Origin of the sequence: Celeribacter indicus (assembly GCF_000819565.1) — a bacterium.
GTDB lineage: Bacteria > Pseudomonadota > Alphaproteobacteria > Rhodobacterales > Rhodobacteraceae > Celeribacter > Celeribacter indicus.
This window is the reverse complement of the sequence record NZ_CP004393.1, coordinates 1931678-1988288: the sequence shown is the minus strand read 5'-3', so window position 1 is coordinate 1988288 and position 56611 is coordinate 1931678. Positions and strand designations below refer to the sequence as shown.

56 protein-coding genes, 4 pseudogenes and 1 other annotated feature (1 of these 61 only partly in view) are annotated in these 56611 nt (G+C 64.1%); of the genes and pseudogenes, 18 read left to right on the top strand and 42 right to left on the bottom strand.

Annotated features, from left to right (window positions below; translation table 11 throughout):
• The 6 genes from P73_RS10100 to P73_RS10075 all read right to left on the bottom strand — a co-directional run.
• Nucleotides 1-1303 carry the 5' portion of an MFS transporter gene (locus tag P73_RS10100; protein WP_158401929.1) on the bottom strand. 239 nt of this gene lie to the left of the window's left edge, so only the first 1303 of its 1542 coding nucleotides appear in the window; the start codon lies at nt 1301-1303; the stop codon falls past the left edge of the window.
• Between the two features lie 184 nt (nt 1304-1487).
• Nucleotides 1488-3065, bottom strand: a complete 1578-nt coding sequence (locus P73_RS10095; protein WP_043869469.1) for an ABC transporter substrate-binding protein — start codon at nt 3063-3065, stop codon at nt 1488-1490.
• Nucleotides 3066-3486: 421 nt separating this feature from the next.
• Nucleotides 3487-4365, bottom strand: a complete 879-nt coding sequence (locus P73_RS10090; protein WP_043869468.1) for an ABC transporter permease — start codon at nt 4363-4365, stop codon at nt 3487-3489.
• Nucleotides 4365-5285 carry an ABC transporter permease gene (locus tag P73_RS10085; RefSeq protein WP_043869467.1) on the bottom strand — a complete coding sequence of 307 codons (921 nt, stop codon included), beginning with the start codon at nt 5283-5285 and terminating at the stop codon, nt 4365-4367. The genes P73_RS10090 and P73_RS10085 overlap by 1 nt, the downstream gene beginning before the upstream one ends.
• A gap of 448 nt (nt 5286-5733) precedes the next feature.
• On the bottom strand, nt 5734-6846 hold the full coding sequence (locus P73_RS24350) for an LLM class flavin-dependent oxidoreductase (RefSeq protein WP_082033175.1): 1113 nt from the start codon (nt 6844-6846) through the stop codon (nt 5734-5736).
• 21 nt (nt 6847-6867) lie between these two features.
• Complete coding sequence (locus P73_RS10075; protein WP_043869466.1) at nt 6868-8205, bottom strand: NtaA/DmoA family FMN-dependent monooxygenase; 1338 nt, start codon at nt 8203-8205, stop codon at nt 6868-6870.
• Between the two features lie 140 nt (nt 8206-8345).
• On the opposite strand from P73_RS10075, the gene P73_RS10070 reads away from it, so the two are divergent.
• Entirely contained in the window at nt 8346-9281 is a 936-nt protein-coding gene (locus tag P73_RS10070; protein ID WP_074743264.1) for a LysR family transcriptional regulator, read from the top strand.
• 292 nt (nt 9282-9573) lie between these two features.
• Here P73_RS10070 and P73_RS10065 read toward each other — a convergent pair whose 3' ends face one another.
• The 9 genes from P73_RS10065 to P73_RS10025 all read right to left on the bottom strand — a co-directional run bounded on the left by P73_RS10065 (nt 9574) and on the right by P73_RS10025 (nt 18557).
• Entirely contained in the window at nt 9574-11154 is a 1581-nt protein-coding gene (locus P73_RS10065) for a GMC family oxidoreductase (RefSeq protein ID WP_043869465.1), read from the bottom strand.
• 6 nt (nt 11155-11160) lie between these two features.
• Nucleotides 11161-12588 (bottom strand): NAD-dependent succinate-semialdehyde dehydrogenase, encoded by a 1428-nt coding sequence (locus tag P73_RS10060; RefSeq protein WP_043869464.1) that lies wholly within the window; start codon nt 12586-12588, stop codon nt 11161-11163.
• A 44-nt stretch (nt 12589-12632) separates the two neighbouring features.
• The gene (locus P73_RS10055; protein ID WP_043869463.1) at nt 12633-12977 is read right to left on the bottom strand and encodes a cupin domain-containing protein; all 345 of its coding nucleotides are present in this window, start codon (nt 12975-12977) and stop codon (nt 12633-12635) included.
• 16 nt (nt 12978-12993) lie between these two features.
• Nucleotides 12994-13761 (bottom strand): HpcH/HpaI aldolase family protein, encoded by a 768-nt coding sequence (locus tag P73_RS10050; protein ID WP_043869462.1) that lies wholly within the window; start codon nt 13759-13761, stop codon nt 12994-12996.
• Nucleotides 13758-14663: a DUF6282 family protein gene (locus tag P73_RS10045; RefSeq protein ID WP_043869461.1), complete on the bottom strand. Its 906-nt coding sequence runs from the start codon at nt 14661-14663 to the stop codon at nt 13758-13760. Before P73_RS10045 ends, P73_RS10050 begins: the two co-directional genes overlap by 4 nt.
• 17 nt (nt 14664-14680) lie before the next feature.
• A complete protein-coding gene (locus P73_RS10040; RefSeq protein WP_043869460.1) occupies nt 14681-15736 on the bottom strand; it encodes a beta/alpha barrel domain-containing protein in 1056 nt (351 codons plus the stop codon).
• Nucleotides 15736-17019: a TRAP transporter large permease gene (locus P73_RS10035; protein ID WP_043869459.1), complete on the bottom strand. Its 1284-nt coding sequence runs from the start codon at nt 17017-17019 to the stop codon at nt 15736-15738. Before P73_RS10035 ends, P73_RS10040 begins: the two co-directional genes overlap by 1 nt.
• Complete coding sequence (locus P73_RS10030; protein ID WP_158401928.1) at nt 17016-17504, bottom strand: TRAP transporter small permease; 489 nt, start codon at nt 17502-17504, stop codon at nt 17016-17018. Before P73_RS10030 ends, P73_RS10035 begins: the two co-directional genes overlap by 4 nt.
• A gap of 69 nt (nt 17505-17573) precedes the next feature.
• The gene (locus P73_RS10025) at nt 17574-18557 is read right to left on the bottom strand and encodes a TRAP transporter substrate-binding protein (protein ID WP_043869457.1); all 984 of its coding nucleotides are present in this window, start codon (nt 18555-18557) and stop codon (nt 17574-17576) included.
• 131 nt (nt 18558-18688) lie between these two features.
• Here P73_RS10025 and P73_RS10020 point away from each other — a divergent pair, with 131 nt between their 5' ends.
• The 5 genes from P73_RS10020 to P73_RS24940 all read left to right on the top strand — a co-directional run bounded on the left by P73_RS10020 (nt 18689) and on the right by P73_RS24940 (nt 21785).
• Entirely contained in the window at nt 18689-19483 is a 795-nt protein-coding gene (locus tag P73_RS10020; protein WP_043869456.1) for an IclR family transcriptional regulator, read from the top strand.
• Between the two features lie 239 nt (nt 19484-19722).
• Nucleotides 19723-20049, top strand: a complete 327-nt coding sequence (locus P73_RS10015) for an ArsR/SmtB family transcription factor (protein WP_043871564.1) — start codon at nt 19723-19725, stop codon at nt 20047-20049.
• Nucleotides 20042-20491 (top strand): SRPBCC family protein, encoded by a 450-nt coding sequence (locus P73_RS10010; RefSeq protein WP_043869455.1) that lies wholly within the window; start codon nt 20042-20044, stop codon nt 20489-20491. The genes P73_RS10015 and P73_RS10010 overlap by 8 nt, the downstream gene beginning before the upstream one ends.
• Nucleotides 20488-20880, top strand: a complete 393-nt coding sequence (locus P73_RS10005; RefSeq protein ID WP_043869454.1) for a GFA family protein — start codon at nt 20488-20490, stop codon at nt 20878-20880. Before P73_RS10010 ends, P73_RS10005 begins: the two co-directional genes overlap by 4 nt.
• 141 nt (nt 20881-21021) lie before the next feature.
• A protein-coding gene (locus P73_RS24940; protein ID WP_202966946.1) for an IS5 family transposase occupies nt 21022-21785 on the top strand; the annotation gives its coding sequence in 2 pieces (ribosomal slippage) (nt 21022-21352 and nt 21352-21785; 765 coding nt in all).
• Here the strand turns inward: P73_RS24940 and P73_RS24345 are convergent.
• The 8 genes from P73_RS24345 to P73_RS09955 form a co-directional block, all read right to left on the bottom strand.
• On the bottom strand, nt 21782-22735 hold the full coding sequence (locus tag P73_RS24345) for a helix-turn-helix domain-containing protein (RefSeq protein ID WP_052453144.1): 954 nt from the start codon (nt 22733-22735) through the stop codon (nt 21782-21784). The genes P73_RS24940 and P73_RS24345 overlap by 4 nt on opposite strands.
• A 566-nt stretch (nt 22736-23301) precedes the next feature.
• Nucleotides 23302-24159: a polysaccharide deacetylase family protein gene (locus P73_RS09985; protein WP_043869453.1), complete on the bottom strand. Its 858-nt coding sequence runs from the start codon at nt 24157-24159 to the stop codon at nt 23302-23304.
• Nucleotides 24160-24245: 86 nt separating this feature from the next.
• On the bottom strand, nt 24246-24896 hold the full coding sequence (locus P73_RS09980) for an isochorismatase family protein (protein ID WP_043869452.1): 651 nt from the start codon (nt 24894-24896) through the stop codon (nt 24246-24248).
• Between the two features lie 195 nt (nt 24897-25091).
• Nucleotides 25092-26159 carry an LLM class flavin-dependent oxidoreductase gene (locus P73_RS09975; RefSeq protein WP_043871561.1) on the bottom strand — a complete coding sequence of 356 codons (1068 nt, stop codon included), beginning with the start codon at nt 26157-26159 and terminating at the stop codon, nt 25092-25094.
• Between the two features lie 319 nt (nt 26160-26478).
• A complete protein-coding gene (locus tag P73_RS09970) occupies nt 26479-27522 on the bottom strand; it encodes an AI-2E family transporter (RefSeq protein WP_052453142.1) in 1044 nt (347 codons plus the stop codon).
• A 498-nt stretch (nt 27523-28020) separates the two neighbouring features.
• Entirely contained in the window at nt 28021-28965 is a 945-nt protein-coding gene (locus P73_RS09965) for a pirin family protein (RefSeq protein ID WP_043869451.1), read from the bottom strand.
• Nucleotides 28966-29097: 132 nt separating this feature from the next.
• The gene (locus tag P73_RS09960) at nt 29098-29400 is read right to left on the bottom strand and encodes a GNAT family N-acetyltransferase (RefSeq protein WP_043869450.1); all 303 of its coding nucleotides are present in this window, start codon (nt 29398-29400) and stop codon (nt 29098-29100) included.
• A 240-nt stretch (nt 29401-29640) separates the two neighbouring features.
• A complete protein-coding gene (locus P73_RS09955; protein ID WP_052453141.1) occupies nt 29641-30834 on the bottom strand; it encodes a molybdopterin dinucleotide binding domain-containing protein in 1194 nt (397 codons plus the stop codon).
• 132 nt (nt 30835-30966) lie between these two features.
• Here P73_RS09955 and P73_RS09950 point away from each other — a divergent pair, with 132 nt between their 5' ends.
• The 3 genes from P73_RS09950 to P73_RS09940 all read left to right on the top strand — a co-directional run bounded on the left by P73_RS09950 (nt 30967) and on the right by P73_RS09940 (nt 32868).
• The gene (locus P73_RS09950) at nt 30967-31848 is read left to right on the top strand and encodes a BrxR family helix-turn-helix transcriptional regulator (protein ID WP_043869449.1); all 882 of its coding nucleotides are present in this window, start codon (nt 30967-30969) and stop codon (nt 31846-31848) included.
• Nucleotides 31849-32275: 427 nt separating this feature from the next.
• Nucleotides 32276-32488, top strand: coding sequence for an AbrB/MazE/SpoVT family DNA-binding domain-containing protein (locus tag P73_RS09945; protein WP_036179405.1), 213 nt, complete (start codon nt 32276-32278; stop codon nt 32486-32488).
• Complete coding sequence (locus P73_RS09940; RefSeq protein ID WP_043869448.1) at nt 32488-32868, top strand: type II toxin-antitoxin system VapC family toxin; 381 nt, start codon at nt 32488-32490, stop codon at nt 32866-32868. The genes P73_RS09945 and P73_RS09940 overlap by 1 nt, the downstream gene beginning before the upstream one ends.
• On the opposite strand, the gene P73_RS26465 is transcribed toward P73_RS09940, so the two are convergent.
• From P73_RS26465 to P73_RS09925, 4 genes are all read right to left on the bottom strand, one after another.
• Complete coding sequence (locus P73_RS26465) at nt 32858-33001, bottom strand: DUF7697 family protein (RefSeq protein ID WP_245629262.1); 144 nt, start codon at nt 32999-33001, stop codon at nt 32858-32860. The two genes, P73_RS09940 and P73_RS26465, sit on opposite strands and share 11 nt — an antisense overlap.
• Before the next feature lie 98 nt (nt 33002-33099).
• The gene (locus tag P73_RS09935) at nt 33100-33537 is read right to left on the bottom strand and encodes a hypothetical protein (RefSeq protein ID WP_043869447.1); all 438 of its coding nucleotides are present in this window, start codon (nt 33535-33537) and stop codon (nt 33100-33102) included.
• Entirely contained in the window at nt 33537-34478 is a 942-nt protein-coding gene (locus tag P73_RS09930; protein WP_043869446.1) for a phage tail tube protein, read from the bottom strand. The genes P73_RS09935 and P73_RS09930 overlap by 1 nt, the downstream gene beginning before the upstream one ends.
• A 24-nt stretch (nt 34479-34502) precedes the next feature.
• A complete protein-coding gene (locus tag P73_RS09925; RefSeq protein ID WP_043871558.1) occupies nt 34503-34922 on the bottom strand; it encodes a hypothetical protein in 420 nt (139 codons plus the stop codon).
• Nucleotides 34923-35010: 88 nt separating this feature from the next.
• On the opposite strand from P73_RS09925, the gene P73_RS26460 reads away from it, so the two are divergent.
• Entirely contained in the window at nt 35011-37116 is a 2106-nt protein-coding gene (locus tag P73_RS26460; RefSeq protein ID WP_043869445.1) for an NERD domain-containing protein, read from the top strand.
• A gap of 129 nt (nt 37117-37245) precedes the next feature.
• Here P73_RS26460 and P73_RS26455 read toward each other — a convergent pair.
• A pseudogene (locus P73_RS26455) lies at nt 37246-37803 on the bottom strand (DUF6441 family protein); the annotation flags it as partial.
• A gap of 729 nt (nt 37804-38532) precedes the next feature.
• Entirely contained in the window at nt 38533-38733 is a 201-nt protein-coding gene (locus tag P73_RS09910) for a DUF6511 domain-containing protein (RefSeq protein ID WP_043869444.1), read from the bottom strand.
• A gap of 468 nt (nt 38734-39201) precedes the next feature.
• Here P73_RS09910 and P73_RS09905 point away from each other — a divergent pair, with 468 nt between their 5' ends.
• The gene (locus P73_RS09905; RefSeq protein WP_245629261.1) at nt 39202-39390 is read left to right on the top strand and encodes a hypothetical protein; all 189 of its coding nucleotides are present in this window, start codon (nt 39202-39204) and stop codon (nt 39388-39390) included.
• A 306-nt stretch (nt 39391-39696) separates the two neighbouring features.
• Here the strand turns inward: P73_RS09905 and P73_RS24920 are convergent.
• Together P73_RS24920 and P73_RS09900 are read right to left on the bottom strand one after the other, a co-directional pair.
• A pseudogene (locus P73_RS24920) lies at nt 39697-39927 on the bottom strand (transposase); the annotation flags it as partial.
• A gap of 84 nt (nt 39928-40011) precedes the next feature.
• Nucleotides 40012-40371: a winged helix-turn-helix transcriptional regulator gene (locus P73_RS09900; RefSeq protein WP_043869442.1), complete on the bottom strand. Its 360-nt coding sequence runs from the start codon at nt 40369-40371 to the stop codon at nt 40012-40014.
• A gap of 140 nt (nt 40372-40511) precedes the next feature.
• Here P73_RS09900 and P73_RS09895 point away from each other — a divergent pair, with 140 nt between their 5' ends.
• From P73_RS09895 to P73_RS09880, 3 genes and pseudogenes are all read left to right on the top strand, one after another.
• Nucleotides 40512-41954: an amidohydrolase family protein gene (locus tag P73_RS09895; RefSeq protein WP_245629260.1), complete on the top strand. Its 1443-nt coding sequence runs from the start codon at nt 40512-40514 to the stop codon at nt 41952-41954.
• A 153-nt stretch (nt 41955-42107) separates the two neighbouring features.
• Nucleotides 42108-43219 (top strand): annotated as a pseudogene (locus tag P73_RS09885) (IS3 family transposase); the annotation flags it as partial.
• Nucleotides 42389-42505, top strand: a sequence feature (AL1L pseudoknot). It overlaps the preceding pseudogene by 117 nt.
• Nucleotides 43220-43282: 63 nt before the next feature.
• Nucleotides 43283-44497: an IS256 family transposase gene (locus P73_RS09880; protein WP_043867921.1), complete on the top strand. Its 1215-nt coding sequence runs from the start codon at nt 43283-43285 to the stop codon at nt 44495-44497.
• A 357-nt stretch (nt 44498-44854) separates the two neighbouring features.
• On the opposite strand, the gene P73_RS09875 is transcribed toward P73_RS09880, so the two are convergent.
• The 7 genes from P73_RS09875 to P73_RS09845 are packed head-to-tail and all read right to left on the bottom strand — an operon-like array spanning nt 44855 to nt 51108.
• On the bottom strand, nt 44855-45439 hold the full coding sequence (locus P73_RS09875; protein ID WP_043869440.1) for a nucleoside 2-deoxyribosyltransferase: 585 nt from the start codon (nt 45437-45439) through the stop codon (nt 44855-44857).
• 4 nt (nt 45440-45443) lie between these two features.
• Nucleotides 45444-46202: an ABC transporter permease gene (locus P73_RS09870; RefSeq protein WP_043869439.1), complete on the bottom strand. Its 759-nt coding sequence runs from the start codon at nt 46200-46202 to the stop codon at nt 45444-45446.
• A complete protein-coding gene (locus P73_RS09865) occupies nt 46202-46960 on the bottom strand; it encodes an ABC transporter permease (RefSeq protein ID WP_139267225.1) in 759 nt (252 codons plus the stop codon). Before P73_RS09865 ends, P73_RS09870 begins: the two co-directional genes overlap by 1 nt.
• Entirely contained in the window at nt 46957-47748 is a 792-nt protein-coding gene (locus tag P73_RS09860; protein ID WP_043869438.1) for an ABC transporter ATP-binding protein, read from the bottom strand. The genes P73_RS09865 and P73_RS09860 overlap by 4 nt, the downstream gene beginning before the upstream one ends.
• The gene (locus tag P73_RS09855) at nt 47745-49142 is read right to left on the bottom strand and encodes an amidohydrolase family protein (RefSeq protein ID WP_043869437.1); all 1398 of its coding nucleotides are present in this window, start codon (nt 49140-49142) and stop codon (nt 47745-47747) included. Before P73_RS09855 ends, P73_RS09860 begins: the two co-directional genes overlap by 4 nt.
• A 13-nt stretch (nt 49143-49155) precedes the next feature.
• Nucleotides 49156-50157, bottom strand: a complete 1002-nt coding sequence (locus P73_RS09850; protein ID WP_043869436.1) for an ABC transporter substrate-binding protein — start codon at nt 50155-50157, stop codon at nt 49156-49158.
• Nucleotides 50158-50184: 27 nt separating this feature from the next.
• A complete protein-coding gene (locus P73_RS09845) occupies nt 50185-51108 on the bottom strand; it encodes an ABC transporter substrate-binding protein (protein ID WP_202966945.1) in 924 nt (307 codons plus the stop codon).
• Nucleotides 51109-51346: 238 nt separating this feature from the next.
• On the opposite strand from P73_RS09845, the gene P73_RS09840 reads away from it, so the two are divergent.
• The gene (locus P73_RS09840; protein ID WP_052453137.1) at nt 51347-52300 is read left to right on the top strand and encodes a MurR/RpiR family transcriptional regulator; all 954 of its coding nucleotides are present in this window, start codon (nt 51347-51349) and stop codon (nt 52298-52300) included.
• Entirely contained in the window at nt 52297-53271 is a 975-nt protein-coding gene (locus tag P73_RS09835) for a nucleoside hydrolase (protein ID WP_043869434.1), read from the top strand. The genes P73_RS09840 and P73_RS09835 overlap by 4 nt, the downstream gene beginning before the upstream one ends.
• A 164-nt stretch (nt 53272-53435) precedes the next feature.
• On the opposite strand, the pseudogene P73_RS09830 reads toward P73_RS09835, so the two are convergent.
• Nucleotides 53436-53693 (bottom strand): annotated as a pseudogene (locus tag P73_RS09830) (recombinase family protein); the annotation flags it as partial.
• A gap of 183 nt (nt 53694-53876) precedes the next feature.
• On the opposite strand from P73_RS09830, the gene P73_RS09825 reads away from it, so the two are divergent.
• Both P73_RS09825 and P73_RS09820 read left to right on the top strand, forming a co-directional pair.
• Nucleotides 53877-54245 carry a hypothetical protein gene (locus tag P73_RS09825; RefSeq protein WP_052453136.1) on the top strand — a complete coding sequence of 123 codons (369 nt, stop codon included), beginning with the start codon at nt 53877-53879 and terminating at the stop codon, nt 54243-54245.
• 71 nt (nt 54246-54316) lie between these two features.
• A complete protein-coding gene (locus P73_RS09820) occupies nt 54317-54928 on the top strand; it encodes a class I SAM-dependent methyltransferase (RefSeq protein WP_043869432.1) in 612 nt (203 codons plus the stop codon).
• A gap of 17 nt (nt 54929-54945) precedes the next feature.
• Here P73_RS09820 and P73_RS09815 read toward each other — a convergent pair whose 3' ends face one another.
• The 3 genes from P73_RS09815 to copM form a co-directional block, all read right to left on the bottom strand.
• A complete protein-coding gene (locus P73_RS09815; protein ID WP_043869431.1) occupies nt 54946-55359 on the bottom strand; it encodes a c-type cytochrome in 414 nt (137 codons plus the stop codon).
• Nucleotides 55360-55572: 213 nt separating this feature from the next.
• The gene (gene cueR / locus P73_RS09810) at nt 55573-55971 is read right to left on the bottom strand and encodes a Cu(I)-responsive transcriptional regulator (RefSeq protein WP_043869430.1); all 399 of its coding nucleotides are present in this window, start codon (nt 55969-55971) and stop codon (nt 55573-55575) included.
• 120 nt (nt 55972-56091) lie between these two features.
• Nucleotides 56092-56586: a CopM family metallochaperone gene (gene copM / locus P73_RS26645; RefSeq protein WP_043869429.1), complete on the bottom strand. Its 495-nt coding sequence runs from the start codon at nt 56584-56586 to the stop codon at nt 56092-56094.
• Between the last annotated feature and the right edge of the window lie 25 nt (nt 56587-56611).

The window sequence follows — 56611 nt, the reverse complement described above, 5'->3', positions numbered from 1 at the left end:
AGAACAGCAGGAAGCCTGCGGTCACGCCGATGGCGCGCGGGCCCGAGGCGATCTGCACCAGAAGCTGCGCCACGCCCATGGTGGACCCCATCATCATGCCGATGAGGCACATGGCCAGACCGAGCTGCGGGATCGTCACCCATTCCATCGCAAAGACGAGGACGGTCAGGATGACGGTGGTGGCGCTCAGCCCCGCCGCGGGAAAGATCGTCGTGCGCCGGGTGTGGGAGACCATCTTGCCGCCCACCAGCGCCCCCACCGCCAGCCCCCCGGTCAGCAGCAGCAGCATGACGCCGCTGCGCGTGGCCGAGAGCCCGTGCTCGACCCGCAGGTAGAGCGGCATGAAGGAGATCAGCCCGAGCATCACGCAGCCGTGCAGCAGCACCAGCATGTTGCTGTAGCGCAGCGGCGCCTCCGACAGCAGGTCCAGCGGCAGCAGCGGGTGCGAGGCCCGCCGCTCGCGCCGGATCAGCCCGATCAGGCAGAGCGAGGCCGCGACGGCGCAGACCGCAAGGCCCGCAAGCGCCGTGCTCTCGGCGCGCTTGACCTGTTCGAGCGCGACCAGCAGCGCCACGGAGAAGCCCGCGAACCAGGCCAGCCCCCAGCCGTCGAACCGCCAGTCCGAGATGGCCGTCGCGGCCCCGGACCGGCGGCTGTCGGGCAGTCGCATGACCAGCACCACCGTCACCGCGGCCACCGGCAGGCTGGCGAGAAAGATCGCGCGCCAGCCCAGGAGGTCTCCGATCACGCCGCCCAGCACCGGGCCGAGCGACGCGCAGCTCACCGTGATCCCGCCAAGATAGCCCTGATAGCGGGCGCGCTCCTGCACCGGGACGGTTTCCCCCAGCAGCGCCTGGGCCGAGGTCATCAGGCCGCCGCCGCCGATGCCTTGCAGGATGCGGGCGAGGATCAGCATGTCGAGATTGACCGAAAGCGCGCTCAGCACCGCGCCGCAGGCAAAGACCGTCAGCGCGACGATCATCATGCGCTTGCGCCGGAACACGTCGCCCAGCCCGCCATAGACCGGCGCGGAAATCATCGAGGTCATCATGAAGCCGATGAGCACCCATCCGACCCGCTCGGCATCGCCGAGCGAGGACACGACCAGCGGCAGCGACGAGGCGATCATCGTCTGATCGGCCATGGCGAGCGCCATGGCCAGCATGATCGGCGGCAGCACGCGCCAGGGATCCGACACCGCGGGGGATGCCTCGCCGGTCCTCTGCGCCTGCCGTCCCGGCGCATCGGCCTGCCCGCGCCCGCCGGCCCGGCCGGATGCCGGTCCATGTCCTGTCTCAACCATCATCATCTCTCTTGTCTGAACCCTGTCGCTTGCTTGTGATCGTTCCCTGCGCCCCCGCTCCGGCCCGAAGGCCCGACGGGACCACGCAGGGGAGCGGATGCGGCCCCTCGGGGGCGCAGGGCACGCCGTCCGGCGGGACACCGGGCAGCGCGATGGGGGAAGGCGGTTCGCCCGGCCTCCCGGATCACTCCGCCGGCGCGACACCGGCAAAGCTGTGATATTCCGAGGAGCTGAGCTGGAGCCCGGTGAAGGCCGTGCTGGTTGCCACCTCGTAGGTCGGCGCCAGCAGGAAGATCGCGGGATAGTCGTCCATCACCCAGGCGGCGGTCTCCTCGATCAGCCTGATCCGCGCATCCGTCTCGAAGGTGGCGTCGATCTCGGCACAGGCCGTCTCCAGCTCGGGATTGTCGTAGCCCCCGAAATCAAGGGGATTGCTCTCGACATAGACCTGGCAGAGCATCGAGGCGCCCTCCGAGGCGAAGCCCCAGGCGATCTGGGTGACCCATCCCGCATCACGGGCGGTGTTGCGCGCATCCTCGATGAAGGTGGCGAATTCCTCGATCCGGAGTTCGGTGGGCACGCCCGCCTCGGTCAGGTACCCGCTGACCGCCTGCGCCAGCGCGTCATCGCCTGGATAGCGCCCGTTGCTCGCCAGATAAGTGAGCGTGGGGAAGCGCTCGCCATCCTTTTCGAGGATGCCGTCGGAATTCTTGCTCCAGCCGGCTTCGGCAAAAAGCTCCTCCGCGCGCTCGGGATCGTAGGGCAGTTGATGCGCCGCGCGATAGCCGATCTGACCCGGCCCGATCGAACTGTCGAGCGCGGTGGCGCTGCCACTGAAGATGAAATTGGCCAGCGCCTCGCGGTCGATGGCGAGATTGAGCGCCTCGCGCACCTTCCTGTCCTGCATCGCCGGCAGACCCATCGGGAGATGCGCGACGAAGGCGCGGATGGACGGAACGCTCAGCACCTCGAAATCGGGATTGCCGGCCACGCGGGGACGGTCGATCGGCGAGAGATAGAAATTCATGTCCGCCTGCCCGCTCAGCAGCCCGGCCAGGCGCGTCTGCCCGTCATTGATGAAGTCGAAGTCGATCCCGTCGATCTCCGGCGCGCCGCCCCAGTAGTCGGGGTTGCGTGTCATCACGATCCGGTCCGGCAACTCGAAGCTCTCGAGCATGAAGGGGCCGGTGCCCGAGGCGATCTCTCGCGGGATATCGGCGCCGTATTCGTCATAGGAGGCCGGGCTGACCATGGATGCCACCGTATGCGCAAGCCGCACCGGCAGGCCGCTGAACGGGACGGAGGTGGTCAGTTCGACGGTGTGGTCGTCGACCTTCCGCGCCCCGCTCAGCGGCCCGAGATTGTCGAGCGAGGGGATGCGGTTCTCGGGCGCCATGATATAGTCGATGTTCCGGACCACGGCATCGGCGTCGAAGGGCGTGCCATCGGTGAAGGAGACGCCTTCGCGCAGCCGGAACGTCCAGGTCAGCTTGTCGTCGGACACCGACCAGTCCGTCGCCAGTCCGGGCAGAAGCTTCTGGTCGGGCGAGACCACGGTCAGCGTCTCGAAGACGTTGCGCAGCAAGCCCTGGTTGAAGGCCGGGCCGGTGCCGGAGGGGATCTTGGCCTCGATGCTCGACGGCACGACGACGCGCAGGACGTTTTCCTGTGCCGGCGCGGGGGCTGCCGCCGCGACCCCGAAGAGCAGAGCGGCAGAGGAGAGGAGCCGTCCGAGGGAAGGCCTGAGAGTGTGCATGTTCATTGTTGGACCTCGTCGAAGTGGGAAGAGACGTTCTGTCTGTGGTTATTGGAGCGCGCCACGACCGGATGCGGCGTGCTCTGAAGGCGTGGGCGGGTCTTCGGACGACCCTCCCGATGCAGGTCCCGGCAAAGGGACGATCCTGCCTGCGCCGGCGGATAGCCGACTGCCTGGCCTGTCGTCCGGTGCCGGGGGGCCGGCATCCGGTCACGATGGACCGGAACAGGCCAAGTCCGGGTCTCCTCCCAATATCCGTGTCCTCCCCGGTCGTCCGGCCTCCCGTCCCGACGCCCCCGGTGCGCCGCCGCGCCGGCGCGGCCGTGCCCGTCGCGCACACGGCCCGGCGCGGCGCCGGGGGCGCGTCTGCGGCGGGTCGGATGCTGTCTGCGTCGGGCATGGCGGATCCTCTGTTTCTGTGTCGCGGTCAGAGTGAGTTTCTGGTCTTCGGATCGAGCCTGTGGCGCACCCCGTCTCCCAGCAGGTTGAGCCCCAGCGTCGTGATCATCAGCGCGAGACCCGGCACGAGCGTCAGCATCGGCGCCTGCCAGGAATAGCGCTGGCCCTCGGCGATCATCAGGCCCCATTCGACCGAGGGCGCCTGCGCCCCCAGGCCGAAGAAGTTCAGCGCGGCGCCGGTCAGCAGGTTCGCCCCGACGCGAAAGCTCGCGATGGTGATGATGGGCGCGGCGAAGTTCGGCACGATGTGGACGAAGGCCAGCCGCAGCCGTCCCGACCCCATGGCCACCGCCGCCAGCACGTATTCGCTGTTCATGAGCTGCCGCGCGGTCTGGTGCGCCACGCGGGCGAAGATCGGCATGCTGTAGATCGCCAGCGCCACGATCAGCGGCACGATCCCGCGTCCGATGACGGCGACGAGGATCACCGCCTGCACCATGCCCGGAATCGACAGCAGCGAGTCGATGAGGCGCATCAGCACCGCCTCGATCCAGCCGCCCCGCATCGCCGCGGTCGCGCCGATGGCGACACCGGCCGCCATCGCGGCAAACACACTCCCGAACCCCATGACGAGCGAGAGCCGGCCGCCATGCATCGCCCGCGCCAGCAGATCCCGCCCGAGATGGTCGGTGCCCAGCGGATGCGCCGCGCTCATGCCGCGCATCGCCTGGGAGAGTTGCTGCTGTGCCGGATCGACCTGCCAGACCAGCGGCCCGATCAGCACGCCGGCGAGCACGAGACCCACGAGAACGAGCCCGATCGTACCGGCGGCACCGAGGGATTTCGCCTCGCCGAACCAGCGGCGAAGGCCCGAGGGGGCGGCGGGAGCCTGAGCGATATCGGCCATCACCGTGCCCTCCTCAGACGCGGGTCGATCACTGCGTTGAGCATGTCCGAAAACAGGTTGATCAGGATGAAGATCACCCCGAAGACGAGCACCAGCGCCTGGATCGCCGGGTAGTCCCGTGCCAGCACGGAATCGATCAGGAAGCGCCCGATGCCGGGCCAGTTGAACACCGTCTCGGTCACCACCGCACCGTTGAAGAGGATGCCGATCTGGAGGCAGATCACCGTGATCACCGGAACGATCGCCCCGCGCAGCGCGTGATGGATCATCAGCCGCGCGGAGGACGCGCCCTTGGCCCGCGCGGTGCGGATGTAGTCCGCCGACAGCACTTCGATCACGCTGCCCCGCGTCACCCGCATGATCAGCCCCACCTGCGCGGCGGCGATCACCACCGCCGGCAGCACGAAATGCCGCCAGGTCCCCGCGCCGTAGGACGGCAGCCAGCCGAGGCGGACCGCGAAGAAATTCATCAGCAGCAGCGCCAGCCAGAAGGACGGCACCGAGATCGCCAGCACGGCGGTGGAGGTCAGGACCACATCCGCGCCGCTGTTGCGCCGGATGGCGGCGATGACACCGCCCGTCACACCCAGAAGCACCGCCACCCCCATCCCGACGAGCGCCAGCACCGCAGTATAGGGAAGACGCTCCAGAATTTCGCGCATCACCGGCAGCTGCGTCCGGATCGAGCTGCCGAAATCGCCGTGAAGCGCGTTCTGGAGAAAGAGCGCGTATTGTTCGACGAACGGGCGGTCGAAGCCGAATTGCGTGCGGATGAGCTCGATCGTCTCCTGCGATGCCGTCGGCCCCGCGAGAAGAACGGCCGGATCGCCCGGCACGAGACGGATCAGAAAAAAGACCACGGTAAACAGGATGAATACGCTGATACATCCCTGAAGCAGACGTTGAACGACATCAGTCATCTCTTTGTCCCCGTTAGAAACCCTTGGAAATCCGGACCGGTCGCCGCGCTGCGCGGCATGCCTGGTCCGTGGACATCACCAAACACCATGTCCGGTGGCGCAGGAAGCACGCGCGGCCCCGGCTCCCCGGTGCGGAGCCTGCCAGCGACGGGAAGGGCTAATAATTCAGCGCAAGCGGCCAGCGGCCCGGCACTGCGGACACATCCCCGCAGGCACGCCGAGGCGAGCCGGGCGCGGCACCTTCAGCGGCACCCGCGAGGGGCGAAAGCCCTCCCCTGCGCAACGGACATTCGTGCCGCGCCGGGCCGCTCCGCACGCGCGGCCATGCGCCCGTTTCGGATGGTGCGGCATCTTTTCAGGCGGTTGCGCCCGTCTTCGAGACACTTGGTTGACATGACTTGTTTCCCTGTTGTTGTCCGCAATGGTCGCGGATCTTTTTTCGCACGCGTCAGGCCGACGCGAGCTGGTCCTTGAACAGTCCGGCGCCGTATGTCGCCGGGAAGAGGCCCTCGCGCTGGAGCGGCGTCACCAGATAGGACATGAGCTGGATCACGTAAGACGGGAGCCAGACGGCATCTATCGAAATGCCGTCGGCCCCTGTGTCGGCGACAAGCGCCTTTACCGCCGTGCAGACCTGGGAAGAATCTCCGATGATCCGCATCCCGCCCAGCGCCAGCGCGCCATAGGCCTCGTCGAGCTGCGCGGCCGCGATCCTCGCACCGCCTTCGCTCGCGGCCACCACCGGGTTGACCGAAACCAGGATCTTCACCCGGCCGGTGCGGCCAGCGGCGGCGATCTCGGCACGCAGGGCGGCGCAGTCGGCGGCGAGCGCCTCGACGCTAAGGCCCGGAAGGATCACCACATCGGCCTCCTGCGCCGCGAACCGCCGCTCCGCCTCGTCCGCGGGAGCCATCACGGTGACCGGCTGCCCCTGCGGCGGACGCACCGTGTTGAGGGGCCCGCGCGAGCTGTAGAATTCGCCCTCGTGGTCGATCTCGTGCACCTTTCCGGGATCCGCGAAGATCGCCGTCTCGGGGTCGCCGACGACCGCATCCTCGTCCCAGCTGTCCCAGAGCTTGCGGCAGATGTCGACGAATTCCGCGGCCCGGCGCATCCGGTCTTCGGCGGCTTCGGGGATCGGCAGCACCTGCCCCACCGCCGTGACCGCGGCATCGCTGAGCATCGGCTGTACCGACCAGCCGATCCGGCCCGAGGACAGGTGATCCAGGGTCGAGATCAGCCGCGCCACCATGAACGGGCGGTAAAGCTCCGTCGAAACCGCCGGCACGATGCCGATGGACTGGGTTGCATCGGCGATGGTGGCGCAGACCGCGAGCGTATCCATCCGGCCCACGGCCCCGGCGGGATCGTCGCCGGCGATGTCGACGCGATCGGAAAACACGATCATGTCGAGCCGCGCGCGCTCGAGCAGCAGCGCGATTTCCTGATAGGTCTCTGCCCGGTTCCAGAGACGCCCCCGCCCCCAGGCGGGATGGTTCCAGCCTTCGCTCGCCGCGCCGTTGCGGCCGTGCCAGGCGATATACATGCGTTGTTCAGCCATTGTCTGTCTCGTGCTTGGGCATCAGAATGCTTTGAGATTGTCGCGCAGCGTGCCGTCGACATAGGACTCGCGGACCACGCCCCGGCGCTGAAGCTCGGGCATGACCTCGTCGGCGAAGGTGATCACGTTGCGCGGCAGCATCGAGCCGCGGATCGCCAGCCCGTCGCCGCCGACCTCCCTCATGAGGTCGATCATCTGTTCCGCGACGGCCTTGCCATCGCCCTGGACGGTGTAGGTCTCCTTGATCGCCTCCTGCATCGCGATCTCCCGGAGCAGCGGCGCCTTGCCGTCGCGGTAGTGCTGACGGAAATGCCCCTCGGAATATCCTTCGGTGACCGAGCCCTTCTTCGCACCGGCCGGCGCGGCGGTCGGCAGCGGTTCGTCGATGTCGAAGGGCGAAAGATCCTTGCCGATCCGGCCCGACCATTGCGCAAGCCCGACGTCGACCGAGATCGCGGGCGAGTTTATGATGGCCTGGCGCACCGCCGCGGCGTCGTCCCGGCTCTTGCCGACGATCGGCTTGATGGTGAAGAACACCTTGGCGCTGTCCGGATCGCGTCCGATGGACGCCATGCGGTCACGAATGTCCTGGCGAAACGCGCGCATGTCGGCCGGCGTGTTCTGATGGGTGATGATCACCTCGGCATGTGTCGCGGCGAACATGCGCCCGCGGTCCGATCCCCCCGCCTGGACGATCACCGGCCTGCCCTGGGGCGAGCGCGGCAGGGTCAGCGGACCGGCCGTGTCGAAATACCGTCCGCCGGACTTGCGCATGCTCACGCGCGCGGCATCGGCGAAGCGGCCGGTCGTGCCGTCCATGGTGACCGCGTCCTCCGCCCAGCTCTCCCAGAGCTCGCAGCAGAGCTCGACATATTCGTCGGCGATGTCGTAGCGGTTGTCATGGCCCACATCGAGCGACAGCCCGAGGTTCTGCGCCGAGCGCTTCTTGGCACCGGTGACGACGTTCCAGCCCATGCGGCCGCCGGTCAGGTGATCGAGCGTGCTGATGGTGCGCGCCAGCAGGTAAGGCGGATAGACCGAGGTGTTCAGCGTCGAGACGAAGCCGATGTGCCTCGTGTGCATGGCCATCATCGCCATGAGCGGCACCGGATCGTGCTGCATGCCTTCGAGCGCATATTTCAGGTAGATCTCGATGGAGTCCTTGTAGGTATCGAAGATCGCGTTTTCGTCGGCGAAGATGATCATGTCGAACAGCGCCCGCTGTTCGAGCACTTTCGCCATCGCCTGCCACTGTTTGGGCTTGGTCCACTCCATCGCGCCATAGGCGCCGCGGCCGGGGTCTTCCCAGTCGCGGGCGCCCTGCCAGGTGAACCAAGCCAGATGGAACTTGTCGGTCATAAGGACACTGCCTCCGCTTGAGAAGGGCGTCCGATCCCTCTGGAACCGCCCTTTCCCATAGTCGTAGACAGGATACATGTTTTTGATTATAGGCATTTTGGGGAGGGTTTATTTTCGGTTTTTGCAAAGATGTACCGCCCATGAACACCTTGCTTTCGATGGAACTCCTGGTGCTGTCCGTCAGCGGAGGCAGCTTTTCCGCCGCGGGCAGGCGGCTCAACATGTCGCCGGCCTCCGTCAGCCGGCATATCAACGCGCTCGAGGACCGGCTCGGGGTGCGCCTGCTCAACCGCTCGAGCCGGTCCCTGACGCTGACCGAGGCCGGACAGGAATATTACCGGCACGCACAGCGGATCCTGCCGCAGGTCAACTCCGCCGAGAACCGCACCCGCGAGCTGGGCAAGGCGCCGCACGGAACGATCCGCGTGCATTCGCGCATGTTCGTCGGCAGCCAGCTCATCGTCCCCGCCCTGCCGGACTTCCTGCGCCGGCATCCGGGGCTCAACGTCTCGCTGATCATGTCGAATACCGACCTCAACCTGAACGACCAGAATCTCGACATAGACATCCGTATGGGCCGCCCGCCGGATTCGAACTATGCGATGCGGCGGCTGGGTGAGACCCGGCGCGTCGTCGTCGCAAGCCCCGAGTATCTCGCGCAGGCACCCGCGCTCGAGATACCCGACGATCTGCACGAGCATCAGTGCCTGATCTACACGCAATACGATCAGTCCTCGATCTGGTCCTTCGTCGACGAGCATGGCGAGCGGATAGACGTGCCGGTGATCGGCCGCTTCAACACCAATGTCGGAACCTCGATGCGCGATCTCACCCTGGCCGGGCTGGGCGTGACCATGTTGCCGGAATGGGCCGTCCGGCCCTATATCGCCAACGGCCAGCTCGTCCAGTGCCTGCCCGGCTTCGAGGCGAGCCACACGGATTTCACATTCGACACGGGGATTTACGCGGTCTTCGTAAAGGGACGCTACATCGCCGCGAAAACGCGCCTGTTCCTCGATTTCCTCGTCGAGCTGTTCGGCGATCGCCACAGCGGCACGCCCCTCCCGAGGGCGTGAAGCCGGACGCGATCTCCGGGCGGCGGCCCGGCGAAAGCGCGAATTCGGGCCAGGGGCGATGACCCGGTCGCCGTCCGTGGCGGCCATTGCGGAGATTTTCCGGCCAGCCGGCCCGGAGCGGCAGTCGCCCCGGATCGGCGCACCGGATGGAGGCCGGGATGTCCTGACAGCAGCCCCGCCGCAGGATCCGCCGGTCCGCGATCGAGCTGCCCGACCGTGCACAGGCGGCAGGGGATGGTGACGCGGCACGGTTTCCACCGGACGGGACCGCCCCGTCCGGCGGGAGCAGAGGTCAGCCGGCGCCGAGAAACGCCGCGCAGCGCTCGCCGATCATCACGGTGGGCGCGTTGGTATTGCCGCTCACGAGCTTCGGCATGACCGAGGCATCGGCGATGCGCAGTCCCTTGAGACCGCGGACCCGGAGTTCGGGATCCACCACCGCGTCCTCCCCCGTTCCCATCCGCGCCGTGCAGGAGGGATGATAGACCGTCTTGGCGAACTGGCGGCAATGGTCCTCGACGGCCTCGCGGGAGGTCGCGTCGGGACCGGGGGCGAGCTCCTCGGAGACGACTTGCGCAAGCGCGGGCGCCTTGAGAACCTTGCGACAGAATTCGACGCCGCGGACAAGCGTGTCGATATCCTCCTGCGTGGTCAGGTTGTTCGCCTGGATTGCGGGCATGGCCTCCGGATCGCCGGAGGAAATCCGCACGCTCCCCCGCGAGGTCGGTCGCAGGCAACAGGGATTGAGCGAAAGGCCGTGCCGCGCCGGCGCCTCGCGATCCGCATCCCCCACCAGCGAAGGCACGACATGGATCTGCACGTCCGGCCGGCCGGCGCCGGCGGTGTCGATGAAGCCGCCCGACTCGATCACGTTGGAGGTCAGAAGCCCCGTGCGGAACAGAAGATACTGCACGCCGTGCCGCATCGCCTTCAGCCCGCGATCGGCGCCGAACAGGCTCACGGGATCGCGTGTCGCGCCATAGACCGAGGCGCTGACATGATCCTGAAAGCCCTTGCCCACACCGGGCAGCACATGCCGCGTCCCGATCCCGTGGGGCGAGAAATCGGCAGGATCGCCGATCCCCGAAAGTTGCAGGAGCTTCGGCGTGCCGATCCCTCCGGCGCACAGGATCACCTCCTCGCGGGCGGTGAAGCTCTTGCGGGTGCCGTCCTTCATCCGGCAGGTGAGACCGGTGACCCGGTCCCCCTCGAGCGTCAGCTGTTCGGCACAGGCCTCGGTGTGGATCGTGAGGTTGCGATGCCGGCGCACCGGCCCGAGATAGGTCACCGCGGTAGAGGCGCGGCGTCCGTCGAAGGTCGTGGACTGGTAGAAGCCCACGCCCTCCTGGCGCGCCCCGTTGAAATCGGCATTATAGGGCGCGCCGGCCTGCTGTGCCGCACGGACGAAGGCATAGGCGAGAGGATGCCCGTAGGCGGTGTCCGACACCCTGAGCGGCCCGTCCGAACCGTGGAATTCATCTGCGAAACGGGCGTTGTTCTCCGCCTTCCTGAAATATGGCAGGACGTCGTCATAACCCCATCCGACGGCACCCTGCCGGGCCCAGCCGTCGTAATCCTCCGCGTCGCCGCGGATGTAGATCATCGCATTGACCGACGAGCTGCCCCCGAGGGTGCGGCCCTGGGGCACATGCATGACGCGGCCGTTCGCGCCGGGCTCGGGCTCGGTCGCATAGGCCCAGGTCCGGTGCGTTCCGATCACCCGCACGAAGGCGCCGGGGATATGGATGAAGGGCGTGCGGTCGCTCGGCCCCGCCTCGATCAGGATCACCGATCTGCCCGCGTCGATCAGGCGGCGCGCCACGACCGCGCCCCCCGATCCGGAGCCTATGACGATATAGTCGCAATCGCTCATCTCGGCTCATCCATTGAGTTGCGACACGAGCTTCGGCGTGAGATAGGCCATGATGCCTTCCGCGCCGCTCTCGCTTCCGTAGCCGGAGTCCTTCACGCCACCGAAGGGCGTTTCCGGCGCCGCGAGGCCGAAGTGATTGATCGACATCATCCCGGTCTCGATCCGTGTCGCCATGGCATGCGTGCGGTCGGTGCGCTTGGAAAACCCGAAGGCCGCAAGGCCGAACGGCAGGCGGTTTGCCTCCGCGACGGCGTCGTCCAGCGTCTCGAACCGGTTCACGATAGCGATCGGGCCGAACGGCTCCTCGTTCATGATCCGCGCGTCTTCCGGGACATTGGCGAGCACAGTCGGCGCGAAGAACCATCCCGCATTGCCGATCCGCGCGCCGCCCGTCTTCAGGTCCGCGCCCCTGGCGACGGCATCCTCGACGAGTTCGGACATGACGTCGATCCGGCGGGCATGGGTGAGCGGCCCCATGTCGACGCCGTCCCCGGTCCCCGCCCCCACCTTCAGCTTCTCGGCACCGGCAACGAAGCCGTCGAGGAACGCCTCGAATTTCGGCCCCTGGACCAGATAGCGCGTCGGCGCGGCGCAGACCTGACCGGCGTTGCGGAATTTCAGACCGACCGCCAGCGGAACGACCGTCCCGAGATCGACATCCTCGCAGACGATGAACGGGGCATGGCCGCCGAGTTCCATCGTGGCGCGCTTGATATGCTTTCCCGCCATCTCGCCCAGCAGGGACCCGACCTGCACCGACCCGGTGAAGGAGATCTTGCGGATGATGGGCGAAGGGATGAGATGGGCGGAAATCTCGGACGGCACCCCGAAGACGAGATTCACCACGCCTGCCGGCACGCCGGCGTCCTCGAAACATCCGACGAGCAGCATCGCGGAGGTCGGCGTTTCCTCCGGCGCCTTGGCGATGATCGTGCAGCCGGCGGCGAGGGCCCCGGCGATCTTGCGCACCAACTGCCCGACCGGGAAATTCCACGGCGAGAAGGCCGCGATGGGACCGACCGGCTCGAGGATCACCTTCTGTTCCACATTCGGCTGGCGGGACGGGATCACGCGACCGTAAGTCCGGCGTGCCTCCTCCGCGAACCAGTCGATGTGATCGCCGGCGCCGCCGGCCTCCATGCGCGCCTCGGCAAGCGGCTTGCCGTTCTCGCGCAGGATCGCCTGGGCCATGTCCTCGGCGCGCTCCCGCGCGAGCGACGCCGCCTTGCGCAGGATCTTCGCCCGCTCATAGGCGGAGGTATTCGCCCATCCGGCGAAGGCGCGATGCGCCGCGGCGAGGGCATCGTCGAGATCGGCGGCCTCGGCAAAGGCGACGTCGCCGATCCTGGTCCCGGACGCGGGATCGAAGACATCGCCGGTGCGTCCGCCGGATCCTGCGCGCCAGGACCCGTCGATGAAGAGAGAATGCGTCATGAAAAGTAGTCCTCAGATGGAGAGATGGTGGCGCTGCGCCGGCTTCAGGCCTCGGGCAGCGGAGCATATTCGGGGCGGGCGGGCGTGAAGACGTCGATATTGATCACCTCTTCCTCGCCCACGACCACCGCGTGATGCATCGTGTTGGGCGGCACCCTGATGATCGCGCCCGGCCCCATGCGCACGACCTCGTCTCCGACATGGAAGTCGACGGTGCCGGAGACGATATAGGCGATCTGCTCGTTCTCGTGCTTGTGCGGCTTGGGTTCGTGATCCGGCTGAAGACGATGCAGCGCGATGGTCGCACCGTCGCCGGAAAAGGCCTTTTGCTCGACACCGGGACGCATGGTTTTCCAGTCCAGTTTCGACCAGTCGATTTGATGGATCATCACGATCTCCTTTCGTTCATTCGCCGCCGCAGGAACGCTCTGCGGCCTGTTGCATGAGAGTTTTCGCGCCGGACAGAAGCAGGGACTGGTCGGCGCCGACGACGAAGACCGTCACGCCCCTGGCGCTCCAGCGTTCGACCTCGTCCGCCGAGGCCACGAACAGCCCCGCCTGTTTTCCCGCCGCCCGCGCCGCGGCGATGACGGCCTCGATCGCCTCCGTCAGCTCCGGCGAGCCGGCGTCGCACCCGAGCGAGAGGGCGAGATCGACGGGACCGACGAAAAGCACGTCGATGTCGGGCTGCGCGGCGATCCCGGCAAGGTTGTCCACCGCCGCGCGGTCCTCGATCTGGGCGAGGATGACGTTGGTCTCGTCCGCGAAGCTGCGGTAGGCGGCGGCGCCCATCGTGCCGTACCGCCCCGCCCGCCCCGACGGGGAGAAACCGCGCGCCCCGTGGACATAGCGGACCGCGGCGGCGATGGCCGCGGCCTGCTCCCCGGAGGTGACGTGGGGAACCATCACCCCGCCCGCCCCGAGATCGAGCGCCGGCCAGAGTGCGGCCGCCGACTCGTCACGCCCCCGCACGAGGACGGGCAGGCCCGTGGCGCGGCCGGCCATCACCATGAGATCGAGAGCGGACGTGCCGATCGCCCCGTGTTCCTGATCCGCGACCACGAAATCGAGGCCGGCAAGGCCGAGGAGCTCCACGACATGCGGATCGGGGATCTTGCCGAACGTGCCGATCACCCTCTCGCCCGCCCGGATGCGCCGCCGCAGCTCGCTCATTCCGCGAGCCCCACGAAACGCGCGGCATTGGTTGCGGTCATCGCGCGGACATCGCTGTCCGGATAGCCGAGCCTGAGCAGGAGCTCGATGATCGCCCGCATCCCCTCCACGGGCGTCGGATTGCCGTTCTGTCCCAGATCGGAGCCGAAGAAGGTGTTCTCGACACCGGCGGCGGCGATGACGTTCCGGAGGTGTTCGTCATCGAAAAGCTGGAAGGTCGAGGGAATGAACATGCAGATCGAATGTTCCATCATCACGCCCATGCCCACGAGATCGCGGATCTGGTCCATCGAACCGCCGTTCACATAGGTCGGGTGGTTGAGGAACAGTCTGGTCACGCCGCGCGCCCTGGCCTCCTCGTAGAAGGGAAAGGCCTCGTCGACGTGATGGTGGCCGGCGGACACGCAGGCGTCCGCCTCCGCGATCAGGTCGAGGATTTGCTTGACGTCATCGCGTACCGCGCCGTTGTCCCCGACCAGGCGCAGGCCCGCCGCCTCGACGGTCTTCTTGCTGTTCTCGGGAAACTTTCCCTTGAGATCCTTCGAGGTCTTGATGATGTGGTTTTCGGCATGCGCGGTCGGCATCCAGACGATCCGCGCGCCCTGCTTGAGCGCATAGTCCACCGCCGACGGGTTGAACCCGCCGAGCGGGTGGTTCATCACGATGGCGCTCAGCACCTCCGTCTCGCTTTCCATATTGTCGTTGAGAAGCGTCGCGATCGGCATGGTGGGGTAGTAATGATCCTTCAGGAGGATCGCCCGCATCCCCGCCTCATCCGCCTGTTTCAGCGCCTCGATATGGTCGATCTTGCGCGGATGCAGGGAGGGGCCGGAGTGGATGTGGAGATCGACCGCCCCCTTCATCAGGGCGTCGATGCGGGAGTCTGGATCTTTGTCGGGCATGTCTGGGCCTCCTTCGTTCAGCCGTTGGACGCGCCGGGAATGTACCGGCGCCAGTTTTCGTCGAGTTGCGGCATGTCCGCGAACCGCTTGCGCCGGTCCGCCGCCCGGCCCACGAGTTCCGACAGATCGGTGTCATGCGCCGCGCAGTAGGATGCGACACGCTCCACCGCGTCGCGCAGGACGTCGAAGCCGCGCAGCATGACCTCGGAGGACATGCCGACGGCGGAGGCCCCGGCGAGGACCATCCGCAGCACGTCCTCGCCATCGGTCGCGCCGTTGATGCCGATGAGCGCAGGGCCGTCGCCAAGAAGCGCGCGGCTGCTGGCGAGCCAGTGACAGGTCAGCGGCAGGTTCCAGAACCCGCCGAACCCGCAGCTCGTCGAGAGCACGGGGGCCTGCGTCTCGAGATCGGGCAGCATGCCGAGCGCGCGCCCGGCCATCACCACGCTTTCCGCGCCGTTCTCGAACGCGGCCGCGGCAAGATCGGGGACGCGTTCGCTCTGCCCGGTGATCTTGATCCAGACGGGGATGTCGACGGTCGCGGTCATCATCCGCGTGAGCCGTCCGATCCGTTCCGGATCGAGCACCGTGCTGACCGCTCCCTTCGCGGCCTGGCTCGCGTAGGGCGTGCCGATGTTGAACTCGAGAACCTCGAATCCCGCCGCCGCGATCCGGCGCGCCAGGGCGCAGGCAGGCTCTTCGGCCGCCAGGATGAGCGACGGCACATAAAGGCAGTCGTGCTCCCGCGCGAGCGCCCGCATCCGCAGCGACATCTCGAGCCAGTCCTCGAAAGGGTGCGGCGTCAGGCCGGAGCGCGAGAGGAGCATCGCCCCCTCCGGCGCCTGCGGCCCCCAGTCGACGGGCCGCCAGCGCGTGTCGAGCGCCACGTATTCCGCACGCGAGAGCTGATCCTTCGCGGCGTCGGATTCATTGGTGGACTTGCCGACCACGGCGCCGGCGCCCGCCTCGATCGCCGCCCGGATGCCCGCCTCCGGGATCAGGTGTTCGCCGGGTGCGGCAATGACGGGGTTCTTGAGGGTCAGCGACCCGATCTTCGTGGATGTGGACGCCATCAGTGCGCTCCCCCGATGAGATTCGGCACGGCGAGGACCACCTGAGGCACGAAGGTGATGAGCAACAGGACGCACAGCGCGAGCCCGAGCATCGGAAGCGCCCTGATGGAGACCTTCTCGACCGGCCGTCCGGTCACCGCCGAAATGATGAACAGACAGAGCCCTACCGGCGGCGTGACGAAACCGATCAGGACATTGAAGATGACCATGACCCCGAGATGGACCGGATCGAGGCCGAGCGTCTGGCCGATCGCCGTCAGCGCCGGCACCGTCAGGATCAGGACACCGATCGTATCGAGGAACATGCCGAGCACGAGCAGGATGAGATTGACCATCAGCAGGATCAGCACCGGATTGTCGGTGATCGTCGTGAGGGTCTCCACGACCATCTGCGGCACGCGCTCGATGGCGAAGATGAAGGCGAGGATGTTGGCCACAGCGACCAGCACGTAGATCGCGGAGGTGATGAGCGCGGTGGAAACGAACGCCTGCCTGAGGAAGGTCCAGTTCAGCGCGCGGTACACGAGGCCGGAGACGAGCAGCGCATAGATCGCGGCAATGGCGGCCGCTTCGGTCGCGGTGAAGATCCCGCCCCGGATGCCGCCGACGATGATCACCGGCAACAGGAGAATGGGCGCGGCCTCGCCGAACCCCCGGAGGATCCGGCGCAGCGGAAGGGCCTCGGTCCGCGGATAGCCGTGCCTGTGCGCCGTCCAGACCGCATAGATCGAAAGGACGCAGGCGAGCAGCACACCCGGCACGATGCCCGCGATGAAAAGCTGCGATATCGACGTGCCGGACAGGGCACCGTAGATGATCATCGCGATGGACGGCGGAACGAGCGGCGCCATGAGCGACGAGACGGCGATGAGTGCCGCGGAATAATCCACGTCATAGCCCTGCCGCTTCATGTCGGGCACGAGAACGGTGCCGAGCGCGGCCGCGTCCGCCGCCGCGGAGCCGGACACGCCGCCGAAGAGGAACGCGCCCCAGATGGCGGTGAGCGACAGCCCGCCGCGGAACCGGCCGACGACCGAATTGGCCGCCCCCACGAGCCGGCGGGTCAGCCCGCCGACATCCATGATATTGCCCGCCAGCACGAACAGAGGAATGGCCAGCAGCACGAAGTGGTCCATCCCGGCCACCATGCGCTGCGGCAACACCAGCAGGAACTGGGTCTGGTCGGTGAAATAGAAATAGCCGAGCGCCGAGACCCCGAGAACGAAGGCGATGGGCATTCCGGCAAGAAGCGTGACGACGAAGAACCCCGCAAGCCAGCTCATGAACTTGTCTCCTCGGACGGCGGCGTGAGTTTGAAGCCCAGCACCTCCTCGACGAGGACATGCACAGCCAGGAGGATCGGCCCGACACAGATTGCCAGATGGATCCAGAACAGCGAGACGTTGAGGGTCGAGGCGGTCTGGAGGCGCGTCCTCCAGGCGAAATCGGCGCCGTAATAGGCGATCACGCCAAGGAAGACGATCGTCACGACGCCCGAGGCGAGGTCGATCGCGCGCACCGCAGGGCGCGGCAGGAGTTCGACCAGGCCGCGCATTCCGAGAAACTGTCGCGCGGAATAGGCACGTCCGGCGCAGATCATGACGAGCCAGAGCATGACGTAGCGCATGACCTCCTCGGACCAGATGAGAGAGGCATCCGTCATGTAGCGGAACCAGACCTGAAGCCCTCCGACGACGAGCACAACCGCCGTCCCGAAGATGGCGAGCCCGTCGATCAGGGTCTGATAGAGCAAGTAGAATTTTTTCACGGGCACCCCTTCCATCGGCGTCGGATGCCGGCGGGCGTGGGCCCGCCGATGACACGGGAGTAAGAGCGCTTATTGCGCCCCGGACGCGCTGGCCGCCGCGACGAAGTCGGCGATCAGCGGATCCTGCGAATAGCTTTCGATCACCGGGGCGACCGCAGCGTTGAAGTCTTCCATGAAGCTCGCGGACGGTTCGATGACCGGAATTTCGCGGTCGGCGAGGTTCGCCTTCACCGTTTCGTCCAGCTCGGCGACGGCCATCACCTGCGGTTCGACGATCTCGTTCGCCGCCTCGCGGATCGCGGCCTGCTGCTCTTCCGTCAGACCGTCGAAGCGGGCCTTGTTGATCAGCAGGAAGCTCGGCCAGAAATAGTGACCGGTGAGCGTGACGCCGCCGGCGACCTCATAGAACTTCTCGCTCTCGATCGAGGTGAGGTTTATTTCGACCGCATCGAGCGTACTGGTTTCCAGCGCCGAATAGACCTCTCCGTAGTTCATCGGAGTGGGGTTCACGCCCACGGCCTGCCAGATGTCCACGAACAGCTTTGCCGGCGGCACGCGGGTCTTCTTGCCCTTCATCTGGGCAAATTCCTCGACCGGCTCCCCCACGGTCAGGAAATGGCGCTGTCCGCCGTCGTAAAGCCCCAGCGCGATCATCCCGTGCTTGTCGAGCGTGTCCATGATGGCGCGCGCCTCGTCGCTCACCGCCAGTTCGGCAAAGCCCGCATAGTCCGGAATGACTCCCGGAAGCTGGAAGGCGTTGATCGAAGGTTCGAGCGTCGCCAGCGCCGTCGCCGAATTCACCGTCATGTCGACCGTGCCGAACTGAACGCCCTCCATCAGCTCCTTCACGTCGCCGAGCTGGCGGGCGGGATAGATGTCGATCGTGACGTCCCCGCCGGAGATGCGTTCGACCGCTTCCTTGAAGCGCGCGGCGGTATCGTGGTTCGGATGCGCTTCGAACACGGCGTGGCCAAGGCGAAGGCTGACCGGATCGGCCGACGCGGCAGATGCTGAGACGGCCGCGAAGATCGCGGCGGCATGGAAAACTTTCATGGACTTCCTCCCTTGAGTGTGTTCTCTACTGGAGAACAGTGTTCTCTAAGGGTGATAGGTCGTTTTGGTTTTGTCAACCACCTCCTATCGCGGTCTTATGGAAGACGTCGGAAACGGAAAGGGCCCGGAGAATGAGCGACACGGTGAAGGCAAGCAGCGTAACCCTCGATATTCTGGAGCGAATCGCCTTCTCCAGCGGGGCCTACGGTGTGACCGAGATCGCAAGGTTCGCGGGCGTCGCGAAGAGCGCGGCCCACAAGCATCTCATGACGCTCGTTCAGCACGGATTCGTCGTTCAGGATCCGCTCACCCAGCGATACCGCCTCGGCCCGAAGGCCTGGCTGCTCAGCCGGAATGCGCCGGATCTCGACGATATCGCCACCGTCGCGGAACCGATCATGATCGAGGCCCGCAACGCCCTCGGCCTCGCCGTCGTCCTGAGCATTCCGATTCCGGAAAGCGCCTTTGTGCTCACCGCGCTTCCGAGCACGCATTCGATCGAGATCGGGGTGCGCACCGGCAGCCAGCTTTCGCTTCACGCCTCCGCACAGGGCAAGATCTTCCTTGCCTTCGGCGACGAACTTCAGCGCCGCGCCATCGACCTGCTGCCCATGCCCAAGATCACCCGGAGCACGCAGACGGACCGCGAGGCCCTGCGCCGCGAGATCGCGCAGGTGGTCCGCGACGGCTACGCCAGCGCGCCGGAACAATCCCTGCTCGGCGTGAATGCGCTTGCCGGGCCGGTGTTCAACTATCAGCAGCGGCTCATTGCCGCCGTGGGGCTCATCGGTTCGGTCCAGCACATCGAACATCCACCCAAGGCCGAACTCGTCTCAGCCCTTCTGGGACTGTCGCGCAAACTGTCCGCGGCCTTCGGATGCGACATCCCGCCCCACCTCCCCCGCCGGGACAAGGACGAGACGTGACCGCTCCCGTGCCACGCAACCGTGTCCCCGGACGCGGCGACGCGACAAGGCGGGCGCCGGCCTCGCAAGGGCCGGACGTCAAACCCAGCACGTGTTGCCCAACCGGAAGGCCCTGTCGCGCAACTGCCGAGGTCTGCCCTCCCTCCCCCGTGCTGACCTGCGGCGCGCAGATCCCCGACACAGGACGCCTTTGATCGGGGGGCGATGGAACCATGACTTGCACAAGCGGTTAAATGGCCATGGCAACCGATCAGCTCAGCAAGACCTTTGCCGCATTGGCCGACCCGACCCGGCGCGCGATCCTCGCGCAACTGTCGGAAGGTGAGGCGACGGTCAGCCAACTGGCGGCGCCGTTCGACATGAGCATGCCCTCCGTCTCAAAGCACCTGAAGGTCCTGGAGCGTGCGGGCCTCGTTTCAAAGAACGCGAACGGCCCGGCGCGGTGGTGTCGGTTGGAGACCGAACCGCTTCGCGACATCCATGCCTGGGCCGAGATCTACCGCGCCTTCTGGGACGGCGGGCTGTCGAAACTTGCAACGCATCTTCAAGAGGATCCCAATGGTTGACGAGACACATACGGGCAGGTTGGAAATCCAGCGCCGCTACCCGCATCCGGTGGACCGGGTTTTTCAGGCCTGGACCGACGCCGAACATGTGAAACCCTGGTGGGGGCCAGCCGACTTCACGGCGACGCAATTCGAGAACGATTTTCGCGAAGGCGGCGCATGGCGGGCCGTCATCGTCGGACCGGATGGCCACTCATACGGGCAGAGCGGCCGGTATACCCGGATCGAGGCCAACAGGCTGATCGCCTTCACCTTCCGCTGGGACGAGGACGATGCCCCGGACACCGAGATTACCGTGGGATTCGCGCCGGAAGGCGACAGGACTCTCGTCACCTTCCGGCAGTCTCCCTTCCGGGACGACGAAAGCCGGACCAGCCACGAGGCGGGCTGGCGGGAATGCCTCGACCGCCTCGGGGCGCGCCTCGGGGAGGGACGCCGATGACCACCGTCAAAGGAAGCTGCCACTGTGGCGCCGTCACCTTCGAGGCAGAGTTCGAGGAGCGTATCGAGACGAGCAGATGCAACTGTTCGATCTGCCGCAAGTCCCGGTTCTGGAAGACGATCGTGCCCTCTGATGCGTTCACGCTCCTGAGTGGCGGGGACAGTCTGCATTCCTACCGGTTCGGCCCCAAGGTGGTGGATCACCGCATCTGCGGAACCTGTGGCGTCAAGGTGTTTGGCACGGTCCCGATGGACGATATGGAATTTGTCGCCATCAGCGTTCCGTGCCTCGATCTGGACCCTCAGGCGCTGGCCGCCTTGCCGGTGCGTTTCGAGGATGGACTGCACGATGCCCAGGAGCGGGAGCCGGAAGTGACCTCCTATTTATAGCCGATCATGTCGCCACATTTGCCGAAGACGACCGCCGCACCCCCGTTGATGAGGACCACGGCCGCTAGGGCACGTACTCAATAAGTGTATTTCCGTTTGTAGCGTGTTGTGATTCACTTCTGCCAAAAGCGGGAGGGTTTCATGGCGCGGTACGATCTGAGCGACGAGGAGTGGCAACTGGTGGAGCCGCTCATTCCGAAGCCTGGCAAGGGCAAGCGTCGGGTTGATGACCGGCGGGTGGTGAACGGGATATTTCACGTGCTGCGGACTGGCGCACCTTGGCGCGATCTGCCGGAGCGATATGGCCCATACACGACCGTCTACAACCGGTTCAACCGCTGGGCCAAGCGCGGTATCTGGCTGAAAGTGTTCGAGGAACTGGCACAACGATCGCCGCAGTCGCTGCAGTTGATCGACAGTTCCATCGTCCGCGCCCATCAGCACGCCGCAGGTGGAAAAAAGGGGGCGAGGCTCACGCCATCGGCCGTTCTCGTGGCGGACTGAGCACCAAGATCCACGCCGTGGTCGATCAGGACGGCTTGCCGGTCCGGCTGCACATTACGGCCGGACAGGCCTCCGACAAGACGGTGGCTCCGTTGCTCTTGGACGACCTGCCCCCCGGCATCGTCGTCGCAGACCGAGGATACGACAGCCTGGCCTTGGTAAAGCGCGTGGCGGCGCGGGGTGGCGAAGCACATATCCCGACCCAGAGCCGCGTCCGCCTGCAACGCAGCGTCCCGCCCGATCTCTACCGCCGCCGCAATCTCGTTGAACGATACTTCTGCAAAATCAAACAGTTTCGCCGCATCGCCACACGCTTCGAAAAGCATGCGGTCAACTTCCTCGCAGCAGTCGCCCTCGCCTCAACAAGGATCTGGTTGCGATCAATTGAGTACGTGCTCTAGTCCTCACGCGAATTGGCGAGGTTCTGCTGCTCACGGGGGCTCAGGCCGTATCGGCGCTTGAAGGCCGTTGCGAAATGCGAGGGGTTGCGAAAGCCGGAGCGGCGGGCGATTTCGCTGATCGGATAGGCGAGTGTCCGTGGCCGGGAGAGCTCGGCATGGCCCCGCTCGAGCCGCGCATCGCGCAGGCAGGCGCATACGCTCTGCCCCGCTTCCTCGAATATCTGGTGGAGATAGCGCACCGATATCCCGACGGCCTCGGCGATCCCCTGCGGGTCGAGGTCCGGATCCTCGAGATGCGACCGGATGAAGGCGATGCTGCGATGATACAGCGCCCTGCGGGCGGACGGCCTGTTGAGCGGGAGGGATTTCTCGCCCCGTTCGATGGAAAGCGCCAGCAGATCTGCCAGATACCCGGTGCAGAGCTCGGCATCGAAACTGGAGATCGCCTCGACCTCGTTCCACAGGCCCACGAAGAATCCGTGAGACAGCCGGCTCACACCGGAGGAGACCACATAGGGAAACGAGGTTGTCCGGCTCACACCGGACAGCCGCCGTCGCAACACCTCGCCGGGAAGCACGAGGTTCAGAACCGCGGTCGGATCGCCGTGTTTCCAGATGGACGGGCTGCCCAGGTCGTAGAGGCCCAGTTCTCCGGGACGGACCGTCACCTCCCGGTTGTTCTGTGTGAGATGGATCGTCCCGGAGAGAGAGGTGAACAGGACGAGTTCATCCTTCTGGTCCTTCTCGACCTGCCTGTGCTGCCGGACCCCGAGCTGGTTGTTGGCATGAACGCGGGCGAACTTGAAATCCCTGATATCGACGCATTTGACCTCTGCCGAAAACTGCCGGTTCGGGGAAAACCGGAGGTCATAGGACGCAAAGACAGAGCTGATGAGATCCCTGTAGGTGTTCTTGTCAGTCGCGCTTCGGAGATGCACTTCCCGCTTCATTCCATGACTTCCCCATGCCATATCACAGGTGCCGCTTCTGCAAGAGCCCGGACCGGACCCGTCCATCGACGCCGCGCGGCGGGTCCGGCGGGGCTCATGCCCGCGGCCGCGCGCAGGGTGGCGGGAACGGATCGGTCCCGTGTCCCGGCCTCGAATTCCGGCCTCGGCACGGCCGTCGATCGGTGACCGTCCCCGTCGGGAGCCAGATCCGCCGTCCTCTCGTATCGGATGAAAAAAGCAAAACACCTCGCGCCGCAGTCGTCAACGCAGGATGGAAGAGGCAGGGCCCGGCGGTCCCGGAAACCTCTGCGAGGGGCTGCAAAACAGGCAGATCGTATCGTTTACGGCTCAAAAGGAGGTGTCCCTGCAAAGGCGAGAGCGATCCGCCTGCCGATGCCGCCCGGCGGATCATTCCGGCCCACGACCGGCGGCCGCCGGACAGACACTCCCGGCCGGAGGGTCGGCCCGCCGGGATGCGTCGTTTTCTCCGCCGCCCAAGACGCGGCGGACGATGCCTGCCCGCCGCGTCCTGGGGCATCATCCCGGAACCATGCCTCCCGGCACGCCTACAGCAGCCCCGCGTAATGGGAGGCGATGTCGTCCGCCGTGGTGAACCACACGCCCTCGTGCCCGGCGATGTATTCCAGTGCCTTCACGAGATACTTGTGGCGGAACGGCTGGCTGATGATGAACGGATGGAGACAGAGCGCCATCACCCGCCCGGTCTGTTCGCCGTCCGCATAGAGCTGGTCGAACTGGTCCACGACCATCTGATAGAACTGTTCGCCCGACAGGCTCTTTCCGAGGAACATCGTCACGTCGTTCAGCTCGATCGAATAGGGAACCGAGATCATCCCCGGAATGTTCAGCGGAAACGGCTGATCGTCCGCGCACCAGTCGAGCAGATAGGTCAGGCCCAGCTCCCTGAGCAGGCGCGGGGTCTCGAACGTCTCCGTGAGCGCGGGCCCGAGCCAGCCCTTCACCTCCTGCCCCGTCGCCTCCGCAATGGTGCCGACCACCTCGGTCAGATAGGCGCGCTCCTCGTCCACGGTCATTCCCGCCTGGAAGATCGAATTGTTCTTCCCGTGCGCGAGCCAGGCCCATCCTCTGTCGCGTCCGGCCTCGATCACCTGCGGATGGAACCGGCAGCAATCGGAATTGAGCAGGACCGTCGCCGGCAGCTTGAGGCGGTCGAGCGTTTCGATGATGCGCCAGATGCCGACCCGCAGCGCATAGTCGCGCCAGCCGTAGTTGAGAGGGTCCGGCGCGAGGGCGGCCGTGCCCGGAAAGATGCTCGTCGACGGCTTGTCGATCTCGTAATGTTCGATGTTGAGCCCGACATAGAAGGCCAGCCGGGCCCCGTCGGGCCAGGTGAGCTTCGGCCGCGAAACGATCGGCGAATAGTCGTAAAGGGTATTGTCCATGGTGTCCTCTCTCCGGTTTTCAGTCGCGTCATGGGGTCGTCGAAAGAGGACGCGGGACCGGTCCCGCGCCCCGGCGAAGATCCGCCCTATCCCGCGGGGGCCAGCCGCTCGAGCTGCCCCACCGTCTCGTCAAGGCCTCTGACGTCGCCATACTTGGCCTGGATGTCGAACAGCGCCTGGGCATGCGCGGGGCGGGAGCGGTCTCCGACCGCCTCCTCCACCACGATCGGCCGAAAGCCGTATTGCACGGCATCCACCGCGGTCGCCCTCACGCATCCGCTGGTCGTGCATCCGGTGATGATCAGGGTGTCGATCCGCCGCGCCTGCAAGCGGGAGACGAGATCCGTTCCGAAGAAACAGGAGGCATATTTCTTGTTGAAGACGGAGGATCCCGGTGGCTTGCGCAGCCGCGGATCGAGCTGGACCGCATCGGAGCCGGTTTCCAGATCGAACAGCCCGCTCATCTTGTTCCCCCACACGCCCGCGTCGCGGCAATCCGCCTCCTCATAGCTGACGATCGAGAAGAACGCGGGCACCGAGGCCGCGCCGGCGGCATCCAGCAGCGTGTTGATATGCCCGATCTGCACGCTCAGATCCGCGCCCAGAGGCAGGTCCGGATCCGTGAAGGCCTTCATGATGTCGATCACCAGAAGCGCGGGACGGTCTCCAAAGCCCATCTCCCCGCCGAACCCCCGCTTGCGGAAGAACTCCAGCTCATCGTGGGACGTGTCACTCATCGACCATTTTCCTTTCCTAATGTTCACAAGGTTCTGCGCGAGACGATGTGCATCGTCCCCGGCCGTCCCTCCCGCCGGGCGGGCGGCTTTGCGCAGGCGGTTTTCCACAGGGACAAGAGGCAACGTGCTGTCCCAGCCGGAAGCCGCCCCGCAGGCGCGGGGCAGTCCGCCAGAGGGCAGAACCGCCCTTCCCGATCAGAGGGAGGCCGAAGACAGATGCGGCATGATCCTGTCGCCGAAGTCGCGGATGCCCTTCAGATAATCGGGGAAACAGAGCATCACCCCGTCGATGCCGGTCTCCTCGGCCACCCGGTCGAGTTGCTCGGCCACGCGCTGATACGATCCACGGATCACCGGCATGCCCATGAACGCGGCATTGCCGTCCGCGGGATCGCGGTTGAGCGCGTTCTTCAACTGTTCCGAGGTGCCCGCCGGATTCGTATCGAGAGTGGCGCTGGCCATCACCGCGGTGATGGCTCCCAGATCGGCATCCTCGATGATCTTGCGGGTATGTGCCTCCGCCTCCTCGTCGGTCGCCTCCGCGACGATCTGGATGCAGGCGAAGGTTCCGACCTCGCGGCCGAGGTCACGCGCCGTTCCCTTGAGGTCCGCGACCTTCTGTTTCAGGGTCTCGCCCGAGGCCATCACGAAATTGCGGTCGCCCACCTCCGCGACGAATTGCATCCCGGCCGGGGACTGCCCGGCGGCGACGACCATCGGCTGATGTCTGGGCACCGGATAACAGGCGCAATCCTCGAGCGTGTAATGCTCCGTCTGCGTCGTGCACCGGCCGTCGGCCCAGAGCTGTCTCAGGATCGAGACATATTCCTTCGCCAGCTCGTAGCGGCGCGCATAATAGCTGTCGTCGGGCCAGAGACCCATCTGCGTGTATTCCGGCTTGTTCCATCCGGTCACCACGTTCAGCCCGCACCGCCCGCCGCTGATGTCGTCGATGGTCGCCACCATGCGCGCAACCACCGCCGGGTGATGCGCCAGCAGGGTGACGGAGGGAAACAGCGAGATCTTGCGGGTCACGGCCGCCAGACCGGCCATGAGCGTGAATGTCTCGAGGCACGAGTCCCAATAGCCGGTGCGTCCCCCGAAGCCGCGATATTTCATCATCGACAGGACCATGTCGAAGCCGAGCTCTTCCGCCTCGACCGATATCTGCTTGTTGTGCTCGAAGGTCGGCTCGTACAAGGATGTCGAGCCGGACAGGATATAACCGTTGGAGCCGTTCGGCAGAAATATTCCGTATTTCATGTTTTCTCCCTCCATCCCGCATCTGCAAGGTCGTGCGGGCTCCCGCCATTAGGTTTGGAGCGGGATCTGGCGGTCAAGCCGTCGATGCCGCGCGTGCGCTGTGGGAAAGAAAACTCCGCGCTGAGGGAACAGACGCTCGGGATCATGGATCGGCGCAGGCCATTTTTCGGTCCGCGCCGCCCTCCGGGAACCGGATGCCGGACCCTGCCGGCTGCGGCCTCGCGGGTGCGGTCAGGGAAGATTGCCATCAGGACGATGCCGGGCCCGAGCGACGCGCCCGCGACAGGTAAGCGCCGCTGCGGCAGCAGCCCGGCGGGCGTCAGACCTTGCCGTTCGCCGACAGCATGATCGCCAGCGGTCGCGTCGGTTCGATCTCCGCCAGGACGATGATCAGCGTGGCGGTCAGCGGCACCGCCAGCATCGCCCCCGACAGGCCCCAGAGCGCGCTCCAGAATGCAAGCGCCAGCAGGACGACGAAGGGCGACAGGTTGAAGGCGCGGCTCATCATCATCGGCTCGAGATAGGAGGCCACGAGGATCTGGGCCGAGGTCAGCAGCACCGCCAGCGCCCCGGCCCGGCCCAGGCTGCCGAATTGCGCGAGGCTCAGCAGCACCGGAAAGATCACCCCGATCATCGAGCCGATGTAGGGGATGTAGTTCAGGAGGCCGATCATGATCGCCCAGAACAGCGCGAATTCCAGTCCGAACAGCCACATGATCGCAAAGCAGATGCCGCCGAGGATGATGTTCACCACCGTCTTCACCGACAGGTATTCCCCGATCCGCGCGTTGATCCGCGCCAAGAGGGCCAGCGTGCGCTGCCCCCTCTCCTGATCGTTCAGCGCCAGCACCAGCTTGGTCGCCATGCGCCCGCGTTCGGCCATGAAGAAGAAGGCGTAGAGCACCGCCAGGAACAGCATGCCGCCCAGCCCCTGCATCGAGGAGAGCACCGGGGAAATCCAGGTCTGCACCCGGACCTGCCCCAGGGTGGCATCGCGAATGGTGGCCCAGGTCGGCTGGTCCTCGATGCCCAGCATGCGGGCGGCGCGGGTCACCAGCGCGTTCAGGTTGTCCTCATAGCGCGGCAGGACGGTCGTCACCTTGGTGATCGTGTCGATGATGTAGGTGAAGACCAGCGCCACCAGCACCACGAAGACCAGCAGCGCCAGCGCCCGCCGGTAAGGCGCGCCCAGCCGGCCCAGCAGCGGGAGACGCTGCATCCGCTGCGCGGCGGAGGACAGCACGTAGAGCGCGATCATCGCCACCATGACCGGCAGCAACACCTGCTTGCCGATGTGCAGCAACCATCCCAGCATCAGTGCAAGCGCGGTGAAATAGGTGAAGTTACGGATTTCGACGTTCATTTCGGGAGATGTCCGGCTTGCAAGGGGCTGTGTTGCCCCAGCTTAGCGATCTGGCGCCCACAGGGAAGCCATGCGGCACCAAAGTGTTGCCGGCTGACGAAAAGATGATCATTCCCGCGGCAGGACATCAGCCGGCCGTCGTCCCGAGATCCGCGCGGCGTCGCCTTGCCCGGCCACCACCGCGCAACCTGCCCCCGTCATGCTGAACCCGACCTCTCATCTCCGCCGCGCTCCCTCCCGGCGCCTGCGCCGATCCTCCCGGATCGGACAAACGGCCACCCGGCCTGAAAGGCTCCCGCAAGTCCTGCGGCACGGGCCGCCGGAAAGAGGTGTCACGCCCTCGCCCTGCCATAAATCCATCCGCCACGCATCGAAAGCGGACGCCCGAACAAAGTCAACCCGCGGCGCGCGCCGATCCGGACGGTCCATGACGTCGGATGCGCCCGCCGCGACGCGGTCCACGGTCGGCCCAACTGCGCAGGATGCCCGACACCCGCATCATTTCAACCGGTCGGGAAGCGGGATGAAGTCCTCCTCGTCGCCGGGAGGAAGACGGAACCGGCCATGCGACCAGTCGCCCTGCGCCCAGGCCTCCTTGGCCGCGTCGATCTTCTCCTGCGAGGAGGCAACGAAGTTCCACGAGATGTATCGCGGACCGTTCATCGTTTCGCCGCCCAGCACCATGATCCGGGCGCCCCGCGCGCCGGCCCTCAGGCTGATCCGGTCGCCGGGCCGGAAGACCATCATCCGGCCCGCCTCGAATGTCTCGCCCGCCACGACGATGCTGCCCTCCACGACATAGACACCGCGGTCTTCGTGATCGTCCGGCAGCGGCAGCCCGGCCCCGGCAGCCAGCGCCACATCGGCATAGAAGGTCTCCGTGAACGTCTTCACCGGCGCACGCGCGCCCCAGGCGGAGCCGAGGATCAGCCGCACCTGCTTGCCCCCCTCCTCGAGGACGGGCAGCGCCTCCTTTCCATGGTGCTCGAAGGCGGCCTCCCGGTCCTCCTCCTGTTCCGGGAGCGCGACCCAGGTCTGGATGCCGAGGAGCGAACCGGGCTGCCTGCGCATCGCCTCGCTCGTGCGCTCGGAATGCGTCACCCCGTTTCCGGCGATCATCCAGTTCACCTCGCCGGGAGAGACCAACTGGTCGGCTCCGGTGCTGTCCCGGTGATGAAACTCCCCCCGATAAAGATAGGTGACGGTCGCGAGCCCGATATGCGGATGGGGCCGCACGTCGATCCCGCCCCCGGTCAGGAAGTCGGCCGGGCCCATCTGGTCGAAGAAGATGAAGGGCCCGACCATCTGCCGTTTCGGCGCAGGCAGCGCGCGGCGCACTTCGAAACCGCCGAGGTCCCTCGTGCGGGGAATGATCAGGGTTTCGATCGAGTCCAGGGATCCGGCATCCGGACAGTCGGGGGATTGGATCGGTGTCCAGCTCATGATCAGTCTCCTGTCGATGGTGATCCGCCCGCGGGCCGGATCGTGGGGTGCAAAATGCCCGCGGCACCCGACCGAGGTCGATCCGGTGTCCGTGGTTCAAACCGTCGATCCGGTCGGACGGCCTCGCCGGGCTCATGTCTGGATGACATCGGCCCATTCCGGGTGGCGCTGCGCCTGGGCACGCACGAAGGGACAGAGCGGCACGATCCGCTGCCCCTTCGCGCGGGCGTCCCCGACCAGCCGGTTCACCAGCGCAGAGGCCGCACCGGTGCCCCGCATCGTCTCCGGGACGAAGGTGTGATCGGCGATGATCAGAACGTCGGACACTTTGGAGACGGTGAGTTCACCTTCCCCGTCGATACCTTCGATCCGGGCGACGTACCGCCCCTTGGTGTCTTGATCTTCGTAGGAGATTTCGATGGAGGTATCGGGCATCGGAGCAGCCTTTCTGAACAGGAACGATGGCCCCGGCCGCGAGACAACAGCCGGGCGGGTGCCGCGTCACGCCGCTCGGGGACGTGGCGCGCCGCGGCCTGCCTGCGGCGCCGAGGCGCCTCATGCCCTATGGTATAGGCGGAATCGGCGGCCGGGCCATAGGCGGCGTGCATGGTCCACGCGCCCGCGTGGGGCGCATGGCCGCACTCGAGCCCGCAGGGATCGCGGTGGAGCACCGCATCACTCGGCGGCCTCTTGCGAGCGTCTTGTCTGGATCAGCGCTGCGATTTCAGGGCGGCAGGAACCACAGTTGCTGCCAGCCTGAAGTGCTGCCCCGATTGCATCGACCGAAAAGAGATGCTGCGTCTCGATTGCGTCCACGATTGTGTTGACGCCTACGCTGAAGCACGAACACAGGACCGGGCCTGGATCGGGGACATCGGCGGGGACACGTCCCGACAGAACGGTCGGCACAGCCGAAGTCGGTAACGTCGCGAGATAGTCGCGCGAAACAGCGACGGGCTCGGGGGCAACGAAGAGCGCAGCCAACAGCTGTTCGTCGCGGGTCAGCGCGATCCGGGCGATGCCTCGTGCGTTGTCGACAATCGAGGACAGGGACACATCCTCAAGACCGAACAGACGCAGCGCTGTGTTTTCCCAATCCGAAATTTCCGATCTGCCAGCCAGTTCAGCACGATAGCCCTTCCGCGACGGGACATGTGCCCAATAGGCGCAATCGGGCCGCATCGGCTGGGATGACACCGCGAAACCGTACCATTTTGCATCAAACCGATGGAGTGCCACGACACTGGCCTTGCTTTCCGGCTGCCCGGAGATCGGATCATAAACGGGGGCGACAAGATCATCGACACGCGCCGTCGGTGCATTTTCTCCGGTCCAGTGCATTGGCGCGAAGACTTGACCGCGCTGCACACTGTCCGTGATCCGCGCGCGCAGAATTGCTTCGCCATTGGGGCTTCTGGCCTGCACCAGATCGGCCGGGGCAATTCCCAGATCCTGGGCATCTGTCGGATGAATTTCAAGAAACGGCTCGGCCAGATGTGCCGAGAGGCGCGGGCTGAGGCCCGTGCGGGTCATCGTATGCCATTGATCACGGATGCGACCCGTGTTGAGACGGAACGGATAGCGACGGCCGGTTCTGGCCGCAGGTTCGCGATATGCGGTGGCAACGAGACGCGCCTTGCCATCCGGGTGATAGAATTTCCCGTCCGCAAAGAACCGGCCACCCTGTTTCGTGTCACTGACCGGCCAGCGCGTCGGGGCGAGAGCCGCGTAATCCGCGTCTGACAGGTCGCGCAGGGCCGAAATATCAAAATCCAGCCCAAAACCCCCTGCGATGCCCGACAGGCGCGCGTATTCGCGAAAAATATCCGCTTCGCCCGCGTAGGAGAATGCGCGGAGGGAGTGTAACAAATACCGAACTCTCTCCGTCCTTGGCGGGCACAATTTTTATTGCTGGCACCTTTCCGCTTCGATAGCGTTTGACCAGCCCAGAAATTGGGCGCGCACAGTTCGCGTGCGCACAGGGCTGATCGGGAGCGCGACGTGGACAGGGACAAGGCTGAACTTCGCTGGGGGATCGAGCAGCGGCTCGAGTTCATCGAGTTCCGCCTGTTCTGGGAGGGGCACGTCAACCGCATCGACGTGATGCAGCAGTTCGGCGTTTCGGTGAACCAGGCATCCTCTGACCTGAATCGCTACATCGCGCTGGCGCCGGACAACATGGTCTACGACAAGAGCGCGCGCACCTATGTCCGTGGCCCGGACTTCGACTGCAAGTTCCGCCCGCCAGACGCAGCGCATTACCTCGCCCAGCTCCGCCTGGTTGCCGACGATGTGCTGGAGCGCGACGACTGCTGGATCCCTGACCTGCCACCCTACGCATCCGCCCCGACGCCGGTTCGCGGCGTTGAGCCGGCGACACTTCGCTCAGTCGTCGGTGCCATCCGCCAGTCCGAGGCGATCGAGGTTAAGTACCAGTCCCTGTCGAGCCCGGAGCCGCGGTGGCGCTGGATCGCTCCGCACGCCATCGTGTTCGACGGGTTCCGCTGGCATACGCGGGCGTTCTGCTTGACCGATGACTGCTTCAAGGACTTCCTGCTCTCGCGGATCCTCGACATCCGCGGGTCGCGCGAGAGCGAAGCGTCAGCCGACGATGATCGCGACTGGCATTCCGAGGTCACGCTGGAGGTCGGGCCCCACCCCGCCCTTTCGGAAAATCAGGCAAAGGTCATCTCGCTCGACTACGGGATGCGTGGCGGCAAGGCAGAGATCGTAGTCCGGCGCGCGCTTCTCTATTGCGCGCTAAGGCGGCTTGGGCTCGACACAGACCCGGCCGCGCGGCGCCCACAGGATCAGCCGATTGTTCTATTAAATCGTGAGGCTGTGACAGGCGGCAACAAAAATGCCTTTGGAGTGCACGGGTAAGCGTGATTGGGCGAATGTTTGCAGTGAGATATATCGATCGGAAATCGAAATGAACGACGGCTCTGCGCACTCAACTATTCAACCAGGCAGCTTCGTTGAAGTCCGAGGTAAGCCATGGTTGGTGGAATCGTTGGTCGGCGAGGACGGCACCCTTCCCACAATAGCCTTGTCCTGCATCTCAGACGACGCCCAGGGTGAACAGCTCGATGTCCTATGGGATGCTGAGATTGGTAGAAGAGTTCTCGACGAGGATCGATGGGCAAGCATTGGTGTCGGTCATCCCGACAGCGCCGACGTCCTAGCGGCTCACATCCGGGCAGTTCGATGGCGATCCGCGACAGCCGCTGACCGGGATCTGCTCCAGACTCCTTGCTTTCGCCGCATGGGCGTCTTACGTTTATGCTATCGATCAAGTGAAGGTATGACCATGGCCGAGACCGCGACCCTGTCCTCGAAGTTCCAGATCTCGATTCCCAAGGCGATCCGGGCCGCCCAGCACTGGGAGGCCGGGCTGACCTTCGCCTTCATCCCGAAAGGCACGGGCGTTCTGCTTGTGCCGGTGCCCAAGCGGGAGGCGCTGAAGGGGCTCGCGCGAGGGGCGTCCGCCACCGATTATCGCGACCGGACGGATCGGTTCTGATGATCCTCGTCGACACGTCGACGTGGATCGAGTGGCTCGTCGGTTCGCCGACCGGCGAGAAGCTGTCCGAACATCTGCCCGAACAGGCCGACTGGCTCGTCCCGACCATGGTCCAGCTCGAGCTGGCGAAATGGCTGACACGCGAGGTCGGCGAGGACAAAGCCGATCAGGTCATCGCCTTCACGCAGGTCTGCCATGTGGTGCCGCTCGACACCGAGATCGCGCTGGCGGCGGCGGAGGCGTGCCGGGAGCACAAGCTCGCTACTGCCGACGCGATCATCTTCGCAACCGCCCGCGCACAGGGCGCGACGCTCCTGACCTGCGACGCACATTTCCAGGGGCTGCCCGGCGTCACCCTGATCGAGAAGATCAAGGCCTGAAACCCGGGGCGCCATTCGCGCTCAGCTCCTCGTTCAGCTTCCGGACCATCACCGCCTCGATGACGGGCAGCAGTTCGGCCATGGCGAGCGGCGGCACGCCGAGGGCGTCACCGAGCGCCAGCGCGGCGGACATGTCCCAGCCAATCACCGCGCCGGGGAGCACGCGCAGCTGGCCGCCGAGACGGCCGACGAGGTCCCAGACCTGCCAACCCTCCGGAGTTTCCGGACGGTTCAGCCGCGCCGGGCAGTCCGAGCAGGCTTGCGTACAGGCTTCGCAGTATCGGTCGCCCCCGCCGAAGGACCATTCGGCGAGAGCGCGGAGGCGTTTTTTTCCTGTTCCAGCAGCAGGCCCTTGGAGACGTAGGTCAGCTGGAACGCCTCGAAGATTGGCCAGATGTCGAGCAGCGCGTCGATGGCCTCGGGGCTGGGATTGATCGGCTTCCCGTCGGCGTCGCCGATGCCCTCCCAGCCGAGCACCGCGCGGCGGGCCAGTGCCTTGGCGAAGGCGACCGCGCGTTCCTCGTCGGAAGCCTCCTCCGGCACAGCTTCGACGGCCGGGTCGCTGCGCGTCGCCACCATCAGTGCCGTGGTCAGCGGGCGCAGTTGCACCCGGACGCCGGGCGCGAGGTCATGCCAGCGGGGCGCGTTCGTCAGGTCGAGAGCGAGCATCAGTACACCTCTATGTCGTTGATCAGGGTTGCCGTGCACATCCGGCCGACAGTGCTGTCGCGGGCGGCCTGCCAGTCGAAGGTGGCCTGCACACCCTGTGGGCCCGAAATCTCGATGCGCGGGCGTGGCAGGTAGACGGCGTGCACCGTGAAGGTGAAGCTCTCGCCCGAGGGCAGGACGTAGGCGAATTCCATCTCGCAAGCCTCGCCGTTGATCGCCTGCGTCACCAGCGTCTGGTCGGCGAACCGCACCTCGATCCGACCGGTCAGCGCCGCGATGGACGGGTCGGCGCCGTCAATGCGGCCGTCGTTTCGGATCGTCTCGATGCGGTCGAGGTTGTTGGCATAGGTGATCTCGGCCGAGACCACGTTGCCGAGGGCGGTCCCATTCCGGGTGATCGCCCCGTTGAAATGGCCGAAGCGCTTCAGCTCCAGCGCAGCAGGCGTTCCGGCGCTGGTGGTCGTGCCCACTGTCTCGCCCTGCGCGACCAGCCGCGCGGTTGCGGTGAGCAGGCCAGACCGCTGCATCTGCCAGGTGATCTGGTCGAGCACGCAGCCGGAATACGTCGCGTAGCGCGGCACCTCGGGCATGCCGGTCTCGATCGACATCGAGGGCAGCGTCCAGGACCCCGACTGGAACTCGTGAGTGTACGGGGCCTCGACGCCCGTGGTCGTGGGCGCGCCGAAAGCCGCCTTCAGCCAGAAGCCGAAAGCCTCGGCGTCGAGTGGCACGACGACATCGCCATCGGCCGTCACCGCGTCCTTGATCGGCGCCAGCGGATCGCGGCCGTAGCCGAGAAGCTCGGAGTTCAGCAGCGGCTGCTCCGCCCCGAGCGAGGTGCTGGCGAAGGGCATGCGGATGAAGCCGCTGGCGGGCGGCGTTCCATAGGTCGTCTCGAACGCAAGCGCCATCAGCGCCCGCGCCCCCTGGGCTCGTGCCATGGTGTTCTCCTCGGGTTGTCGGGATCAGCCGAGCGGATCGGCCGTGGAATAGTGCAGCACCACCGGGATCACGGCGGCCTTCAGGCTGGCCGCGCCCTCGACGGGCAGATCGACCGGGCGCGGGGCTTCCGCCTCGACCCAATCGCAGAGCCCGCTCAGCGTGCGGTCGGCGGCGAGCGCCGTGCCGATGCTGGCGGTCAGCGCGTCGAAGGCGGTCTCACGTGCAGCGCCCTGCACGACGGCCTCAATCTCGGCCCGGTGCTGGTAGTGGTAGCGCAGCGGAGAGAGCGTCACCTCCGGCTCCCCCGGCTCACCATCGCGCAGGATCAGCAGGCCCTCGGCCGGGACGCGCTCGGGCAGCACGTCGCCGCGCAGGGCGGTGGCGGGTAGCGCCGACAGCCGCGCGTGCAGCGCGGCGAGGATGGTTTCGCGGAAGGTAAGCATGCCGAACCTGTCATAATTCGCTATGTTGCGAGCGCTCATCCGAGCCAGAATCGGAGATATTCATGGGCCGACAATGGCGGAACCGATAATGACCGACTTTCAACCAGAGCCGCGTGCTTCAGCGGAAATCTTTGCAGACTTGCGTAGCCTTGCGACCTCAGACGGAGCATTACACGGTATTTCAGAGATCATCTATCGCGACTGGGTCTATACGATCGATACGCAAGAGCGAACCGTTGTCGATGATCCGGAGCACCGTTGGTCGACTTCCCGCCTAAACAAGCCGGAATTGATGCTCCTGCTGGGATTGGCAGTCCAGTCTGAGTCTGATCGAACACACACTGTGCTCTGCGACGCCTCGGTCTTCATGTCGGAGGCTGACCGGCTTCTTCGGGAGCTTCACGACCGCGTCATGATCGACGTCAAGTCTGCGCTGCCCGCAAACCTGCTTGAGGTTGAGAACCCCCTTGATGTTGTCGGTCCGATGGCCCGCGAAGCCATTTATTACGCTGCAGAAAGTTTCTATCTCCATCAGTTCCTACCGTTTATCCGGCAAAGATACCGGCGCGACGGCGACTGGCTTCTGCGAAATAAGGGTATTTCTATCCTCCCGATGATCGAAATCGCCCGGTTCATCTCGGACCGGATCAACCGACAGATGTCAGTGGTCGGTCAACTCCGTAAGTCGGGCACCGCCCTGAATAGCGGTGACCTGACCAACAGCCTAATGATCCCGCTCGCGGACCTTCGGCGAAAGTTCAAGGGCAAGGCGGACGCGTTCGACCGACTGTTCGCGATCGATGTGACCGCGACGAATCTCGGTTTCACGGATCCGTTTGCGATCAACGAGACCATGATTTGCCCGATCATTCGGATCGGCGATTTCCTTTACGTTCCTAATCAGTATCGGCTCTTCGAAACGCTCTATGAGAGCCCCTTCTACTGGATGTTGCGGGATGAGAAATACATGGAAATCGCGAAGACTAACCGCGGCACTTTCCTTGAGGCTACCGCAGCGCACATCCTTCGATCCGTGTTCGGGCCGGAGAACGTCCATGAGAACGTGACCCTCTACAATGGGACGAAAGACAAGGCGGGTGAGATCGACATCCTCGTCACATACGGAGAGTTCGTGCTGGTCGTCCAAGCGAAGTCTAAGCGGATCACCATGCAGGCTCGGGCAGGTGACAAGGCCGCATTGCGCCGGGATTTCCGTGACGCTATCCAGGCCCCATACCGTCAGGCGCTGACGTGCGCACGGTTGATTAGAACGGGCGCCACCTGCGTTCGGCCTGACGGAACCAAGATCGAGGTGCGCCGTGTGAATCGGTTGTTCCCGATGGTGGTCCTGAGTGACCACTTCCCCGCGGTAACCATGCTGGCCCGTAGCCTTCTAGAACGCGAGAAGGAAATTGCGCCCGTCATCTGGGATCTTGGAGTCTTGGACTGTGCCGCCCGGCTCTTTCCGAACCCGGTAGACATGATCTTCTACCTGAAGAGCCGCTCGGACCTGTACGACCAAGTCATGTCGGAAAGCGAGCACTGCTTCATAGGCTTCCACCTGACGCACAAGCTGGCCCTGCCGGATGAGTTCCACGGTCTGGTCATCGACAGGGATTACGCGCAGCCGGTCGACGACTTCATGATGCCCTTCGATGTGGGTGTAGAGGGTATCCGCCCGATAGGGATCCTGGAGCGCTTTGATATACCGATTGTCACCGATCTCCTGAGGGAGCTGAGGTCCAAGGGGCCAGAAATCGCCGCGGTGGTGGTCGATCTCTACGACTTCTCAAGTGAGATGCTTCGCGACATGGCGGCGCATATCACTGAACTTCGAGAAGAGGTAGCCGCAGGGAAGGCACTTAAGGCATTTTCGATCCCAACCACGGCTGGAGGCCTGACTTACGTTGTAGTTGACCGTTTGAGCGAGAAATCACGCGCAGCAGCGAGCAGCATTGGCAGAAAGCACAAGTACGACACCAAAAGCTCGCACTGGTACGTGATCGTCGATTGTATCCAGACCAGCAACCCTATCGATGAGCTTGGATGCCTTGTTTGGGAATGGCAACAGGATCACGAGGAGCAACGACTTGCCGATCAGATATCAGGTTTGTTTAGATCGAGTCGCTCTGTCATTCAGGTGGGTGATGCATCAAAGGCTCTAGCGGACAAGGCAAAAGATGCTTCCACTTGAGTCTCCTCGCCGATCGATAGCCTCCTTCAGCCAAACCGAAGATCAGACGAGCATTGATGATCGAGGGTACCCGCTGTTCCATCGCCGATGGTAATGGACGCGCGATTGCGTAACCCAAACCACAATCGTTTAACGCATTCGCGCCTCCACCCAGTTCGCCACGATCAGCCCCGGCACGCTGTCCAACGCCCGATCTGCATCCCGCGCCAGATCCAGCCGCTTCGGCAGCTTGACCTGCGGCACCAGCAGGAAGATCGGCGCGGTGACCTTTCCGCGCCCGGTCTTCGAGCGCGACACCACCGCCTGACCCTTTGTGTTCAGCCGCCCCTCGGCAACCAGGAGGCTCGGGCCGGCGCGGCGATAGACGAAGCGCAGGCGCAGACCGCGTCGCCGTTCCCATTCGCCGGGCGTGATCCTGCCGCCGCGCAGGGATTTGCCTGCGGCGGGCAGCGGGATCGCCAGCCAGAACCCGTTCTTCGAGCGGATCAGCGGGCCGGTGTCGTGCGCGCCGACGATGACCGGGGCCTTGGACCAGACCAGCGCCGCGGCGTCGAGGCTTTCGCCCGACCTCGGGAAGTTCTGGCTCCGGATCGAGTTGGCGAGCCGTGTGCCGAGTCCCGCGCCGGTGATCTGCAGCCGCCACGCCGATTTCAGCCCGGTCCCGGCCTCGCGCATCGCGGCGGTCGGCCCACGGGCAGAACCGGCATTCGAAGAAGTCGCGATTGGCGGCAATGCGCGGGAGCAGCTCGCCTGCATCGGTCGCCCGCAGGATTCGCACGCCGCGGTCGGACATGCGCTGCGCGAGGTCGGCATCGAAGGCAACCTGCTCGTGGTGCAGCTCGGCGGTGTCCTTGTTGATCGCGGTGAAGAGCGCGGGGTTCGCGCTGATGCCCGGCACCGTCGCTTCCATGTAGGCTTGGTACAGCGCGATCTGCGCGGCATAGACCGGCTTCGCGGCGGTCACGCCCTTGGCCACCGTCTCGCGCCAGTTCTTCGCGTTCATGGTCTTGCATTCCCAGAGGGCCGGGGTGCGCAGCCCGAGCGCCGCGGGGGCCTCGGAGACGATCCCATCGACATGGCCGCGGATGCGCCCGGCCGCGACCGAGAAGCCGAACTGGCCGCCGTCCCGCTTCTGGGTGACCAGATCGAGCCCCGCCGCCCGCAGCCAGCGGATGGCAAGATCCTCGAGCTCGTGCCCGATCGCGAAGATCCGCAGCGACCGACCCGAGAAGTCCTGGCCCTCGTCCTTCGGAGCGCCCGCGAATTCGAACTGCAGCGCCCGCTCACAGGAGTGCCCAAGCCGGGACGCACCCAGATAGTCGCGCGGCGGGGTTGCCTCGCGCTCAGCCTCGAGAGCCGCGTCCACGGCCGCGTTGATCCGTTCGGCGAAACCGGGGCGCTTGTTGTAGTCCAGCATCAGAACGGAATCTCCGACTGGCTGGCGATCTCGGCCATCTCGGCGCGGAAGGCCTCGACGGTGGTGACGATCAGCCGGTGCATGTCGTTCTGGGTCAGTTGGCCCAGCGGCCGGTCCCAGCCGATGCGCTCCATCTCGGGGGCAAGCGCGCGCATGACGGCGGGCAGCGCCTGGGTTTCTTCTTCGGTGAAATCGACCATGCTCAGTCCTCTCTTCGCTTTGCGGGTGAAGGCCGCTTGGCAGCCCATGGAGCAGAACCAGCGGCGGGTGCGGGTTGGACGCGGTCGGTGGGGATCAAACCAGCCGAAGCCGCGGGTGCGCGCAGTGCAGACGGCGCAGAGGACCGGGCGCGGATGCCAAAGGCGATCACAGCGCGGTCGATCCGGAGCCTCTGCGGGCGGGGATGGGATTTGCGCGACATGGTTCACGCGGCCCTCCGGTCAGGCGCGGCCGACATGACGAGCCGGCGAATGTCGCGCCGGTTGAACTGGAAGGTGATCAGCGCAGACGCCCTGTAGCGGGTGAGCCCGTAATCCTGCTGCTGTTCGGGCGAGAGGTATTGCAGCTGTTTCTCCGTCGGCGGCTGGGTCAGCCAGCGCTTCGACTTGAAGGCGCTCTCGTCGCTCTCGTGGGCGTTCAGCCAGTCGTCGGCCTGCGCGAGGCAGACGGTGCGATCGCCGATCCCCGCGGCCTATTCCGACTTCGCCGCGCCGATCTTCGCGGGCTACGCCAACCCCGGCCCGACGACCCGCGAAAGCGATGTGGCCGAGGCGGTCTGGCTGGCGGCGACCGACCCGTCGGACCGGCTGCGCTATCCCGCCGGCGCCGACGCCGTAGCCTTGGCAAAGGCGGCGTGATCCCGCGGGCAGCCGGGGTCCTCCGGCTGCCGCCCCGGCACAACAGGGAGACCCAGATCGAGACCGACTTCACTCTTTCCATCAACGGCCGCCGGCACGAGGTGACGGCCCCGGAGGACATGCCGCTGCTCTGGGTCCTGCGCGAAAGCCTGGGCCTGACCTGCACCAAGTGCGGCTGCGGCGTCGGCGCCTGCACCGTGCATCTGGACGGGATGGCCACCCGTTCCTGCCAGATCGCCGTCGCCGATGTGGGCGAGGGCCAGATCACCACCATCGAAGCCATCGGCGCGACGCCCGAGGGCCGGGCCGTGCAGGACGCCTGCCGAAGCAATAGCCGACCAGAAGCATCCGGATCATCAGTTCGGGAGCGACGGAGGGACGGCCGGTGTGGCTGTAGAAATCTACAAGATGGGCACGGATGCTGCTCCGATCGACGAACCGCTCGATGGATCGAAGTAGGTGATCTTGTGGAATGTGATCCTCAAGCGAGAACTCGTAAAACAGCGCCGGCTGAGCCTTCTGCCTAGGCCCCATCATTGCCGATCGTCACCTTCGACCACTGGAATTGAAACAGCAGTTCAGGGTTCGATCAAGGAAGTGTTTCTCAACAAAATACGCCGTTTACGATGCCCGCGCGGCATTGGCGTCGATTGTGTCGCAATTTTCAGCCGCCCATTCGCAAAGTGCAAACAGCGGCGCCACAAGCGTCTGGCCCAGATCGGTCAGCCGGTATTCCACCCAAGGCGGGTTCTTGTCGGCATAGACCTTCCGCGCCACCAAGCCGTCCCGCTCCAACCCACGCAGCGTCATGGTCAGCATCCGCTGCGAGATGTCTTCGACCTCGCGGCGGATCTGGTTGAAGCGTTTTGGATGCTCGGACAGGATCAGGATGATCAGCACGGTCCACTTGTCGCCGACGCGTGACAGAATCGGCGTGATCCGAGCGCATTCCCCGGGCACAGACATGTTCCCTAGTTTCATTTCTGTGTCTCCTTGTGCGGTCCGGCGCTTACTCTAGGTGTCTTGGTCTCAAATAGTAACCACACTGGAACATCACAATGTGCACTCTTTGCAAGGCCGGATTCCCGCAATCCCACAGCAACCCCACGCGCCGGACGTTCTTGCGCGGTGCGCTCGCATCTGCGGCGGCGGCGGCGTTTCTGCCCGCTTTCCTGACGCGCCCGGCAGCGGCGCAGGAAATGCCAGCCGGAGTTGGCGAAGCGGGAAGGCGCACGCTCATCCGGGGTGGGCATATCCTGAGCCAAGACAGCGCGATCGGTGATTTTACCGGCGATGTGCTGACCGAGGGTAGCCGCATCCTGCAGCTGGCCCCGCAGATCGATGCCCCCGATGCGGCGGTGATCGACGCCACGGGCCGGATCGTCATGCCGGGCTTTGTCGACACCCACCATCACCAATTCGAGACATCGCTGCGGTCATATCTGCCGAACGGGATCATGTTCGCCGATCCGACCCGCCCCGGCGAGCCGACCTATCTGGACGATATCTTGGGGATCTTCTCGAAACTCTACCGCCCTGAAGACGTCTATATCGCGCAGCTTTTCGGCGGGCTCAGCCAGCTTGATGCCGGGGTGACCACGGTGCATGACGTGTCGCAGATCCACCATTCCCCGGCCCATTCCGATGCGGTGATCGCCGGGATGCAGGCCGTGGGCCGCCGCGGCGTGTTTGGTTACTTTGAAGGTTATGGCCCCGACCTCGCTTATCCGGGCGACGCGCGCCGGCTGCGCGATACGTATTTCGCCTCCGACGACCAGTTGCTGACCATGCTGATGGGGGGCGAGGTTTATCTGCCCGGCGTCGATCCGTTGGACCTGTGGCGGCTGGCGCAGGACCTGGACCTGATGATCGGCCTGCATGTGGTGGGATCTCTGGGCATGCGCGAGACGATGGATGCGCTGATCCCGCATTACACCGACAAGCACCTGTTCATCCACATGACCGGCATGTCCGATGCGGCTTGGGCCCGTGCGCAAGAGGTGGGCGCGCATGTCTCGCTCGCGGTGCCAATCGAAATGCAGATGCGCCATGGGATGCCGCCGATCCAGAAGGCGATCGACATGGGTATGGCACCGTCGCTGTCGGTGGATGTCGAATGCACCATGACGGCGGATTTCTTTACCCAGATGCGCGGCCTGATGACCGTGCAGCGGATGATGGCGAACCAGACCGCGCTGGAACAGGGGCCCGAGGCGGCACCCGCGTTGATGAGCGTGCGCGAGGCGATCACCTTCGCCACGATCAATGGCGCTGCGGGCCTCAAGCTGGACCACAAGACCGGATCGTTGACGCCCGGTAAGGAGGCCGACATCATTTTGCTGGACGCTGACGCGCTGAACGTGGCGCCGCTGAACAACGCCGCTGGTGCGGTGGTGACACTGATGGAACGCTCGAACGTGGAAAGCGTGCTGGTGGCAGGCCAGATCAAGAAATGGAAAGGCGCCATCGTCGGGCATGACATTGCCGCCCTACGCAACCAGATCGTCGCCTCGCGCGACTATCTGTTCGAGACGGCAGACGTCACGGTGCCGCTTTTCGACTGATCGCGCCACGTCGTAACCATACGCTACGCCGTATGGCCCCCTTCGGCGGTTGGCCCCCTCCGCGATTTTGTCGAATTTGGGTGCTACATTCCGGGCATTCTGAACCGCTCCGGGTTTGCCGGAGGCTCCAACTCTTGAGTAGGATGGAGCATCATGAGCAAGACAACGAACAAATATTCCCCTGAAGTGCGCGAGCGAGCGGTTCGTATGGTTTTGGACAACGCCGGTCAGCATGAGAGCCGCTGGCAAGCGATCGTATCGATCTCGGCGAAGATAGGCTGTTCGACGAACACGCTGAATGACTGGGTCAAAAAGGCAGAGATTGATCGTGGCGACCGTGCTGGGGTCAGTACCGAGATGGCCGAGAAGATGAAGGCGCTGGAGCGCGAGAACCGCGAACTCAAGCAGGCGAATGAGATCCTGCGGAAGGCGTCGGCGTATTTTGCGATGGCGGAGCTCGACCGCCGACCGAAGTCATGATCGCCTTTATCGACGATTATCGTGGAGAGCTCGGGGTCGAGCCGATCTGCAAGCACCTGCCGATTGCCCCGTCCACATACTACGATCATCTGGCCAAACGGGCCGACCCTGATCTGCGCTCGGATCGGTTCAAGCGCGACGACGAGCTTCGCCCCGAGATCGAGCGCGTGTTCGATGAGAATTACAAGGTCTATGGCGTGCGCAAAGTCTGGCGCCAGATGCGGCGGGAAGGATTTGATGTGGCCCGATGCACGATAGCCCGGTTGATGAAGGATTTGGGCCTGCAGGGCGTCATCCGGGGCAAGCCGCATAAAACGACGATCCCTGACAAGAAGCAGCCGTGCCCGATGGACAAGGTAAACCGGCAATTCCGGGTGCCGGCACCGAACATGCTCTGGGTCAGCGATTTCACCTATGTCGCCACCTGGCAAGGGTTCGTTTATGTGGCATTCGTGATCGACACGTTCGCGCGCCGGATCGTTGGGTGGCGCGTCAGCCGCACGGCTCACACAGGCTTCGTTCTCGACGCTTTGGAACAGGCTGTTCATCAGCGGCAGCCTGGTGTGGGACTGATCCATCACTCAGACCGCGGATCGCAATACTTGGCGATAAAATACACCGAACGCTTGGCCGAGGCAGGAATCGAACCCTCGGTCGGCAGCGTCGGTGACAGCTATGACAACGCTTTGGCCGAGACAATCAATGGTCTCTTCAAGGCGGAGGTCATCCACCGCCGTGGCCCGTGGCGCAGTCTGGACGCCGTGGAATACGCCACTCTGGAATGGGGAGAGTGTCCGACCTTTTGTGTATGGCTGATCCGGTTCATGCTGCACCGAAAGGAAGCATGAATGACTATTTCGAAAGACATCTTGGACGAACTGCTTAAGGGTGTGGAGCGCCCTGAGGATCTGCTCGGCGATGCCGGGCTGATGAAAGAGCTGAAGATCAAGCTCATGGAACGAATGCTGGGCGCGGAGCTGACGGCGCATCTTGGCTACGAGGAAGGCAAAGACGCTCCACCCGGCCAGACCAACCGCCGCAATGGCGCCTCGAGCAAGGTGCTGAAGAGCCAAGACGGCGAACTGCCGCTGGCGGTGCCTCGCGACCGCGACAGCAGCTTCGAGCCCGAGCTGGTGAAGAAGGGCCAGACCCGGATCGACGGGATCGATGACAAGATCATCGGGCTTTATGCGGCCGGGCTGACGGTCCGGGACATCCAGGCTCACCTGCTTGATCTCTACGGCCTGAAGGTCTCGCCCGACCTGATCAGCCGCGTCACCGATGCGGTGCTGGACGAGGTCAGGGAATGGCAGACCCGCGCGCTGGATCGGATGTATCCCATCGTGATCTTCGACGCTCTACGGGTGAAGATCCGTGACGCCGACAGCCGGACAGTGAAGAATAAGGCCGTCTACGTCGCCCTGGGCGTCACCCGTGATGGGAGCCGTGAGGTTCTGGGCCTGTGGACCGCCGAGAACGAGGGCGCCAAATTCTGGCTCTCGGTGATGAACGAGTTGAAGAACCGGGGCGTGCAGGACATCCTGATCGCGGTCGTGGACGGGCTGAAGGGCTTTCCTGAGGCCATCACCGCCGCGTTCCCGGACGCCATGGTCCAGACCTGCATCGTGCATCTGGTGCGCCATTCCCTGAATTTCTGCTCTTGGAAGGACCGCAAGGCCGTGGCTGCGGACCTACGCCGGATTTACAGTGCCCCGACCGCCGATATGGCCGAGGCCGAGCTCGATGCCTTCGAGGAGAAATGGGCCGGGAAATACGCCTCCATCGCCCCGGCCTGGCGCCGGGCATGGCAGGAGGTGATCCCGTTCTTTGGTTTCGATCCCGCGATCCGGAAAATCATCTACACCACGAATGCCATAGAAAGCTTGAACCGCGTGATCCGGAAAACGATCAAGACGCGGGGCTCCTTCCCGACCGACGAGGCCGCAACCAAGTTGATCTATCTGGCAATCCGCAAATTCGAAAAGGATGGCCGAAATGTCCGGGAATGGTTTGCAGCCCGCAACCAGTTCGCCATAATGTTCGGCGAGCGCTTCGACGCTTGAGTATCTGAAACCGCATGGGCCGGGCCAGATACACATAGTTCATGACACTCCCGAATGGGTCGACTGGTTCAACAATCGCCGCCTCCTCGAGCCCATCGGGAACATCCCACCAGCGGAAGCAGAGGCAAACTTCTACGCAGCTCTGGTAACTAAGACCATAGCCGCATAACTTAAACCAAACAGCCTCCGGCAAACCCGGAGCGGTTCATTCCTCGCTGGGCAACAAGACGCCAGCAGAAGCGCGCCGGGCGCTTGAGCAATCTGAGGGCTCCGCGCCCGGCGCGCTTGCCCAGCCCGAAACCGACCACTATCAACCCAAGGACTCTCGTTATGAACGAGGGACGACCGGGGGGCAGGTCACTCGTGAATTTGCAACGCCATCTCTTGCAGGCACTTTTCGAAGACGGAAAGATCGCGTGCGGGATCGGATACTGCGGCGGCGGCCCTCGTGTTCCGTAGGACCCTTCCGCCCTGCCTCTCGATGCCCGCGTCGATCATCAGATTGTCAGCCTTCCCATGGCTTTCAATCATTAACCCGTCAGACCCGCGAACGAGGCCGCCTTCAAATATGTCAACGTGGCCGCCATACCAACTCGCTCGCACACGCTCGCCATAATCGTGCGGGTCGTTTGTATAGGCCCAGACCCGCCGTCCCAACGCGATCATGAAGCCTATCTCATAAACGGTGCCCGCGTCGGCGCTAATACCGCGGAAGGGGGTGACGTTTGCAAGGCAGAAAGCGGATCTTCGCATTGCTTCATCGTTTCGGGCATATATTGCTGATGCGAAAACCGGGCCTGCGGGAGCTTCGGCCTCGTCGCTGCCGGGGCCTGTCGGCTCGAAGCCATACTCACGGGCGAGGCGGCGCTTCTCACGCATTACGTCGCGCGCGTCTGGAAGAAAGACTTCTGGCCCTGCAAGATAGATTGAACGATTGCCCATTTGTCTACCTCCAACGTGCGGAGACGCGGCGCTCCGCCTGCAGAGAAAGAGTGAAAGAGATGACAGAGATCATCGTGGCCACGACAGAAGTGCCGAAGGCCCTCTCGGTATCGAAGTCGCCTGCGGACTGCCTAAAGAGATACCCGAGCCCGCTCTGACCCATGAGGAACTCTGCTACCATAGCCGAGAGAATAGCCGAAGGTGCCGCGAGGCGTAGCGCGATCATCCAGTTTGGCACAGCCGCAGGCAAAACCAGATGCAGGAACTTGGACATCTTGTTAGCCCCAAGGACATGAAAAAGGTCTTCCGACCCGCGGGGCAACGCTCTCAAGCCCGCGGAGGTGAAGACGAAGGCGGGGAAGAACGAGATAATTACAATGATCGCGAAAACAGTTGTGAGGTTGTAGCCAAGAATGCGGGCGATTACCGGGATGAGTGCTACTACAGGAATTGAAGAAAAGATCATTGCCAGCGGCACCAGCATCCCTGAGAGAAGCCGCGAGAACCACGCAACCGCCGCAATCAGGGTGCCAAGCGCCATTCCGGCCGCGAGTCCTGCAACGGCCAGGCCAAGGGTCTGGCCGCCGTTGTGGAGATAGACGCTTGGATTTCCTACAAGGTCCCGCAGGACATCGAGCGGCCGGGGCATAACTATCGCGTTGACACCCGTGACGCTCACCCAGAGCTGCCAGATCCCGAGCACAAGGATAACTCCCCAGTAGCGGGAGATCCCCGTTCGCAGGACGTTTATGAGCGATGTCATCAGCGGAACCTCCCATAAACGAAGCGTTCGATCAGCCCCATCAACCCAAAGGCCGAGAGGGAGCCTGCTGCGGCAATGACGACTGCACTCCATAGAAGGGGGATTTGAAAATTCTGCATCGAAGAGACCATGAGGAGGCCTAATCCGCGCGAAGATCCAAACCATTCCCCGATGATCGCGCCGATGAAGGATGCCGGGACCGCGTATTTGAGGCCCGAGACCAGGGCAGGCAATGCCGCCGGAAGCTCCAGCTGGAGTAAACGAAGAAAACGATTTGATCCGAAGGTTGTGAAGAGATCGTGGTGGGCCGTAGAGGCAGCATTAAGTCCCGAGCCGGCGGCGACAAAGATGACGAAGTAGACGTTGAGCGTCGCGATAGCCATGCCCGTCCATTCTTGGCTAAGCAGCACGATGAAAAGTGGGGCGAGTGCGATTGACGGCACTGCATTGATAACGGAGGAGAGGCGGCCCAATCCTTCGCGCATGGGTTGCACCAGGTGTGCCAGCCCCGCCACTAGCGCCCCCAGAAGAGCCCCAAGCAGATAACCTAGGCCGACCATGGAGAAGGTCGCACTCGTTGCCCGCAGGAAGAGCGGCCGACGGTCGGGATCAGTGAGATAGGCGATGACAGTTGTCAGCGGCGGCCATGTCAGCCCTGCGAGCTGGTTCTGCCCGATGTATTCCCAAGCAGCGAGAAAGAGCACGATCCCCAGCACCCCATAGAATACATCCTGTGCCCGTTCGCGGCTCAACGTCACGGCCTTGTCTCCGGCTGTTCCAGTGCCTCGGTCAGATCATCCTCGAGTTGATGGAACTCTGGGGAACGCATAACCTCCGGCGCACGGGGGCGCCCGAACGGGACGATTGCCTCTCGCAGGATGCGCCCTGGACGACCGCTCATCACCACGACCCGGTCGGCGAGAAAAAGGGCTTCGTCAACCGAGTGCGTAACCAAAAGGGTGGAAATGTTCTGCTCCAGCCATATCCGTTGTAGTTCTAGATTCATCTGCCGCCGTGTCACCGCATCCAGCGCTCCGAAAGGCTCATCGAGCAGCAGAACATCTGGACGCAGAACAAGCGCGCGGGCGATAGACACCCGCTGCCGCATCCCGCCTGAGAGCTGGCTGGGCCGCGCTTTCTCAAAACCCGAGAGGCCGACGAGAGCTATCAGTTCCCGAATGCGGTCGCGGTCGACGGGGCGGCGCGAGATACGGAAGGGCAAGGCTACGTTCTGCTCTACCGAGAGCCAGGGCAGAAGCGCATGATCCTGGAACGCCACGCCAAGCCGATGCGCACGTGCGAGTTCCTCAGGTGCGTGCCCATCGACCGTGACGCGACCTCGTGTCGGCTGCTCCAGTGCTGCCAGCATCCTCAGCAGCGTGGACTTGCCACAGCCCGAGGGGCCGATGAGTGCGACAAACTCCCCTGCCCCAATCTCGAGCCGTGCCTTTTCCACTGCGACGACGGTTTGACCGTTGTCCATGGCAAAGTCCTTGCCGACGTGATCCAGCAGGATCTCCGCGCCTTTTGCACCTGCGCTGTTCATCCGACCAACTTCTCAAACCGCTCCGAAATGATGGGCATACGCTCGATTAGGCGTGCGTTGATGCGTTCGACGTCGATGCCGACCATCTCTCGCTTGCGCATCACAACACGACCATCGACAAGCACGGTGTCCATGTCCCGGCCAACGAGAACGGAGGCTGCAATGAAGAGCGGGTCCTGCATGGGCCGGTGATCCATCCGGCTCGTGTCAGCCAGAAGAATATCTGCCTTCTTACCTACCTCAAGCGAGCCGACGTGGTCAAAGATGCCAAGCGCCCGGGCGCCTCCGTGCGTTGCCACCCTTAGCAGCTCCTCGGAAGAGATCGGGTCCTTCCAGTGCAGGGTGGAGGAATGGATTGCCTGCTGACCGACCCGGGCCACATGTGCCACCTGGAAAAGGTCAATCGTGCCGCCCCCGCCAGGTCCGTCGGTGCCAAGGCCAATGTCGATACCGCGACGCCACATTTCAATCAGACGCGGGTGGCCAATCGAGTAGTTGCCGAATCCGCAGTGGCAAGCAGAAAGGCTATGCTGCTCGTAAAGGTCCAGTTCTCGATCAGAAAGGAGGACAGAGTGTGCGCAGTGCAAACGGTGTGACAGCACGCCCATGCTCTCCAGCCACTCAGTTGGACGCATTCCAAACTTCTCTGCAGTATAGTCGATTTCGTAAGAGCCTTCACAGAGATGGGTGTGGATCTTCACGTCTCGGCTCTGCGCCTCGACGGTGATGTCTCGTATCAACTCGGGAGAGCACACGATGACTTGGCGCAGTGACATCCACGCCTTCACCCTATCCCCATCCTTCCACCGGTCTACCAAAGAAGTATTCTTTTCAAGCGCCTCGTCATGCGTGAGCAGCATGTTGGGCGGCACTGTCGCGCCGATGTTCTCCGACTGGTCCACAGTAGACTGGGAGATGAAGCCGCGTATCCCAACTTCCAATGCCGCGCGTCCCATCTCATCGGGGTGGGGTCCGCCCGCTTCGGCAAAGCAGGTTGTTCCTACTTGGATCATGTTTGTATAGGCGACAAGACCGGAAAGATGAACATCCTCGGGATCGAGGCAGCTTTCCCAAGGGATCAAGTAGTTTTTCCAGACCGGCAACTTCAACGGCCGGCTCCGAGCGATAGCCTGCAGCTTGCCCCGTAGAAGCTGCTGCCCCGTGTGGAAATGCGCGTCGATCAACCCGGGCATGGCGATCTGGTCGTTGGCGTCGATTACCTCCTTTGCCTGAATCTTCGCGGCATCAGAATCCTTTCCAATCCAAGCAATGCGGTTGCCCGAGATGGCGATAGCGCCTTGACTGATCACGCGGTTCTCAGGATCCAGCGTTACGACATGGGCACGTCGGATCAGGATATCGGCGCACTCTGGCGCGGTCTTGGGAGCGTTCATTGTAGGAGGTCCTTTAATTCTTCACATTCTCCAGCGCTTCCAGCGCAAGCTCGGGTGCAATCAAAGAAGCGGGATCAGGCAATTCGGTGCGACCGGATGCGCGGGCAGCATTCATCATCGGGCCAGCCACTTTTTCTAAATCTAGTGAGTATATGGGGTAGTCTGGATCTCCATTTGGACGGAAGAACTGCGCCTGCACCTCGTTCTGGCGGATTTGCTGATCCAGCTCGAGACCATAGTCGCGACCGTATTTGTCCACGACTAGGCGAGCGGCATAGGCCGGATCTTCCTCGCTCCGGATCCATCCGGCGACGACGGCCTCTAGATAAGCTAGGACGGTTTCGCGGTTCTCCTCTAGAAATTGCCGAGACACAAATGCGAGCCCCGCGTAGCCCTCGAGGCCGAGATCATCAAAACTGCGAAAGTAAAAATCTTCCTCGGCCACCAGCCCCATCTGCTCTAGCGTGATGGCTTGATTAGTAGCGAATGCAGTGTAGCCGTCACCGTCGCCCGCCAGCAGCGGCTCCGGAGAGAAGCCGCCCGGCACCATTGTCCAGTCATCCGTGGGCAGACCCGCAAGACTCAGCGTCGCCTCTATTGCAGTTTTCTCGGCCGGTCCCTGAGCCAAGATACGTGCGCCTTGAATATCCACCGGCTGGAGGATCGGGTGCGAAGGCAGAGAGATGATGCCAAGCGGAGAGGTCTGCATCGCTGCAGCGATCAGCACGAAGTCGTTGCCACGGGCGACAGCGTCCAGAAAGGGCAGCCAACTAGTGTAGCCGATATCAGCCTCGCCCGCAGCTACTGCAGTAAGTGCGTTCGGTGCGTTGGGGCCGCCTGGCGCGATCTGAACATCAAGGCCACGCTCGGCGAAAAGGCCGTCTTCAAGCGCAATGAAATGTTCCCCGTATTGAACATTGGCGATCCAGCCCAGCTGAACGCGTAGAGGAGTATCGGCCAATATGGGAGAACCCGCCGCCAAGAGCGCGGCAGAGAAAAATAGGGGGCGGAGCATTGGAAAAATCCTTTCGAAAGTAAAAGGTCAGGAGATGAGAGCCAAGGCCTCGGGAACGACTTCCAAATCAGCCATTTCGTGTAACGGCGGGACCTCGCGGCCCGTGGCCCGAGCGACCTCGGTCATGGGGCCCGTCAGGCTTTCAGCGTCAAGCGCAAAGAGATCTGCTTCCGGCGTCGGAGCGACGAGGGGGATCTGCAACTCATTCTGCCTAGCTTGTTGCTGAGGATCGAGGCCCAGATCGGCCCCATACTCATTTAGCACCAGGTCGAGCGCGGCGTCGGGTTCCGTCACGGCGGCGCGCCACCCTCGGATCATGCCGGCCATGTAGCCCGTCACTGCATCGCGGTTCTTATCCAAAAAGTCACGACGAGTAAGATAGAGGCCTTGCATCACCCTGTATCCGAGATCGGTCAGAAGGGTGACGTGGAAATCCTGCCCCTCCACCAACCCCATCTGTTCGAGCGTGATTGGCTGGTTTGTTGCGAAGGCGAGATAAGCGTCGCCGTCACCGGCGAGCAGCGGTTCCGGTGAAAAACCGGTCGGAACTGCGGTGTAATCGCGTGGGAGGCCCGCATTGTCAAAGATTGTATCGAGGATAAGGCTGTCAGAGGGATTCTGAGTAAGAATACGCATCCCCACCATGTCTTCCGGCCGGTGCAGAGGGCGCCCGGCGAGGGAGATGATGGCCGACGGACTCACCTTCCACTGCGCACCGATCAGCACGAAGTCGTTGCCGCGGGCACGGGCATCAAGGAAGGGGTTCCAGTTTGCCGTGCAAACCTGTGCACGCCCCGCAGCAAGTGAAACCAGCGTGTCGGGCGCATTTGGTCCCCCTGCAATGAAATCCGCCTCCACCCCATGATCAGCAAAGTAGCCGCGGCTGAGGCCAAGAAAGAACCCCGCATATTGGATGTTGGAGACCCACCCATGCGCGGTGGTTACCCGCATTAACTTGGACTCCGCACGAAGTGAAGGAGCAGAGACTGCAACACCCAACGCGCCTATTCCAGCGGCAAGGAAGCGGCGTCGAGACAGCGGACACAATGAGGAAGGTATCATCAAGCGACTCCTGTTGGTGCAGATCGCGGGTTCTGGCATACCGGCTTGCAACCAGCGCTGTAACCTCTTATTACAATAAGGTGTATCACATGAAAATATACTTACAACCTCAAAATGGAGTCGGATCGTGGCAGTATTAGGCGCACCTGCTCCTGACTCGCTGCCACCAGGCTCGGTTGTCGCGGAGCGAATTGAAGCGGTTTATCCTGAGCTCTCGCAGGCGCTACGGACCTTCGCGGACTTCGTGCTACGCTCTCCACTGAAAGTTGCGGGGCTTTCCATTAATGATACGGTCGAGGTGACAGGAGTCTCCGTTGCTTCCGCCAACCGATTTGCGCGAAAGCTGGGGTTTCCCGGCTACGCCGAGTTCCGCGCAGAGCTTCTTCGCGGCTTAGCCCCGGCGCAGGAGCCGGTAGAGAAGCTCCGCCGCAAGCTATCCGAAGCTTCCAGCACCATTGAGGTAGTTCAAGCCTCGCTGGCAGAGGATGCCGCGAACCTTCATGGCTCTATGGCCAATCTCGATCCTGCACGCTGTGAACAGGCAGTGGACATGATCAGTGCTGCGCGCCGCATCTTCATCCTTGGGTTTGACAGTGCCGCTGGTCTCGCATTGATCCTGTCGCACCGGCTGCAGGCGGTAGGCTGCGATGTCCGCACCGTGGAGAGCGGTGCGGGAACAATTTCAGTCGCACGGCATCTGACGAGTCTGGGCCCCGAGGATCTGGTAATCGCGATCACCTTCCCGCGCTATCTCCGTGATACGGTCGCTATGAGTCGGTTTGCCCACCAGCATGGTATCCCTATCCTCGTTGTCACCGACAATCAGACTTCGCCACTCGCCAAGATTGGGACTGTCGTGCTTTATGCACAGGCCCGCCGGAGCTTCGCCTCCACCTCGGACGCCGCCGTCCTTGCTGTGCTGGAGGCGCTAGTTGCGGGCGTAGCAAACAAGCGGCCTGGCGCAGCCGATGCTGCTCAGCGCTTTGCGGACACTGGCTTCTACTGGTTCGCCTACCCGGAGCAGGAGTCAGACGCAAAACCTGCAAATTCCAAATCTAGTCGAAAGAAGGACAAGACATGACAGAACCCTGCCGCATCATCCTTGACGTGGACACCGGCATCGACGATGCGCTGGCCATCGTTTACGCACTTGCTCATCCCGAAATCACGCTCGAGGCGGTGACCACAACCTACGGGAATGTCGACGTGGAGCAGGCGACTCTGAACACGCTTGCGCTGCTGCAGGCAGCGGATTGTCTGGACGTGCCCGTCGCGGCAGGGGCAAAACGCGCACTCACACGGCCTTATAACAAGAGGGGAAGCCGCATCCACGGCCCTAACGGCTTTGGTGGCATCGACTTGCCGAGCCCAGAGCGCACTGCTCTTGACACATGGGCGCCCGACCTGCTGATCGAAATGGCGCATAAGCATCCAGGGAAACTGACGCTCGTGCCAACAGGGCCAATCACCAACGTTGCGCTTGCCCTGATGAAGGCGCCGGAAATTGCCACGCTCTTCAAGCGTATCGTCATTATGGGCGGCAGCATCTGGCATCCTGGGGTGCCCCGCATCCCGAGTCCGATGGCCGACGCCAACTTCTTCAACGACCCAGAGTCTGCGCGGATCGTTCTCCAATCCGGAGCCGACATCATCCTCGTAGGCATGGACGTGACAATGAAGACGCTTTTCACTGATGCCATGATGGACCGGATTGAAAAGCAAGGCGGCTTCGCTTCGCGGAAATGCGCGGAAGCAAGTCGCTTCTATCTTGCAGCCTATCGCGATCAGTATCCCGACATTACTGGCTGTGCGCTACACGATCCACTCGCCGTTGCCGTCGCGCATGATCCGACGCTAGTGACGCTGGAGCCAATGCAAATCGACGTGGAATGCGCGGGAGAATTAACTCGAGGACAAGTCATTCCAGATCGGCGGCGAACCGGAACGACCATTCCCAATGCCGCCGTTTGTGTCGATGTAAACGTAGATCGATTTGTCGATGGGTTTGTCAACCGCTTGGCGACCTTTGGACAGGACCAAGTAGCGCTTTGAAACATGGTGATGGGCCGCATCCTCCGCGGCCTGCACCACCAGCAGTGAGCCACAGGTGGATGCAGATGAAGCCGAGGGAGCCCCGCTCGTCGCTCGAACCGGTTCGAGGTCACTGGACTTGAAGGTATCCTTGATCTGCTTGTCGAGATCATCGCGATCCGTCACGATGATGACCCGACTTCGAGGAAGTGGGTGAAGATCCAGCGGACATGCTCGGCGGCGTCCTCGTCGACCACCAGCTTCCGACTGTCGACGCGATCGCCGTAGGGTGGCGCACCATCCATCCACATGCCCTTCTTCCGGCTGGCGGCGACCTTGTCGCGGATGCGCTCGGCCGTCACCTCGCGCTCGAACTGGGCGAAGGACAGCAGGATGTTCGGCGACAGCCGCCCCATCGACGTGGCGGTGTTGAAGCTTCGCGTCTCAGGGCGAAGAGCGAAGCGTTCAAGTCTGCTCACCTCCGGGATCGCGATGAGCCAATCAAGGCGGCAGATGTGTTGAATTGCGCTGAGAGGTGACCCGGTCCGGCCGACGATTTCCATTGAGATTTGAGCCATGTGACCCTGCCCCGAGCGAAGTACGAGGGGGTCAATGGAGTGATCGACATGGGACTACTGAACGTGATCCGGAAGCTGCGCCTTCGACAGGGCTTGCCGATGCCCGAGGCCGAGGCCCAGCGTGTGCTTGGGACCGCCGCTCCCTGCACCTTCAACCGCAGCCCGGAATCCGATCCGATCCTCTGGGCGAGTGAAGGCGGTGCGGCTGCGATGAAATTGAACGGTGTCCTTGTCGGTCTGGAAGCGCAGGGCGATCCGCAGGAGGGTGCGGCGACGTTCTCGGCGCCCGGCACCACGGTGGCCGTGCGGCTGCTCGGCGACGAGGTCGACTGGCGCCAGAACGCGGAGCTGGTGTTCGAGCTTGATCAGGGCCTCAGCGTGGGCTACCGCGGTTTCTACGGTTGCGAAGCGGGCTGAGCGTCATGGCAAGGGTTCGGTGATCACCCACGTCCTACGGCTCAGGCCGAACGAGTTGTAAGGGATTGACGATGGCCGAAACACCGAACCGCTGGGAAGGCGTCTACCAGAGCAAGGAGGAGGCTGAGACAAGCTGGTTCGAGGACCGTCCACAGGTATCGCTCGACCTCATCGCCGAGACCGGCGCGGGCAAGGATGCGGCCATCGTAGATGTCGGTGCCGGCTCATCGAGGCTGGTGGACTGCCTTCTGGAGCAAGGGTTCCGCCGGATAACGGTTCTCGATCTCTCCGAAACCGCCTTGCGCATGGCGCGCGCGCGGCTTTCGCCAGATGCGCCGGTTGAGTGGGTGGCGGCGAACGTCCTGCACTGGCAGCCCTCCGGCCGCTTCGACCTCTGGCATGATCGGGCCGCGTTCCACTTCCTGACCGAGGCGTCCGATCAGGACGCTTATCTGCGTGTCATGGATCGGGCCCTTGTCCCCAGCGGTCACGCCATCATCGGGACATTCGCGCCAGATGGCCCGGCCTCGTGCAGCGGTTTGCCGGTCGCTCGCTATGATGGGGCCCTGCTTTCCGAACGGCTGGGCAGCGGATACCAGCTCGTCCGATCGCTGAGCCACGAACACCGCACGCCGTGGGGCAGCGTGCAGCGGTTCCATTTCGGGCTCTTTCGGAAGGTCTGACGGATGTCGGGAGATCGTCAATCGGCAGCGGCCGCGTTGGACCGCTGCGCCTGCGTGTCGCGAATGTGTTCGGGCCACGTTGACTTGATGTAGTCCAGGATGGCTTCGATCTCGCCTTGGTCCAGCACGGAGCCGAAGCCCGGCATGCCCGACGTGAAGGTCACGCCCATGTCGTCCAGAACGGCCTGACCGCCTCGCGTGATGTAGTCGATGAGCATGGCGTCATCGTGATGCCACGTGTGGCCCGTCTTGTCATGTGGCGGCGCCGGATAGAAGCCGTTGGCGTCGGGGCTGCGCCAGTCAGGCTGTCCCTCGAGATCGACGCCGTGGCAGGCCGCGCAATGCTTGACGTAAAGCGCGCGGCCGGAGTCGGTGTCCGTCTCGGACGCGTGGAGGAACGCCGCAGCCGGAACCGGCATGAGCCCGATCATCAGGGAGAATGCAGGCAATAGACGCCGACCGGGCAAGAGCGGTCTGAGCCGCATCTGGTGCCCCCGTCTGCGCCACGACTCTCCCATCAGCGAAAGACGACGTATTTGACCAGTGCCGCCATGACGAGCACCACGCGACTGGCGACCACGGCGCCGCACAGCCCCATTCCCCACATCATGCCGCCGTCCATCACCGTTCCGATCTCCTGAGTGCTAGTGGTCGCGCGTCTTTCCCGCCAGCCCGTCGATGATCGGGCAGTCCGGGCGGGCGTCGCCGTGACAATTCTCGACAAGATGCCCAAGCATCTCCCGCAACCCGGTCAGTTCCGCGATCTTGCGGTCGATCTCGCCAAGCTTCTCGGTGGCGATCGCCTTCACATCCGCGCTGGCGCGGTCGCGGTCGGTATAGAGGGAGAGCAGCTGCCGACATTCCTCGACCGAAAACCCGAGGCTGCGGGACCGCTGGACGAAGCGCAGCCGGTGGACGTCCTCGTTGGAATAGTCGCGGTACCCGTTGGCAGCCCGGTCGGCGGTCAGCAGACCGATGTCCTCGTAGTAGCGGATCGTCTTGGGCGGAAGGCCCGATTGCCTGGCGGCTGCTCCGATGTTCATGGCGGCATCTCCGTAGCTTCTTCCGCCAACATAGGGGTTCCAGTCGCTGGAAGCTCAAGTGAATTCGAGGTGAGCGGACAGAAGTGGCCGCGCGGTCTGCACCGCGCGGCCACTGTGGTCTCAGTTGGCGTTCTCAGCCAGCCAGGTGGTCATCCGCTCGATCTCGGGGCCCTGCGCCGCGATGATCTCTTCGGCAAGCGCGCGCATCTGCGGATCGTCGCCGTGCTCGAGCAAAACCTCAGCCATGTCGATGGCGCCCTGATGGTGGGCGATCATTCCACAGGCGAAGGCCACGTCGGCATCCTCCATCATCATGCCTTCGTGCATGGCCGGCATGGTGATCATCATCTTGCGCATGTTCTCCTGGACATGCTCGGGCATGGATTCGAGGTCCATGCCTCCCATACCCATCATTTCCATCATGCCCGCGTTCATGCCGCCGCCCTGATTGCCGTGCATGCCGCCATGACCCATGGCCGAGTGATCCATGCCACCCGAGGCAGCCGCTGTCGTGCACTGCTCGGGGAGCTGGAATTCCGCGTCCTGCGCCATGACGGGCGCTGAGAACGCGGTTGCAGCGATAGCCGCGGCGAGGATCGTCTTTGCGATAGTCATCTTGAGTTCTCCTGAATGTATGATT

Coding starts and splice junctions, on each gene's coding strand:
- P73_RS09870 (WP_043869439.1), bottom strand. CDS start 46,202: ATGACATCGCTCATAAACGTCCTGCGAACGGGGATCTCCCGCTACTGG.
- P73_RS09910 (WP_043869444.1), bottom strand. CDS start 38,733: ATGGTCGATTTCACCGAAGAAGAAACCCAGGCGCTGCCCGCCGTCATG.
- P73_RS09925 (WP_043871558.1), bottom strand. CDS start 34,922: ATGCTTACCTTCCGCGAAACCATCCTCGCCGCGCTGCACGCGCGGCTG.
- P73_RS10005 (WP_043869454.1), top strand. CDS start 20,488: ATGACCACCGTCAAAGGAAGCTGCCACTGTGGCGCCGTCACCTTCGAG.
- P73_RS10070 (WP_074743264.1), top strand. CDS start 8,346: ATGAACACCTTGCTTTCGATGGAACTCCTGGTGCTGTCCGTCAGCGGA.
- P73_RS10055 (WP_043869463.1), bottom strand. CDS start 12,977: ATGATCCATCAAATCGACTGGTCGAAACTGGACTGGAAAACCATGCGT.
- P73_RS09985 (WP_043869453.1), bottom strand. CDS start 24,159: ATGGACAATACCCTTTACGACTATTCGCCGATCGTTTCGCGGCCGAAG.
- P73_RS10020 (WP_043869456.1), top strand. CDS start 18,689: ATGAGCGACACGGTGAAGGCAAGCAGCGTAACCCTCGATATTCTGGAG.
- P73_RS09855 (WP_043869437.1), bottom strand. CDS start 49,142: ATGAACGCTCCCAAGACCGCGCCAGAGTGCGCCGATATCCTGATCCGA.
- P73_RS10095 (WP_043869469.1), bottom strand. CDS start 3,065: ATGAACATGCACACTCTCAGGCCTTCCCTCGGACGGCTCCTCTCCTCT.
- P73_RS09825 (WP_052453136.1), top strand. CDS start 53,877: ATGGGACTACTGAACGTGATCCGGAAGCTGCGCCTTCGACAGGGCTTG.
- P73_RS10075 (WP_043869466.1), bottom strand. CDS start 8,205: ATGACCGACAAGTTCCATCTGGCTTGGTTCACCTGGCAGGGCGCCCGC.
- P73_RS10015 (WP_043871564.1), top strand. CDS start 19,723: ATGGCAACCGATCAGCTCAGCAAGACCTTTGCCGCATTGGCCGACCCG.
- P73_RS09960 (WP_043869450.1), bottom strand. CDS start 29,400: ATGCCCGATACCTCCATCGAAATCTCCTACGAAGATCAAGACACCAAG.
- P73_RS10035 (WP_043869459.1), bottom strand. CDS start 17,019: ATGAGCTGGCTTGCGGGGTTCTTCGTCGTCACGCTTCTTGCCGGAATG.
- P73_RS10025 (WP_043869457.1), bottom strand. CDS start 18,557: ATGAAAGTTTTCCATGCCGCCGCGATCTTCGCGGCCGTCTCAGCATCT.
- P73_RS09835 (WP_043869434.1), top strand. CDS start 52,297: ATGACAGAACCCTGCCGCATCATCCTTGACGTGGACACCGGCATCGAC.
- P73_RS09945 (WP_036179405.1), top strand. CDS start 32,276: ATGGCCGAGACCGCGACCCTGTCCTCGAAGTTCCAGATCTCGATTCCC.
- P73_RS09875 (WP_043869440.1), bottom strand. CDS start 45,439: ATGGGCAATCGTTCAATCTATCTTGCAGGGCCAGAAGTCTTTCTTCCA.
- P73_RS26460 (WP_043869445.1), top strand. CDS start 35,011: ATGACCGACTTTCAACCAGAGCCGCGTGCTTCAGCGGAAATCTTTGCA.
- P73_RS09900 (WP_043869442.1), bottom strand. CDS start 40,371: ATGAAACTAGGGAACATGTCTGTGCCCGGGGAATGCGCTCGGATCACG.
- P73_RS09850 (WP_043869436.1), bottom strand. CDS start 50,157: ATGCTCCGCCCCCTATTTTTCTCTGCCGCGCTCTTGGCGGCGGGTTCT.
- P73_RS10060 (WP_043869464.1), bottom strand. CDS start 12,588: ATGACGCATTCTCTCTTCATCGACGGGTCCTGGCGCGCAGGATCCGGC.
- P73_RS09930 (WP_043869446.1), bottom strand. CDS start 34,478: ATGGCACGAGCCCAGGGGGCGCGGGCGCTGATGGCGCTTGCGTTCGAG.
- P73_RS10085 (WP_043869467.1), bottom strand. CDS start 5,285: ATGACTGATGTCGTTCAACGTCTGCTTCAGGGATGTATCAGCGTATTC.
- P73_RS09980 (WP_043869452.1), bottom strand. CDS start 24,896: ATGAGTGACACGTCCCACGATGAGCTGGAGTTCTTCCGCAAGCGGGGG.
- P73_RS09845 (WP_202966945.1), bottom strand. CDS start 51,108: ATGCGGGTAACCACCGCGCATGGGTGGGTCTCCAACATCCAATATGCG.
- P73_RS10010 (WP_043869455.1), top strand. CDS start 20,042: ATGGTTGACGAGACACATACGGGCAGGTTGGAAATCCAGCGCCGCTAC.
- P73_RS10090 (WP_043869468.1), bottom strand. CDS start 4,365: ATGGCCGATATCGCTCAGGCTCCCGCCGCCCCCTCGGGCCTTCGCCGC.
- cueR (WP_043869430.1), bottom strand. CDS start 55,971: ATGAACATCGGAGCAGCCGCCAGGCAATCGGGCCTTCCGCCCAAGACG.
- P73_RS09860 (WP_043869438.1), bottom strand. CDS start 47,748: ATGAACAGCGCAGGTGCAAAAGGCGCGGAGATCCTGCTGGATCACGTC.
- copM (WP_043869429.1), bottom strand. CDS start 56,586: ATGACTATCGCAAAGACGATCCTCGCCGCGGCTATCGCTGCAACCGCG.
- P73_RS09975 (WP_043871561.1), bottom strand. CDS start 26,159: ATGAAATACGGAATATTTCTGCCGAACGGCTCCAACGGTTATATCCTG.
- P73_RS09880 (WP_043867921.1), top strand. CDS start 43,283: ATGACTATTTCGAAAGACATCTTGGACGAACTGCTTAAGGGTGTGGAG.
- P73_RS09820 (WP_043869432.1), top strand. CDS start 54,317: ATGGCCGAAACACCGAACCGCTGGGAAGGCGTCTACCAGAGCAAGGAG.
- P73_RS10040 (WP_043869460.1), bottom strand. CDS start 15,736: ATGGCGTCCACATCCACGAAGATCGGGTCGCTGACCCTCAAGAACCCC.
- P73_RS24350 (WP_082033175.1), bottom strand. CDS start 6,846: ATGGCTGAACAACGCATGTATATCGCCTGGCACGGCCGCAACGGCGCG.
- P73_RS09935 (WP_043869447.1), bottom strand. CDS start 33,537: ATGCTCGCTCTCGACCTGACGAACGCGCCCCGCTGGCATGACCTCGCG.
- P73_RS10045 (WP_043869461.1), bottom strand. CDS start 14,663: ATGCCCGACAAAGATCCAGACTCCCGCATCGACGCCCTGATGAAGGGG.
- P73_RS26465 (WP_245629262.1), bottom strand. CDS start 33,001: ATGTCCGCCGCGCTGGCGCTCGGTGACGCCCTCGGCGTGCCGCCGCTC.
- P73_RS09970 (WP_052453142.1), bottom strand. CDS start 27,522: ATGAACGTCGAAATCCGTAACTTCACCTATTTCACCGCGCTTGCACTG.
- P73_RS24345 (WP_052453144.1), bottom strand. CDS start 22,735: ATGAAGCGGGAAGTGCATCTCCGAAGCGCGACTGACAAGAACACCTAC.
- P73_RS09965 (WP_043869451.1), bottom strand. CDS start 28,965: ATGAGCTGGACACCGATCCAATCCCCCGACTGTCCGGATGCCGGATCC.
- P73_RS10050 (WP_043869462.1), bottom strand. CDS start 13,761: ATGAGCGAGCTGCGGCGGCGCATCCGGGCGGGCGAGAGGGTGATCGGC.
- P73_RS09940 (WP_043869448.1), top strand. CDS start 32,488: ATGATCCTCGTCGACACGTCGACGTGGATCGAGTGGCTCGTCGGTTCG.
- P73_RS10065 (WP_043869465.1), bottom strand. CDS start 11,154: ATGAGCGATTGCGACTATATCGTCATAGGCTCCGGATCGGGGGGCGCG.
- P73_RS09815 (WP_043869431.1), bottom strand. CDS start 55,359: ATGATCGGGCTCATGCCGGTTCCGGCTGCGGCGTTCCTCCACGCGTCC.